Annotated in this window: 44 protein-coding genes and 1 pseudogene; 16 read left to right on the forward strand and 29 right to left on the reverse strand. The window is 73.6% G+C overall.

Translation table 11 applies throughout. From position 1 onward, the window contains the following. Positions 1 to 298 precede the first annotated feature (298 nt). On the reverse strand, positions 299 to 1,417 hold the full coding sequence (locus ACVCAH_RS30415) for an NAD(P)-binding domain-containing protein (protein WP_447139677.1): 1,119 nt from the start codon (positions 1,415 to 1,417) through the stop codon (positions 299 to 301). A gap of 62 nt (positions 1,418 to 1,479) precedes the next feature. Here ACVCAH_RS30415 and ACVCAH_RS30420 point away from each other — a divergent pair, with 62 nt between their 5' ends. From ACVCAH_RS30420 to ACVCAH_RS30435, 4 genes are all read left to right on the forward strand, one after another. Beyond that, positions 1,480 to 1,830 carry an ArsR/SmtB family transcription factor gene (locus ACVCAH_RS30420; RefSeq protein WP_447139678.1) on the forward strand — a complete coding sequence of 117 codons (351 nt, stop codon included), beginning with the start codon at positions 1,480 to 1,482 and terminating at the stop codon, positions 1,828 to 1,830. Positions 1,831 to 1,918: 88 nt separating this feature from the next. Further along, positions 1,919 to 2,593, forward strand: coding sequence for an arsenate reductase/protein-tyrosine-phosphatase family protein (locus ACVCAH_RS30425; RefSeq protein ID WP_447139679.1), 675 nt, complete (start codon positions 1,919 to 1,921; stop codon positions 2,591 to 2,593). Positions 2,594 to 2,647: 54 nt separating this feature from the next. Next, positions 2,648 to 3,391, forward strand: coding sequence for an aquaporin (locus tag ACVCAH_RS30430; RefSeq protein ID WP_447139680.1), 744 nt, complete (start codon positions 2,648 to 2,650; stop codon positions 3,389 to 3,391). Positions 3,392 to 3,428: 37 nt separating this feature from the next. Continuing rightward, positions 3,429 to 3,836: an arsenate reductase ArsC gene (locus tag ACVCAH_RS30435; protein ID WP_447139681.1), complete on the forward strand. Its 408-nt coding sequence runs from the start codon at positions 3,429 to 3,431 to the stop codon at positions 3,834 to 3,836. Positions 3,837 to 3,857: 21 nt separating this feature from the next. Here ACVCAH_RS30435 and ACVCAH_RS30440 read toward each other — a convergent pair whose 3' ends face one another. From ACVCAH_RS30440 to ACVCAH_RS30450, 3 genes are read right to left on the reverse strand one after another with little or no spacing between them, the layout of a single operon-like run. After that, on the reverse strand, positions 3,858 to 5,192 hold the full coding sequence (locus ACVCAH_RS30440) for an MGH1-like glycoside hydrolase domain-containing protein (protein ID WP_447139682.1): 1,335 nt from the start codon (positions 5,190 to 5,192) through the stop codon (positions 3,858 to 3,860). Then, complete coding sequence (locus ACVCAH_RS30445; RefSeq protein WP_447139683.1) at positions 5,189 to 6,007, reverse strand: TIM barrel protein; 819 nt, start codon at positions 6,005 to 6,007, stop codon at positions 5,189 to 5,191. The genes ACVCAH_RS30440 and ACVCAH_RS30445 overlap by 4 nt, the downstream gene beginning before the upstream one ends. Next, positions 6,007 to 7,044 (reverse strand): zinc-dependent alcohol dehydrogenase, encoded by a 1,038-nt coding sequence (locus tag ACVCAH_RS30450; RefSeq protein ID WP_447139684.1) that lies wholly within the window; start codon positions 7,042 to 7,044, stop codon positions 6,007 to 6,009. Before ACVCAH_RS30450 ends, ACVCAH_RS30445 begins: the two co-directional genes overlap by 1 nt. Before the next feature lie 117 nt (positions 7,045 to 7,161). Here ACVCAH_RS30450 and ACVCAH_RS30455 point away from each other — a divergent pair, with 117 nt between their 5' ends. From ACVCAH_RS30455 to ACVCAH_RS30475, 5 genes are all read left to right on the forward strand, one after another. Next, a complete protein-coding gene (locus ACVCAH_RS30455) occupies positions 7,162 to 8,556 on the forward strand; it encodes an ABC transporter substrate-binding protein (protein WP_447139685.1) in 1,395 nt (464 codons plus the stop codon). Then, on the forward strand, positions 8,553 to 9,512 hold the full coding sequence (locus ACVCAH_RS30460; RefSeq protein ID WP_447139686.1) for a carbohydrate ABC transporter permease: 960 nt from the start codon (positions 8,553 to 8,555) through the stop codon (positions 9,510 to 9,512). Before ACVCAH_RS30455 ends, ACVCAH_RS30460 begins: the two co-directional genes overlap by 4 nt. Then, complete coding sequence (locus tag ACVCAH_RS30465) at positions 9,512 to 10,378, forward strand: carbohydrate ABC transporter permease (protein WP_447139687.1); 867 nt, start codon at positions 9,512 to 9,514, stop codon at positions 10,376 to 10,378. The genes ACVCAH_RS30460 and ACVCAH_RS30465 overlap by 1 nt, the downstream gene beginning before the upstream one ends. A 224-nt stretch (positions 10,379 to 10,602) precedes the next feature. Then, on the forward strand, positions 10,603 to 11,217 hold the full coding sequence (locus ACVCAH_RS30470; protein WP_447139688.1) for a class I SAM-dependent methyltransferase: 615 nt from the start codon (positions 10,603 to 10,605) through the stop codon (positions 11,215 to 11,217). 29 nt (positions 11,218 to 11,246) lie between these two features. Beyond that, complete coding sequence (locus ACVCAH_RS30475; RefSeq protein WP_447139689.1) at positions 11,247 to 11,849, forward strand: class I SAM-dependent methyltransferase; 603 nt, start codon at positions 11,247 to 11,249, stop codon at positions 11,847 to 11,849. Between the two features lie 62 nt (positions 11,850 to 11,911). Here ACVCAH_RS30475 and eccB read toward each other — a convergent pair. Both eccB and ACVCAH_RS30485 read right to left on the reverse strand, forming a co-directional pair. Continuing rightward, a pseudogene (eccB, locus tag ACVCAH_RS30480) lies at positions 11,912 to 13,301 on the reverse strand (type VII secretion protein EccB). A gap of 87 nt (positions 13,302 to 13,388) precedes the next feature. Then, positions 13,389 to 14,393, reverse strand: coding sequence for a zinc-binding dehydrogenase (locus tag ACVCAH_RS30485; protein ID WP_447139719.1), 1,005 nt, complete (start codon positions 14,391 to 14,393; stop codon positions 13,389 to 13,391). 152 nt (positions 14,394 to 14,545) lie between these two features. Here ACVCAH_RS30485 and ACVCAH_RS30490 point away from each other — a divergent pair, with 152 nt between their 5' ends. Both ACVCAH_RS30490 and ACVCAH_RS30495 read left to right on the forward strand, forming a co-directional pair. Then, positions 14,546 to 15,265 (forward strand): spermidine synthase, encoded by a 720-nt coding sequence (locus tag ACVCAH_RS30490; RefSeq protein ID WP_447139690.1) that lies wholly within the window; start codon positions 14,546 to 14,548, stop codon positions 15,263 to 15,265. A 148-nt stretch (positions 15,266 to 15,413) separates the two neighbouring features. Then, positions 15,414 to 16,421, forward strand: coding sequence for a hypothetical protein (locus ACVCAH_RS30495; protein WP_447139691.1), 1,008 nt, complete (start codon positions 15,414 to 15,416; stop codon positions 16,419 to 16,421). Positions 16,422 to 16,591: 170 nt separating this feature from the next. Here the strand turns inward: ACVCAH_RS30495 and ACVCAH_RS30500 are convergent, their stop codons facing one another. The 7 genes from ACVCAH_RS30500 to ACVCAH_RS30530 form a co-directional block, all read right to left on the reverse strand. Continuing rightward, a complete protein-coding gene (locus ACVCAH_RS30500) occupies positions 16,592 to 18,412 on the reverse strand; it encodes an acyl-CoA dehydrogenase (protein ID WP_447139692.1) in 1,821 nt (606 codons plus the stop codon). 179 nt (positions 18,413 to 18,591) lie between these two features. Beyond that, complete coding sequence (locus ACVCAH_RS30505) at positions 18,592 to 19,752, reverse strand: hypothetical protein (RefSeq protein ID WP_447139693.1); 1,161 nt, start codon at positions 19,750 to 19,752, stop codon at positions 18,592 to 18,594. Then, on the reverse strand, positions 19,749 to 20,270 hold the full coding sequence (locus ACVCAH_RS30510) for a SigE family RNA polymerase sigma factor (protein WP_447139694.1): 522 nt from the start codon (positions 20,268 to 20,270) through the stop codon (positions 19,749 to 19,751). Before ACVCAH_RS30510 ends, ACVCAH_RS30505 begins: the two co-directional genes overlap by 4 nt. 103 nt (positions 20,271 to 20,373) lie before the next feature. After that, positions 20,374 to 21,888, reverse strand: a complete 1,515-nt coding sequence (locus tag ACVCAH_RS30515) for an ATP-binding protein (RefSeq protein ID WP_447139695.1) — start codon at positions 21,886 to 21,888, stop codon at positions 20,374 to 20,376. An 81-nt stretch (positions 21,889 to 21,969) separates the two neighbouring features. Next, entirely contained in the window at positions 21,970 to 23,139 is a 1,170-nt protein-coding gene (locus tag ACVCAH_RS30520; RefSeq protein ID WP_447139696.1) for an alanine--tRNA ligase-related protein, read from the reverse strand. Between the two features lie 271 nt (positions 23,140 to 23,410). After that, positions 23,411 to 24,562, reverse strand: coding sequence for a fatty acid desaturase family protein (locus tag ACVCAH_RS30525; RefSeq protein WP_447139697.1), 1,152 nt, complete (start codon positions 24,560 to 24,562; stop codon positions 23,411 to 23,413). A gap of 14 nt (positions 24,563 to 24,576) precedes the next feature. Further along, the gene (locus tag ACVCAH_RS30530; RefSeq protein ID WP_447139698.1) at positions 24,577 to 25,665 is read right to left on the reverse strand and encodes a ferredoxin reductase; all 1,089 of its coding nucleotides are present in this window, start codon (positions 25,663 to 25,665) and stop codon (positions 24,577 to 24,579) included. 84 nt (positions 25,666 to 25,749) lie between these two features. On the opposite strand from ACVCAH_RS30530, the gene ACVCAH_RS30535 reads away from it, so the two are divergent. The 3 genes from ACVCAH_RS30535 to ACVCAH_RS30545 all read left to right on the forward strand — a co-directional run bounded on the left by ACVCAH_RS30535 (position 25,750) and on the right by ACVCAH_RS30545 (position 28,926). Further along, positions 25,750 to 26,991, forward strand: a complete 1,242-nt coding sequence (locus ACVCAH_RS30535; RefSeq protein ID WP_447139699.1) for a PucR family transcriptional regulator — start codon at positions 25,750 to 25,752, stop codon at positions 26,989 to 26,991. A 142-nt stretch (positions 26,992 to 27,133) separates the two neighbouring features. Continuing rightward, entirely contained in the window at positions 27,134 to 28,066 is a 933-nt protein-coding gene (locus ACVCAH_RS30540) for an SDR family oxidoreductase (RefSeq protein ID WP_447139700.1), read from the forward strand. Positions 28,067 to 28,092: 26 nt separating this feature from the next. Beyond that, the gene (locus tag ACVCAH_RS30545; protein ID WP_447139701.1) at positions 28,093 to 28,926 is read left to right on the forward strand and encodes a helix-turn-helix transcriptional regulator; all 834 of its coding nucleotides are present in this window, start codon (positions 28,093 to 28,095) and stop codon (positions 28,924 to 28,926) included. Positions 28,927 to 28,965: 39 nt separating this feature from the next. Here the strand turns inward: ACVCAH_RS30545 and ACVCAH_RS30550 are convergent, their stop codons facing one another. The 13 genes from ACVCAH_RS30550 to ACVCAH_RS30610 form a co-directional block, all read right to left on the reverse strand. Continuing rightward, the gene (locus ACVCAH_RS30550) at positions 28,966 to 29,925 is read right to left on the reverse strand and encodes an NADP-dependent oxidoreductase (protein WP_447139702.1); all 960 of its coding nucleotides are present in this window, start codon (positions 29,923 to 29,925) and stop codon (positions 28,966 to 28,968) included. Between the two features lie 48 nt (positions 29,926 to 29,973). Further along, positions 29,974 to 31,074: a Gfo/Idh/MocA family protein gene (locus ACVCAH_RS30555; protein ID WP_447139703.1), complete on the reverse strand. Its 1,101-nt coding sequence runs from the start codon at positions 31,072 to 31,074 to the stop codon at positions 29,974 to 29,976. Between the two features lie 81 nt (positions 31,075 to 31,155). Continuing rightward, on the reverse strand, positions 31,156 to 31,734 hold the full coding sequence (locus ACVCAH_RS30560; protein WP_447139704.1) for a TetR/AcrR family transcriptional regulator: 579 nt from the start codon (positions 31,732 to 31,734) through the stop codon (positions 31,156 to 31,158). A gap of 93 nt (positions 31,735 to 31,827) precedes the next feature. Next, a complete protein-coding gene (locus tag ACVCAH_RS30565; protein WP_447139705.1) occupies positions 31,828 to 32,631 on the reverse strand; it encodes a sugar phosphate isomerase/epimerase family protein in 804 nt (267 codons plus the stop codon). Further along, the gene (locus ACVCAH_RS30570; protein ID WP_447139706.1) at positions 32,628 to 33,779 is read right to left on the reverse strand and encodes a DUF993 family protein; all 1,152 of its coding nucleotides are present in this window, start codon (positions 33,777 to 33,779) and stop codon (positions 32,628 to 32,630) included. The genes ACVCAH_RS30565 and ACVCAH_RS30570 overlap by 4 nt, the downstream gene beginning before the upstream one ends. After that, positions 33,776 to 34,942 carry a Gfo/Idh/MocA family protein gene (locus ACVCAH_RS30575; RefSeq protein ID WP_447139720.1) on the reverse strand — a complete coding sequence of 389 codons (1,167 nt, stop codon included), beginning with the start codon at positions 34,940 to 34,942 and terminating at the stop codon, positions 33,776 to 33,778. Before ACVCAH_RS30575 ends, ACVCAH_RS30570 begins: the two co-directional genes overlap by 4 nt. 120 nt (positions 34,943 to 35,062) lie before the next feature. Then, on the reverse strand, positions 35,063 to 37,153 hold the full coding sequence (locus ACVCAH_RS30580) for a PQQ-dependent sugar dehydrogenase (RefSeq protein WP_447139707.1): 2,091 nt from the start codon (positions 37,151 to 37,153) through the stop codon (positions 35,063 to 35,065). A 37-nt stretch (positions 37,154 to 37,190) separates the two neighbouring features. After that, the gene (locus tag ACVCAH_RS30585) at positions 37,191 to 38,147 is read right to left on the reverse strand and encodes a LamG-like jellyroll fold domain-containing protein (RefSeq protein WP_447139708.1); all 957 of its coding nucleotides are present in this window, start codon (positions 38,145 to 38,147) and stop codon (positions 37,191 to 37,193) included. A 102-nt stretch (positions 38,148 to 38,249) separates the two neighbouring features. Continuing rightward, complete coding sequence (locus tag ACVCAH_RS30590) at positions 38,250 to 38,999, reverse strand: ABC transporter ATP-binding protein (protein ID WP_447139709.1); 750 nt, start codon at positions 38,997 to 38,999, stop codon at positions 38,250 to 38,252. Continuing rightward, positions 38,989 to 39,753 (reverse strand): ABC transporter ATP-binding protein, encoded by a 765-nt coding sequence (locus ACVCAH_RS30595; RefSeq protein WP_447139710.1) that lies wholly within the window; start codon positions 39,751 to 39,753, stop codon positions 38,989 to 38,991. Before ACVCAH_RS30595 ends, ACVCAH_RS30590 begins: the two co-directional genes overlap by 11 nt. Then, positions 39,750 to 40,985 (reverse strand): branched-chain amino acid ABC transporter permease, encoded by a 1,236-nt coding sequence (locus ACVCAH_RS30600; RefSeq protein WP_447139711.1) that lies wholly within the window; start codon positions 40,983 to 40,985, stop codon positions 39,750 to 39,752. The genes ACVCAH_RS30595 and ACVCAH_RS30600 overlap by 4 nt, the downstream gene beginning before the upstream one ends. Next, entirely contained in the window at positions 40,969 to 41,856 is an 888-nt protein-coding gene (locus ACVCAH_RS30605) for a branched-chain amino acid ABC transporter permease (protein ID WP_447139712.1), read from the reverse strand. The genes ACVCAH_RS30600 and ACVCAH_RS30605 overlap by 17 nt, the downstream gene beginning before the upstream one ends. 6 nt (positions 41,857 to 41,862) lie before the next feature. After that, positions 41,863 to 43,059, reverse strand: coding sequence for an amino acid ABC transporter substrate-binding protein (locus ACVCAH_RS30610; protein WP_447139713.1), 1,197 nt, complete (start codon positions 43,057 to 43,059; stop codon positions 41,863 to 41,865). A 147-nt stretch (positions 43,060 to 43,206) separates the two neighbouring features. Here ACVCAH_RS30610 and ACVCAH_RS30615 point away from each other — a divergent pair, with 147 nt between their 5' ends. After that, positions 43,207 to 44,241 (forward strand): LacI family DNA-binding transcriptional regulator, encoded by a 1,035-nt coding sequence (locus tag ACVCAH_RS30615; protein ID WP_447139714.1) that lies wholly within the window; start codon positions 43,207 to 43,209, stop codon positions 44,239 to 44,241. A 93-nt stretch (positions 44,242 to 44,334) separates the two neighbouring features. Here the strand turns inward: ACVCAH_RS30615 and ACVCAH_RS30620 are convergent, their stop codons facing one another. Continuing rightward, positions 44,335 to 45,288 (reverse strand): sulfite exporter TauE/SafE family protein, encoded by a 954-nt coding sequence (locus ACVCAH_RS30620; RefSeq protein ID WP_447139715.1) that lies wholly within the window; start codon positions 45,286 to 45,288, stop codon positions 44,335 to 44,337. Between the two features lie 231 nt (positions 45,289 to 45,519). Between ACVCAH_RS30620 and ACVCAH_RS30625 the strand changes: the two genes are divergently transcribed. Continuing rightward, on the forward strand, positions 45,520 to 46,632 hold the full coding sequence (locus tag ACVCAH_RS30625; protein ID WP_447139716.1) for a DNA glycosylase AlkZ-like family protein: 1,113 nt from the start codon (positions 45,520 to 45,522) through the stop codon (positions 46,630 to 46,632). 66 nt (positions 46,633 to 46,698) lie between these two features. Here ACVCAH_RS30625 and ACVCAH_RS30630 read toward each other — a convergent pair whose 3' ends face one another. Beyond that, positions 46,699 to 47,634: a MerR family transcriptional regulator gene (locus ACVCAH_RS30630; protein WP_447139717.1), complete on the reverse strand. Its 936-nt coding sequence runs from the start codon at positions 47,632 to 47,634 to the stop codon at positions 46,699 to 46,701. Positions 47,635 to 47,784: 150 nt separating this feature from the next. Then, complete coding sequence (locus ACVCAH_RS30635) at positions 47,785 to 48,096, reverse strand: hypothetical protein (RefSeq protein WP_447139718.1); 312 nt, start codon at positions 48,094 to 48,096, stop codon at positions 47,785 to 47,787. Positions 48,097 to 48,402 lie beyond the last annotated feature (306 nt).

The raw sequence follows: 48,402 nt of genomic DNA on the forward strand, positions 1-48,402 counted from the left end.
CAACTCCCGACACAACTCCTGGTAACCGGTCAGCGGTGCGTCGTGGCGGCGGCGTCGCCACGCGTTGACCTCCAGCAGGCACGCCCACACGTCACCCGCCGAGCGCAACAGGCCGAAACACCGCCGCCGCTGCCCCGCCGTCACCCGCAACCCCACCCGCGCCGTGCGATGCACAACCCGCGGCGCGGCAGGATCCCGACGGCGAGGCACAAACCCCAGCCAACACCACCCCTACGACAATTCCCCAACCCCGACCAACCCGGCGAACGTTAATGGCCACCGCACTAGCCCGGACGGCTCAGGGCCGCCCGCCGCCGACGGCCCGCGGGGTGGGCGCCGTAGGGCGTCTGCGCCGCGGCCCGCCGGACACCTGCGCGGCGAGCGCGGCCATGACGTACGCCGCGTCGCGTCCGACCCCGCGCAGGGTGTTCGACGAGAACGAGCGCTGGAACTCCAGGCCGAGGTAGCCGAGCCCGGGATGGGTGGTGGAGATTCCGCCGCGCTGCCGGGGTGTGCCGCGCTCGACGCTCCCGAGCGGTTCCAGGTAGTCGAGGTGCGGGCGGTAGCCGGTGGCGAAGATGACGGCGTCGACCCGCTCGACGCCGCCGTCGCCCCAGACGACACCGTCCTCGGTGAAGGCGGTGAACATCTCCCGGCGGGCGGGCGCGCCGGAGGCGATGGCGTCGCGGTAGCTCCCCGCGTCGATCACGGCGGCGTGCCGCACCAGCCTGGTGAGCACCGGACGAGGCAGGCGGTCCGCGCCGGTGACGCGGAGCCAGTGGTGCAGGTCCCGGCCGCGGACGCGCTGCGGCAGGAACCGGACGGGTGCCCGGGTGGCCAGGGTGACGTCGGCCTGCGCGGCGATCTCGTAGGCGACCTGCACCGCGGAGTTGCCGGCCCCGACGACCACGACCCGTTTCCCCGCGTACGGGTCGGGCCGTCGGTAGTCGGCGACGTGGCGCAGGTCCCCCGTGTACCGGTCGCGGCCCGGCAGGACCGGCAGGTACGGGTTGCCGAACGACCCGCTGGCGGCGACGACACCCGCCGCCGCGAACTCGTCCCCGGCGTCGGTGCGGACGAGGTACCCGCCGCCGGGACGCGATCGCACCGCGGCGACCCGGACGCCGGTGCGGATCTCCGCGTCGAGCCTCGCGGCGTAGCGGCGCAGGTACGCCACCACCTCGTCACGGCTCGGGTAGCGGTCCGGGTCCCCGCCGAAGTCGAGGCCCGGCAGGGCGCTGTAGCGCGCCGGGGAGAACAGGGTGAGGCTGTCGTAGTAGTGGGGCCACGAGCCGACGGGTTCCGCACCGGCGTGCAGGACGACGGGGCGAAGGCCGGCGGTCAGCGCGACGCGGGCGGCAGCGAGGCCGGACTGGCCGCCACCGACGATGATCACGGGTTCGGACTGGGTAACCACGCCATCATCATATCGTCGTTTCGTTGAATGACAATATGATGGCGATACGGAAAGGTGGAGGCATGACGCAGGCGACCTCCGGGCAGGCGGCACCGCCACCCTCGGCCACGAGCCAGGTCGACGCCGGATCCGGGCTGGCGCCGCAGACCCAGGACTTCCTCAAGGCGCTCGGCAGTCCGACCCGACAGCGGATCATGATGCTCTTCGCCCGGGGGGCCGAACTGTCGGTGGGAGAGGTGGCCGAGCGCGTCGGCATCAGTCAGGCCACGGCATCCCAGCAGCTGATGCTGCTGCGCAGAGGGCGGGTCGTGACCTCCCGGCGCGACGGGAAGACGGTCTACTACCGGGCGGACCGCGACGGCGCCCTGGCGGCCCTGACCGAGCTGCAGTCGTACCTGGCGACCTGCTGCTGACCGGACGCCCGACACACCGCCGCTCCCCACGACTCCGAGCGCGGCTTCCGCTTGACACGATCGGGATAGCTCAGCAATAATTGACTCAATGAGCATTGAGCCTTTCACCCTGACCGGTCGCGCCCGCGTCCACGCCGCCCTCGGCGACCCGGCGCGCCTGGCGATCGTGGACGCGCTCACCCTCGGCGACGCCTCGCCCGGCGAGATCGCCCAGGCCCTCGGCCTGCCGACGAACCTGGTCGCCCACCACGTCAAGGTGCTCACCGCGGCCGGGCTCGTCGTCCGCGGCCGGTCCGAGGGCGACCGGCGCCGCAGCTACCTGCGACTACGGCCGGAGACCCTGGCCACCCTCGGCGCACCCCCGCTGGCCGGAGTGGGCCGGGTGGTCTTCGTCTGTACCCACAACTCCGCCCGCTCCCAGCTCGCCGCCGCGCTCTGGCGGCACCGCACCCACCGCCCTGCCGCCTCGGCCGGCACGAAGCCCGCCGCCCGCGTCCATCCCCGGGCGATCGCCGTGGCGCACCGCCACCACCTCGACCTCGACCCGACCGGCACCGCGCACGTCGCGGACGTGGTCCGCGACGGCGACCTGGTGATCGCGGTGTGCGACAACGCCCACGAGGACCTCACCGGCCCGGTCCGGCCCCGGCTGCACTGGTCGGTGCCCGACCCGGTCCGCGTCGACACCGACGCGGCGTTCGAGGCCGCCTACACCGAGCTCGCCTACCGCGTCGACCGGCTCGTCCCCGCCGTCACCCGCTAGCCACCCGCCGGGCCGCCCGGTTCGGGACGTCACCTGAGGAAAGAGCACAGACTGATGACCATCGCACTCCGGCGGCGCCTGCTGGCCGAGTTCCTCGGCACCGCCCTGCTGGTCACCGCCGTGGTCGGCTCCGGCATCATGGCGACCGCCCTCTCCCCCGGCGACGTCGGTCTCCAGTTGCTGGAGAACTCGATCGCGACCGCGCTCGCCCTGGGCGCGCTGATCCTGGTCTTCGGCCCGGTCTCCGGGGCCCACTTCAATCCGGTCGTCTCGGCGGCCGACTGGTTCCTGGGCCGCCGCGCCGGCACCGGCCTCACCGGCCGCGACCTCGCCGGCTACACCGTCGCCCAGGTCGCCGGGGCGGTCGCCGGGTCGGTCCTGGCGAACCTGATGTTCGACCTGGCCGCCGTCGACCTGTCGGGCAAGGATCGCACCGGAGCGAACCTCTGGCTCGGCGAGGTCGTCGCCACCACGGGCCTGATCCTGCTGATCTTCGCCCTCGCCCGCTCCGGGCGCGCGCCCGTCGCACCGGCCGCCGTCGGCGCCTACATCGGCGCGGCCTACTGGTTCACCTCGTCCACCTCGTTCGCCAATCCGGCGGTGACGATCGGGCGGGCGTTCACCGACAGCTTCGCCGGGATCGCGCCCGCCTCGGTGCCGGGATTCGTCGTCGCCCAGGTGGTCGGGCTGGCGGTCGGCGTCGGCCTGCTCGCCGCGCTCTACCCCGACGCCGGTACGGCCGCCGACCAGGTCGTCGTCCCCGCCCGCGACGAGGCCACCCTCGACCGGCCACGCTGACCACACGCCCGGACCCGTTCCCAGGAGAGGCACCCCGATGAGTGACAAGCCCAGCGTCCTGTTCGTCTGCGTACACAACGCCGGCCGGTCGCAGATGGCCGCCGGTTGGCTGCGCCACCTCGGCGGGGACGCCGTCGAGGTGCGCTCCGCCGGGTCGGCGCCCGCCGAGACGGTCAACCCGGCCGCCGTCGAGGCGATGCGCGAGGTGGGCATCGACATCACCGACCAGACGCCGAAGCTGCTGGAGTACGCCACCGCGGAGTCCTCCGACGTCATCGTCACGATGGGCTGCGGCGACGCCTGCCCGGTCTTTCCTGGCAAGCGGTACGAGGACTGGAAGCTCGACGACCCGGCCGGCAAGGGCGTGGCGGCGGTGCGCCCGATCCGCGACGAGATCCGGGTGCGGGTGGAGCAGCTGCTCAGCGAGCTGACCGCCGGCCGCTGACCGCCGCCACGGTGGCCCCGGTCAGCCGGCCGGGCCGTCGGCGAGCACGTCGAGCAGCAGGGCGGCCGTCCAGCCGAACGCCGGTGAGCCCAGGCCGGCCCCGGTGTCCGGGTGGAAGTACTCGTGGCAGCCCGCCCCGGCCACCAGCTCCACCATCGACTCGCGCAGCCCGGCGGCCAGGTCGGGGCGGCCGTGGGTGAGCATCCCGCGCCGCACCAGCCAGGCGATGTTCAGCCAGCTCGGGCCGCGCCAGTAGCGCAGCGGCTCGAAGTCCGGGGCGGTCCGGTCGTAGCTGGGCAACGGCCGGTCCATCCGGCGGGCCACCCCGAACCGCGCCGAGCGTGCCTCGACCACCAGCGCGTCGACCTGCCGGGCGGGCAGGTCGGGCAGGACCAGCGGGGCGAGGCCGAGCACCGTCCGGGCCGGGACGAGCCGGCCGGTGCGCAGGTCGCGCGGCTGGAAGGTACCGGTCGCCGGGTCGTACAGCCGCCGGACCAGGGCCTCGGTGATCCGGGCCGCCCGTTCCCGGTGCGGGCCGGGGTCGGCGCCGACCACGGTGGCGATCCGGGCCAGCGTGTGCTCGGCGAGACCCAGCGCCGCGTTGAACAGCGGGCACTCCACCAGGAACGGGTGGCCGGCGGCCAAATCGTCGTCGCGGTAGCGGTGGTCCCGGTAGGCGGTGACGATCGCGAGGTAGCGCGCGTAGTCCAGGTCGGTGGGGCGGTGCGCGGCGTCGGCGTGCGCGGTGTCGTGCCGGCGGTACTCGCGCATCACCGCCGCGTCGGCGGGCACCGCGGCCATCGGGTCGTCCCACGCGGGGCTGTTGTCCAGCCCGGACTCCCACGGGTGCACGACGCAGGCCAGCCCGCCGCCGCCGACGTCACGCCGCCCGGCGAGGTAACGCTGCTGGGCCACCAGCCGCGGGTAGAGCCGGCCCAGCGCCGCCCGCCCGGCCTCGCTCGGGGCGCGGCGGTGCACCAGCCAGGCGGCGAGCGCGTGCACCGGCGGCTGGACCAGCCCGGAGGTGGCCGCCGGCGCGCCGGCGGCCGCCTCGGTACGCCAGAGATCGGGCCCGGGAAAGTACGCGCCGACCCGCAGCGTCGGGTTGAACACGATGTGCGGCACCCGCCCGTCGGCCCACTGGGCCCGGAACAGGCTGTCCAGCTCCCGCCAGGCGCGCTCGGGACGCACCTGCGCCAGCCCGATCGCGATGAACGCCGAGTCCCAGCTCCACTGGTGCGGGTAGAGCGTCCGCGAGGGCACCGTGTGGTCGTGCTCCCAGTTGGCGTCGAGGGTGGCCAGCGCGAGACCACGCAGTCGGGTGAGCGTGCCCGCGCCGGCCGTACCCGCGCTCACGCGGCGGCCTGCCGGGGCTGGGCGTGCCGCAGCACCGTGGCGGCCTGCTGGAGGGCGCGTACCGGATCGCCGCGCAGCCGGCACTCCAGCGCCAGCCAGCCCCTGTAGTCGATCTCGAGGAGGGTCCGCAGCAGCGCCGGCCAGTCGAGGTGGCCGGCGCCCGGCTGGTACCGGTTGGAGTCGCTGACCTGCACGTGCCCCAGGTACGGCGCGGCGCCGCGCAGCGCCCGGTGCACGTCGTCCTCCTCGATGTTCATGTGGAAGGTGTCGGCGACCACCCGCACCGAGGGCAGCCCGACGGCGGCGCAGAGCGCGACCGCCTCGTCGAGCCGGTTGACCATGTGGTCCTCGTACCGGTTGAGCGGCTCCAGGAAGAGGATGACCCCCTCGGCCCGGGCGTGCTCGCCCAGCTCGCCGAGGGCGTCGACGAGCAACCGCCGGTCGCCGGCCGGCGAGCGCGGCGGCTCGAACGGCGGCAGTCGCCGGGAGAACATCCCCCACGCCGCCGGGGTCATCACGCCGACGCCGCCGAGTTCGGCGATCACCGACAGTTGGGAGCGCAGGTTGCGCACCGCGTCCCGGGACCGCTCGGCGTCGAAGTCGCCGATGAAGTGGTCCATCTCGACGCAGACGGTCGGCATCACCACGCCGGCGGCACGGGCCCGGCGCAGCTCGGGCAGCCGGCGGGCGAGGCCGAGGTCGCCCCGGCCGCGCAGCTCGATGCCGTGGTAGCCGAGCGCGGTGGCCAGGGCGTACTTCTGGATCAGGTCGGTGCCCGGCAGGAGCTGCTCCTGGCAGGCGATCGGGATGGTCATCAGAACCTCAGCACGACTTGGAGGGGCTCACCGTCACCGCGGTCGAGCAGCGCCAGCGCGTCGGCCACCGCGCTGGCGTCGACGACGTGGCTCACCAGCGGCAGCGGGTCGACGCTGCCCTCGGCCACCAGGTCCATGAAGGTCTGTGCGACGCGGGCACCGGTCCACCGGCCGGCCATGCCGGGCGCCGGGGTCGGCCCGGAAACCTGGGCCGCCACCAGCTGGATCCGGTTGTGATGGAACTCCTCGCCCAGGCCGAGCCCGTCGGCCTGGCCCTGGTAGAAGCCGGCGGCCACGACGCGGCCGGCGTGGGTGGTGGCGCGGATCGCCTCGTGCAGCGCCGGGTACGCCCCGGACAGCTCCAGGCAGACGTCCGCGCCGCTGCCGCCGGTGGCCCGCCGGAGCACGTCGGCGGCGGACTCGGTGGCCGCGTCGACGACCAGCCGGGCGCCGAGCCGCCGGGCGTGCGCCAGCCGGCCGGCCACCCGGTCGACGGCCACCACCCGGGCGCCGGAGAGGGCGGCGAGCCGGGTGGCGAGCAGCCCGATCACGCCCTGCCCGAAGACCCCGACCCAGTCGCCGAGGTGCAGGTCGCCGGCGAGCACGGCGGTGAGCGCGATGGCGCCGGGGCGGGCGAAGACGGCGGCGAGCGGGTCCAGCCCGGCGGGCAGCGGGTGTACCGCGCCGGCCGGCACCACCGCCTCGGCGCGGTGCCCCCAGATGCCCCAGACGAGCTGCCCGGGGCGCCGGTCGGCGACGTCGGGCGCGACCTCGACGACCTCGCCGACCTCCTCGTAGCCGAAGCCGACCAGCGGATAGGGCACGGCCGCCTGCCGGGGCACGAACATCCGGGTGACGTCGTCCCAGTCCTTGCTCAGCCGCGGGTTGCTGCCCCGGTAGAGGGTGAGCTCGGTGCCGGCGGAGATGCCGGAGTAACAGGTGCGGACCCGGACCTGGCCGGGCCCGAGCGGATCCGGGGGGCAGGGTTCGAGGCTGATCCTGCGGGGCCCGGCCAAGGAGACAACCCAGTTGACCATGAGTCACATCCCGGTAGCACTGGGCTCCATCGTAGAACAAAAAATCGGCATATGTCTTGTAATTGATCAATCGACGGCGTTGAATCCCTCATGTACCCTTCGAGAGGAGTGCCACCGATGTCAGCACCTCCGATGCGGATGCTCGCCGCCACCCTGATCATGACACTCGCCGGGGCCAGCCTGCTGGCCTGCAGCGACGACGATTCCGGCGACGACAGCAAGAAGATCACGGTCTGGAGCCTGGAGGACGTCGCCGACCGGGTCACCGCCACCAAGGCGATCATCGCCGACTTCACCGCCGAGACCGGGATCACCGTCGACCTGGTCACCGTCAACGAGGACCAGTTCCCCTCCCTGATCGCCTCCAGCGCCGCCGCCGGCGAACTGCCCGACGTGGTCGGTTCGGTGTCGCTGGCCGGCATCCGCACGCTGGCCGGCAACGAACTGCTGCACCCCGAGGCGAACGCGGAGGTGGTGGAGCAGCTCGGCCGGCAGACGTTCTCGCCCCGGGCGCTGGAGCTGACCTCCGACGACGGGAAGCAGCTCGCCGTGCCCAGCGACGGCTGGGGCCAGCTGCTGGTCTACCGCAAGGACCTCTTCGCCGCCGCCGGCCTGCCCGCCCCCGACACGTACGAGAAGATCACCAACGCCGCTCGGACGCTGCACCGCGACGGCGTCGCCGGCATCACCGCGGCCACCGCCCCCGGCGACGTCTTCACCCAGCAGACCTTCGAGCACCTGGCGCTGGCGAACAACTGCCAGCTCACCGACGACTCCGGCGCGGTGAAGCTGGACTCGGCCGAGTGCGTCGAGGCGTTCCGCTTCTACGGCGACCTGATGCGCAACTGGTCGGTCAAGGGCGGCCAGGACGTGGACACCACCCGGGCCACCTACTTCGCCGGCAAGGCGGCCATGCTGGTCTGGTCGCCGTTCATCCTCGACGAGCTGGCCGGGCTGCGCAACGACGCCAAACCCACCTGCCCGCAGTGCCAGGCCGACCCGACCTTCCTCGCGAAGAACAGCGGCTTCGTCACCGGCATCCAGGGCCCGAACGGCACCGGGCCGGCCCAGTACGGCGAGATCAGCTCCTGGGCGGTGCTCGACGGCGCCGCCGCCGACCCGGCGAAGTCCTTCGTGTCACACCTGCTCGACGGGGCGTACCCGCGCTGGTTCGGCATGTCGCCGGAGGGCCGCTTCCCGGTCCGCAAGGGCACCCCGGCCGAGCCGGAGAAGTTCCTCACCGCCTGGAACACCAGCCAGGCCGGGGTGGACGCGAAGAAGCCGCTCGCCGAGGTGTACGGCGACGAGGTGCTCGCCGAGCTGCGCCGCAGCCCGGACACCTTCCAGCGCTGGGGCCTCACCCAGGGCCAGGGCAAGCTGGTCGGCGCGATCCTCGGCGAACTGCCGGTGCCCAAGGCGCTGAACGACGTGGTCTCCGGCAAGTCCGACGCGGCCGCCGCCGCCGGCCGGGCGAAGAAGGACGTGGAGGCGATCAAGGCGGGCGTCAATTGACCACCACCGCCCCCGGCACCGGCCGCTCCCCCACCCGGGAACGGCCGGCGCCGGCCCGCCGCCGCAAGCCGCTCACCCTGCGCCGCCGCGAGTCCCGCGCCGGGCTCGCGCTGGTCGCACCCACCCTGCTCGTCGTCGTCGCGGTGATCGGCATCCCGATCGTCTGGACGGTCGTGCTGGCCTTCCAGCGGGTCCGCCTGGCCACGCTGCGCCGGACCGGGCTCTTCGGCGAGTTCACCATGGACAACGTCGAGCGGGTGCTGAACACGCCCGGCTTCGCCGACACCCTCTGGACCACCCTGGTCTACAGCCTCGGCGCCACCGCCGGCTCGATCGTGCTCGGCCTGGTGGCGGCGCTCGTCGTCCGCCGGCCGTTCCGGGGCCGCACGCTGGTCCGGGCGTCGATGCTGCTGCCGTACGTGGCCCCGGTGGTCGCGGTCACCTTCGTCTGGCAGGTCATGCTGGACCCGCAACTCGGCATCGTCAACGACTGGGGACGGCGGTTCCTCGGCTGGGACACCCCGGTGCCGTTCCTGTCCCAGGAGTCGACCGCGCTGGCCACCGTCATCGTGTTCGAGGCGTGGCGCTACTTCCCGTTCGCGTTCCTGTTCCTGCTCGCCCGGCTCCAGGCGGTGCCCGGCGAACTGGAGGAGGCCGCCCGGGTGGACGGGGCCACCCCCAGCCAGCGCTTCCGGCACATCCTGCTGCCCCAGCTGATGCCGGTGATCGCCCTGCTCGGCGTGCTGCGGTTCATCATGACGTTCAACAAGTTCGACGACGTCTACCTGCTCACCGGGGGTGCGGCCGGCACCGAGGTGGTCAGCGTCCGGGTCTACGAGTTCCTCACCGCGCGTACCGACATCGGCGCGGCCGCGGCCCAGGCCGTCGTGCTGGCCGTGGTGCTCGTCGTGTTCGTGCTGATCTACCTGCGCTTCTTCGGACGGAGGGCCGGCTGATGGACCGGGACCGGGTCGAGACGGTGAGCCTGCGCTGGCTGCGCCGGCTGGTGATCGCCGCGTTCCTGCTGGTCACCGTCTTTCCCTTCTACTACATGCTGGTGCTGTCGGTACGCCCCATCGAGCGGCTGCTGCTCGACCCCGGCTCGCTCGTGGTCGGCCTCGGCGAGCTGACCGTCAGCACCTACGCCGAGGTACTCAGGGCCACCGACGACGGCGGCCAGGGCTTCCTCACCTTCATGCGCAACAGCGGCCTGGTGGCCGTCGCGGCGACCCTGCTCACCCTGCTGGTGTCGATCCCCGGCGCGTACGCCGTGTCCCGGCTGCGGTTCTTCGGCCGCCGCCAGGTCGACTTCCTGTTCCTGGCGGTCTACCTGTTCCCGTCCATCGTCATCGCGATCCCGCTCTTCGTGGTCTTCACCCGGGCAGGGCTGCGCGGCTCGCTGCTCGGCCTGATCCTGGTCTACATCTCGCAGACCCTGCCGGTCTCGGTCTACATGCTGAAGAACTACTTCGAGACCATCCCGGTCAGCCTGGAGGAGTCCGCGGCCATCGACGGCGCCGGCCGGCTCGGCATCATCCGGCGGGTCAGCCTGCCCCTCGCCGCCCCGTCGATCATGGCGGTCGCCCTCTACGACTTCATGATCGCCTGGAACGAGTTCCTCTTCGCGCTGCTCTTCCTGGTGGACAAGCCGAACCGGTGGACCGTGTCGCTCGGGCTGGCGCAACTGGCCGACGGGGTCGAGGTGCCCAAGACCGTGCTGATGGCCGGCTCGGTCATCCTCACCCTGCCCATCGTGATCCTCTTCTTCGCCAGCGAACGCCTGCTCACCGAGGGCCTCACCAGCGGCGCGGAGAAGGGCTGACGGCCCGCTCCGGGGCCACCCGCGGTGACACCCCGCAGACCGTCCGGTCACCCGACGCACACCTGCACAAACTGGCCAGTCAGTTACCCCACAGCGTGCCCCGGAGGCCGTAGCATCGGGGCCGGCCCGGCCCCCGGACACGGGGGAACCCGGTTGAACCACCGTGTGCGGGTCGGCCGCAGGCGCGCACCACCCCCGTACCGACGCAGGCAAAGGATCCGGCGATGAGTCAGACAGGGCAGGAGAACACCACGGGCACGGCGGGCGAGGACTACACCCGCCGGCTGCAGCGGTTGGGCGGCGCGCGGTGGAAGCAGCTGCTCGACGTTCAGGCGCCCTACCGGTGGAACCTGCGCCGGCTCCAGCTGGGCCGCACCCTCGACGTCGGCTCCGGCCTCGGCCGCAACCTGATCAACCTGGGCGGCGACAGCGTCGGCGTGGACCACAACCCCACCTCGGTCGCGCACTGCCGAGAGCTCGGGCTGGAGGCGTACACCACGGAGGAGTTCTTCTCCACCGAGTACGCCCAGCCGGCCGCGTTCGACTCGATGCTCGCCGCGCACCTGCTCGAGCACATGCCGGCCGAGCAGGCCCGCGAGGTGATCTCGATGTACCTGCCGTTCCTCCGTCCCGGCGGCCGGGCGGTGTTCATCACACCGCAGGAGCGCGGTTACCGCAGCGACGCGACGCACGTCCGGTTCGTCGGTTTCGCCGAGGCGGCGGAGACCTGCCGCGAACTCGGCCTGACCGTGGAGCGGCAGTACTCGTTCCCGTTCCCCCGGGCCTTCGGCAAGATCTTCACCTACAACGAGTTCATCACGGTGGCCCGGCTGCCCTGACCCTCCGGGGCCCTCGCTAGCGTGGGGGCATGGCCAACCCGACCCGCTGGGCCACCGACACCGGCCCGGAGCACTCGCAGTGGTACATCGACCGGTTCCGCCGGTTGGCGGCCGAGGGCGCCGACCTGGCCGGTGAGGCCCGGCTGCTGGACGCCATGGTGGCGCCCCGGTCCCGGGTCCTCGACGCGGGCTGCGGCACCGGCCGGGTCGGTGCCGCGCTCGCCGCCCGCGGGCACACCGTGGTCGGGGTGGACGCCGACCCCGCGCTGGTCGAGGCCGCCCGGGTCGACTACCCCGGGCCCCGGTGGCTCGTCGCCGACCTGGCCGAGCTGGACCTGGCCGCGGCCGGCGAGCCCGAACCGTTCGACGCGGCCGTGGTCGCCGGCAACGTGATGGCCTTCGTCGCCCCGGGCACCGAGCGGGCGGTGCTGCGCCGGATCGCCGCACACCTGCGCCCCGACGGCGTGGTGGCGGTCGGGTTCGGCACCGACCGGGGCTACCCGCTGACCGACTTCGACGCCGACGCGGTGGCCGCCGGGCTGCGCCTGGAACACCGCTTCGCGACCTGGGACCTGCGTCCCTGGCGCGACGACAGCGACTTCGCGGTGAGCGTGCTGCGCCGCCCGGCCTGAGACCGCCGGCTCAGGCCGGCGCGGCCACCGTGCGGCTCAGGCCGGCGCAGCCACCATGCGGCTCAGGCCGGCGCGGCCACCACCCGGGCCGCCGCCGGGTCGAGGGTGGCGCCGGCGGGGACCAGGCTTACCAGGCCGGCGGGCAACCGGGCCGGCCGGACGTCGCGGTAGCCGAGCATGCCGAGCACCTCGCCGCCAGCGAGCACGTACCGCCGACCCAGGTCGGTGACGACGGAGACCGCGCCGCCGGACGCGCCGGGCGCCGCGACCGACTCCACGACCGCGCCGCGGCCCGGCTCGACCACGACGTGGTCGGCCCGCACCCCGCCGCCGGCCGGCGCCGGCGTCCGCGGGCTGGCCCCGAGGTCGGGCAGGGCGGCGCCGAGCCGGACGTCGACCACGGCCCCGTCGTCACCGAACCGGGCGCACAGCGCGGCCCCGTCCAGCGCTGCCAGCCTCGGCGGTACGGTCGGCGGCGCGGCCGGGCCGGTCGGCGCGAGGTCGGGCACTTTCGGCAGCGCGGCGAACCGGCCCAAGGTGATCGACTCCGGCTCACCCTGGCCGGTGCGGGCGAGCAGCAGGCCGGCCTGCAGTTCGGTGATGCCGGCCAGCCCGTCCCGCAGCGCGACGGCGTACTGCCTACCGCCGCCGGAGTTGCGCACCAGGTAGACGTCGCCGATCCGGGCGCCGGCCACCCGCTCGGCGGGCTCGCCCTCGTCCGGCAGGGCCAGCGGTGCCAGGTCGGCGCCGGCCGGCAGGACGTTGAGCAACGCCGGGGCGACCCGGCACCGCGCGGGCCCGGGTGGCCGCCAGCGCCGCGAGCACCCGGTTGGGGTCCCGGACGAGGTGCCGCCGGTGGTGCCAGAGCAGGTGCAGCGCGCCGTCCGGGTGCCGCAGCAGCAGCGCGTCCTCGCCCAGCGGCCGGCCGCCGGCGGCGTCGACGCCGACCAGCAGCGCGGAGCGGGGCGCCGCCGGCGCCGCCCCGGTCGGGGCCGCCGAGCAGACCGTCCACGGCGCGGTGACCAGCCGGCCCGGCGCGGGCAGCGAGTCGGGGGCGTCGGCGATGCCGAGTGGCAGGCCGCGCGGCACGCCGTCGATGGAGCGGCGGGAGACCAGCACGGTCTTCGGCCGGTCCGCCCCGATGATCAGCAGCGCGGAGGCGTAGTTGAGCACCGGGTGCAGCTTCTGCTCCCGGTAGACGAACCGGGCACCGGACTCCTTCTCCACGATCACCGCGCTCGCGTCGCGCCACTTCGTGCCGCCCCCGGCGAACAGGCCGTAGAGCGCGGAGCCGCCCACCGCGATGGCCGCGACCAGGACGCTGGCCAGCGCGGCGCCGGCCAGCCGCCGGAACGGCGACTGCGCCGGGTCGGTCTCGCGCATCACCAGCGCGGCGACCGCCCGCTGGACGGTGAACTGGTACGAGTGCAGCTGGTCCTGCCGCGACGGCACGGGATCCCTTCCGGCGATTCGGTCGGGGCACAGGATAAGCGCTGCGTCGATGTTCCGAGGACCCTGCGTGGCCGACGAGCGGTGCGGTCAGGGCTGCAGGATCAGCCGGATCGGGTTGCCCTGTTTGCTCTGCACCCGCCGCACCGCCTGTTCCGCCTCAACCAGCGGCAGCACGTCGCTCACCGACCCGGACAGGTCCAGTCGCCGCTGCCGGGCCAGCGACACCAACTGCACCACGTGCTCGGCCTCCGAGCCGTAGTGCCCGAGCACGGCCTGCTGGAGGTAGTTGAACGGGCTGTCCGAGGCGATGGTCACCGGCTTGTTGGCGATGCCCGCCAGCACCAGCCGCCCCCGCCGGCCGAGCACCGTGAGCGCCTGCTCGCGGACCGCGGTCACCCCGGCGAAGTCGAACGCCACGTCCAGCCCCCGGCCGTCGGTCAACCCCAGCACGGTGTCCCGGAACGCGCTGTCGCCCGGGTCGAGCGCCGCGTCCGCGCCGAGCGTCCGCGCCCGCTCGCGGGCCGCCGCCAGCGGCTCCACCGCGATCACCGGGGCGGCGCCGACCAGCCGCAACAGCTGCACGGCGTGCGCGCCCAGCCCGCCGACGCCCCAGACCGCGACCGCCTCACCGGGCCGGGTCCGCCCGGTGTCGGTCACCGCCGCCCAGGGCGTGGAGACCGCGTCGGGAATGATGCAGGCCTGCTCGAACGGCAGGTCGTCCGGAATCGGCACCACGGTCTCCTGGCTCGCCACCGCGTACTCGGCCCAGCCGCCGTCGTAGTCCACGCCCCGGGTGAAGACGGTGCCGCGCCGGTCCCTCTCCCCCGCCTGGAGCAGCACCCGCTGGCCGGGCTGCCAGCCCTCGACTCCGTCACCGAGCGCGTCGACCACGCCGGCCACCTCGTGGCCGAGGGTGACCACGTCGCCGGGCAGGTAGAGCGGGGTGAGCGTGCCGTCGATCAGGTGCACGTCCGACAGGCACACCCCGGCCGCCGCGACCTTGATCCGCACCTGCCCGGGCCCCGGATCGGGCACCGGCACCGTCTCCAGGCGCAGTGCCCGCTCCGCCAGGTGCAACCGTCCGGCCAGCATCTCCGCCACCGTGTGTACTCCCTGTCCGGCCCCCGTCGGGCGCCTCGGCCAGCCCGCATACCCGGCGACGGCGGATGGATGCGCCCGCCCGGGCGCGGACCGCCCGCGCGCCGGCCGCGTGCCGGCCGCCCCGGCGGGTAGCATCCGGGCCCGTGGGTGTGCGATTCGAGGAACTGGCCTGGCGGGAGACCCCGATCGGCGCGATCAGCCTGCGCCGGCGCCGCGACCCCTTCCTCGACACCGAGGTGTACGAGGTCAAGCTCGACGACGAGTTCCTGATGTCCAGCCTCTTCCCGGTCGCGGAGATCGAACTGGCCCGGCTGGGCCTGGCCGCGCTCGCCGACCCCGCCGTCGACGTGGTCGTCGGCGGCCTCGGCCTCGGCTACACCGCCCGGACGGCGCTGGCCGACGAACGGGTCCGCTCACTGGTCGTGGTGGAGGCGATCGCGGACGTCATCGACTGGCACCGGCGCGGGCTGCTGCCCTTCGCGGCCGGGTTGGCCACCGATCCGCGGACCCGGTTCGTCCAGGCGGACTTCTTCGCCGCGGTCGCCGACGGCACCGGCTTCGACCCGGACGCCCCCGGGCGACGGTTCCACGCCGTGCTGCTGGACGTCGACCACTCGCCCCGCCAGGTGCTGCACCCGAGCCACGCCGCCTTCTACACCCCGGAGGGGCTGCGCCGGCTCGCCGCGCACCTGCACCCGGACGGGGTGTTCGCGCTCTGGTCGGACGACCCGCCGGATGCCGGCTTCGAGGCGGTCCTCGCCGAGGTGTTCACCACGGCGCGGGCGCACGTCGTGCCATTTCCCAACCCGCTGACCGGCAGCGATTCGGCCAACACCGTCTACGTCGCGCACACCCCGGCCTGACGACGCGACGCCGGGCCGTGCCCGGTTCCGCCCGGCCGTAACTCGGCCATGGTCGGCGATCCGACAGCGCTGCAACCTCCCGGCGCCGTCACACGTCCTGCCGTGTATCGAGGCCCGGACAGCCGGGCCGCACACGGGGGAGGAACCCATGACCAACGTTTCCCGGCGCCGGATCCTGGCCGGTGTGGCCGCCGGCCTGATGGCCGCCTCGTTCGGCATCGCCGCCACGCCTGGCACGGCCACCGCGGCCACCGGGCAGAGCATCCGCCTCTGCGCCATGCGGCCGCTGCCGTTCCCGGCCGATGCGTACCGTGCGACGGCCGACGCGGTCGACCCGACCGGCCGCTTCATCGCCGGTTCCGGCCGGCGGAACACCGCCGGCGGCGCCACCGAGCCGCTGCTGCTGGTCTGGGACGAGGGCCAGCTGACCACCGTCGCCTCGCCCCTCGTGGAGGAGATCGCGGGCGTCAACGCCGACGGCGCGGTGATCGGCAACGGCTGGGTGAACGGCGTGAGCCAGCCGTGGCGGTACCGCGCCGGCCAGCTCGAGTCCCTGCCCACCGGCACGTTCAGCTACGTCGGCGTCTCCGCGATCAACGGGAGCGGGAACATTGTCGGCTCCGGCTACACCCCCACCGGCGAGCAGGTGGCGCTCCTCTGGCCCGCCGCCCGACCGGGCACGGTCGAGGTGCTGGACGCGCCGGCCAACGCGGCCGCGCGGGACATCACCGACGACGGCACGATTGTCGGCAGCGCCGGTGACTTCGGAGCCTGGACCGGCTGGGTGCGCACGCCGGCCGGCGAGATCCAGCCGCTGACCCTCGCGGGTGCGACCGGGTCGCAGGTCGACGCCGCCAGCGGCCGGTACGTGATCGGCCGGGTCAACCTCGGCGAGCCGAACCAGGTGAGGGTGCGGTGGGACCTCGTCAAGGGCACCAGCGTGACCCTGGACCCGCGGTTCGCGGTGCTGAGCGACGTCAACCAGCACGGCGTGGTCGTCGGCGGCGACCGGATCAGCCGGGGTGCCAGCTCCGTGGTCCTGCCGGGTGGCGGCACCGGCATCACCATCGGGGCCCGCGCCATCGCCGACAACGGGACGGTCGTCGGCTTCCACAACAGCACCCGCGTCACCGCGGTGCGCTGGACCGGCTGCTGACCACCGGCCGAGACCTGCGCGTAGGTCAGCAGAGGTGAGGCAGGTGGCCCTCGACCGTCATCCGACGGTCGAGGGCCACCTGCCGCTGCGTCGACGGGCGGCGGGCCGAGTCGGACGATGCGGCGCCGGATTCCCTGGCCGACAAGGACAGGCGGGCCGCCCGGCCAGGGTCAGAACCACTCGTCGCGCATCTCCAGCGTGGTGCGGTCCAGGCTCTCCAGGAGGTCGAACTGGGGGCCGGTGCGGGGCAGCTCGTAGCGGAAGAAGTACCGCGCCGCCTGCCGCTTGCCGGCGTAGAAGGCCATCTCGTCCGCGGAGTCGGCCGGGCCGGCCGCGGCCTCGACGGCGAGCAGCTGCTCCAGCCACATCCAGGCGATCACCACGTGGCCGACCGCCTCCAGGTAGATGCTGGCGTTGGCCAGCGCCAGCTCGGGGTCTTCCCGTTCCCACAGTCGCCGGGTGACCAGCGGGACCCGGTCCAGCGCGCCGCCGAGCCGGGCGGCCAGCTCCGCGGCCTCGCCCTCGGCCTTCCAGGCCCGGCTCACCGTGGCGCGGATGGTCTCGATCAGCAGCGCCAGCCCCGCCCCGTCCCGCATGGTCATCTTGCGGCCGAGCAGGTCCAGCGCCTGGATGCCGTGGGTGCCCTCGTGGATCGGGTTGAGCCGGTTGTCCCGCCAGTGCTGCTCCACGTCGTAGTCGCGGGTGTAGCCGGAGCCGCCGTGCACCTGGATGGCCAGGTCGTTGGCGGCCAGGCACCACTGCGACGGCCAGCTCTTGGTGATCGGGGTGAGCACGTCCAGCAGCAGGCGGGCCCGGTCGCGATCGGCCTCGGCCGGTGCGGTCTTCTGCTCGTCGAGGAGCCGGCCGCAGTAGAGCACCAGCGCGAGCGCGCCCTCCACGTAGCTCTTCTGCGCCAGCAGCATCCGCTTGACGTCGGCGTGGGCGACGATCGGCACCTGCGGCGTCGTCGGGTCCTTGTCGGCCACCGGGCGGCCCTGCGGCCGCTGTCGGGCGTACGCCACGGACTTCAGGTAGCCGGTGTAGCCGAGCGCCGTGGCGCCGGCGCCCACCCCGATGCGCGCCTCGTTCATCATGTGGAACATCTGCGCCAGACCCTGGTGCGGCTCGCCGACCAGGTAGCCCACCGCGCCGGGACGCCCACCCGGCCGTTGCACCCCCTCGCCGAAGTTGAGCAGGGTGTTGGTGGTGCCCCGGTAGCCCATCTTGTGGTTGAGGCCGACCAGCACCACGTCGTTGCGGGCGCCCAGCGCCCCGTGGCCGTCGACGAGCACCTTGGGCACGATGAACAGGGAGATCCCCTTGACCCCGGGCGGGCCGCCCGGAATCCGGGCCAGTACCAGGTGCACGATGTTCTCGGCGAGTTCGTGGTCCCCACCGGAGATCCACATCTTGGTGCCCCGCAGCCGGTACGTCCCGTCGTCCTGCGGCTCCGCCCGGGTGGTGATGTCCGCCAGCGAGCTGCCGGCGTGCGGCTCGGAGAGGCACATGGTGCCGAAGAACCGGCCCTGCACCATCGGCCGGACCCAGGTGTCGATCTGCGCGGCGCTGCCGTGCGCCAGCAACAGGTTGGCGTTGCCGAGGGTGAGGAAGGGGTACGCCGACGTGCCCACGTTGGCGGCCTGGAACCAGGCGAAGCAGGCCGCCGAGACGGCGTGCGGCAGCTGCATGCCGCCGATCGCGGAGTCCAGGCTGGCGGCCAGCAGCCCGGTCTCGGCGAACACGTCCAGGGCCGCCTTGACCTGCGGGATCAGCCGCACCCGGTGCCCGTCGAAGGTGGGCTCGGTGAGATCGGCGGCGCGGTTGTGCGGCGCGAACCGCTCGGCGGCCACCTGCTCGGCGAGTTCCAGCACGGCGTCGAAGGTCTCCCGCGAGTGCTCGGCGTAGCGGGGCCGTTCGGTCAACCGCACCACGTCCAGCCATTCGTGCAGCAGGAAGCGCAGGTCGCGGCGGGACAGCAGAGTGGACGTCACGGGTCTCCTTCTTCCTCGGCGGGCCGGACGTGCGGCACCGCGACCCGGCCCGGACGACCTCCCGCAGCTCATCCTGGCTGATCGGGCCGCCCGACGCACCAACCGCGCACCCCCGCCGCGTCGCGCCGGACTGACTGGTCCCCGTCACGCCGGGTCGGCCCGCGGGCGGTCCCCGTCGGCTACACCGGCCGCCAGGACGCCGGGTCGTCCCAGCCGTCCACCAGCCGGATGGACGCGGCCAGGTCGAGCCCGCCCGCGCGCCCGCCCAACGCCGTCTTCCCCGCCACGGTCTCGGAGGCGACCTCGCTGACACAGCCCGTACAGCCACCGGGCAACTGGGCGACCCGGTAGACGGCCATCCCGGCGGGTCCGTCGTCAGCCATGGCGCGCCGGCCGGCCACGGTGAGACCGGGCGGGAACTGGCTGCCGTCCCCGGCGAAGATCCCGTTGCTCAGGCCGAGCACGAAGTCGGCCCGGACCTTGTCCGACCCGACGGTCGCCGGGAGCACGTATCGCAGGGACGCATCCAGCCACTGGCCGCGAAACGTCCGTGTGAGGGTGCCCTTCAACACCGCGCCGGCGGGGACGTCCACCGGCGTGAACGGGACGGTAACCGGCCGGTAATCCCAGACCAGACCCTCGGCGACCTGGCGGGCCAGATCCTCCGGCCGGTCGTACTCCCGCACGCTGATCGCGATCCAGCCGTCCGGGGCGTACTGCCAGGAGAGGACGGAGTCCTTCCCGTGGGTGTAGAGGAACGCAGGATGCCCGTTCACCGGCGCCACGGTCGCGCCGGGCAGCGGGACCACCGGCGGGGGGCCACCAAGTCGGCGGTCCTCGACCCGTTCGCGCTCGTTGAAGAAGACGTCCACCCCGCGCGCGCCCATCCGGACCGTCACCGACGCGCTGAACGCCATGATCGGCCCCGGCTCGACCGGCCCGCCCGGGCTGATCGCGTCCGGCACGCTCGCGTTGACCGTCACCCTGCGGTCGTCGGTCTCGTAGGTCTGGTGACCCACGTTGTCGGGCAGCGAGCCGAGTCGGAACGGCTGCCGGGTCGGGTCGAACCGCTCTGGCGCGACCGTGGGCGGGCCGGACGGCGGTGTCCCGCTGTCTGCCGGTGTCGGTGTCCGCCCCGGCCCGGCGCCGCCGGCCAGCACGGATGCGCCGAGCAGCGCGACCGCGGTCAGCACGGCGGCCCCCGCGACGGCGAACCGCCGCCGGCGCAGCAGCCGCTCCCCACCGGCCAGCAGCTCCGCGGCCGGCACCCCGCCAGGCGGCAGCTCGTCGGCCATCCGGGTCAGCACGGCGCGCACCGCCCGCTCCTCGTTGTCGTTCACCGCGCCGCTCCCTCCGAGTTGTCCAGCGGCAGCCAGCGGCGCAGCGCGGCGAGTCCACGTGCGGTCTGGCTCTTCACGTTGCCGGTCGAGCAGCCGAGCACCCCGGCCGTCTGCTCGACAGAGAGGTCCGCGTAGAACCGCAGCACCAGCACGACCCGCTGCCCCGCCGGCACGGACGCCAGCGCGCGGCGCATGGTGACCGCGTCCACCACGGCGTCGCCGGGGCCGGGTGGATCGTCGCGGGGCACCGGCTCGGGCGTACGGTCCAGCAGTCGCACCCCCCACCAGCGGGAGCGCCGTTCCTCCTGGAAGACGCGCACCAGCATCCGGTGCACGTACGCCTCGACGTCGTCGGCGCCGCGCACCCGCTGCCACTTCAGGAAGAGCCGGGTGAGCGTCTGCTGCACCACGTCGTCGGCCCGGTGCTGGTCGCCGGTGAGCAGGTAGGCGGTGCGCCGCAGCTTCGGGGTCGCGGCCGTGACGAACTCGACGTACTCGTGCCGTTGTGTCGCCTGCATCAACCAACCCCCGTCCGGCTGCCCTCACCCTAGGGATGGGCACGGCGGGCGATCCGGTTGCACGAGCGGACCCGCGTCCCGTCGGCTGGAGTCGGGCGGACCGTCAGCCGCGGCGCAGCCCGGCGAGGCCCTCGCGCAGGTCCTGCTGGTTGATCGGACCGACCGGCGCCGCGCCGGTGGCCTCGCGCATCGCCTTGGCCAGCTGCACCCGGCGCAGCACCTCGCGGAGGTCCGCGCCGGTGAGCCCCGGGCTGAGCGCGGCCAGCTCGGCCGGGTCGACGTCCTCGGCGAACATCCGGAAGTCCGGCCGCTCGTGCCGGGCGATCAGCTCGCGGACCATCTTGGCGATGATCTCGGCCCGGCCGGCCTCGTCGGGCGGCGGGATGGAGAGCTTCACGTCGAACCGGCCGGACCGGATGAGCGAGGCGTCCACCCGCTGCGGGAAGTTGGTGGTGGCCACCACGATGACGTTCGGGTTCTCCTCGATCAGCGTGTTCATCTCCTGCTTGAAGATGCCCGCCACCGCGTTGACCGCCTGGCTCGCCGCGTCCCCGCCGGCGCCCGCGTAGCTGATGATGCTGTCGAACTCGTCGAACAGCAGCATGGTGGGCTCGCGATAGCGGCGCGCCTCCCGGAAGATCTGCTTGATGTTGCGCTCGGAGCCGCCGAGCCACTTGTCCAGGATCTCCGGGGTGCGGATCTCCCGGAAGTCCGCGCCGATCTCGTTCGCCAGCGCCCGGGCCAGCATGGTCTTGCCGGTGCCGGGCGGCCCGTACATCAGGATGCCCTGCGGCCGGCGGGCGCCCCAGCGCGCCATGACCTGCGGATGGCGGAACGAGATCGCGATCTCCCGGAACTGCGCGACCACCTCGGCGAGCCCGCCCACCTGATCGAGCGTGACCGCCTCGCTGCGCGCGGCCGGCCGGGCCGGCACCGGCGCCGCCGGGCGCCGCAGGACGTACGCCCGGCCGCGCAGCACCCGCGGCTCGGGGCCGTCGCCGGCCAGTTCCCGGACCACCTGGAGCAGCAGCCCGACCAGAGCCCGCAGGTGCGCGGGCGTGACCGCGTCGGCGGGCACACCGGCCCGGACGGTGACCGCCTGGCCGCCGGTCGCCGGCACCTCGGCGATCTCCGGGCGCAGGCCGAGCGCTTCGGCCTCGGCCAGCACCTCGGCGCCCGCCGGGTCGGCCGGGTGCGGCCGGTCGGCCAGCGCGGTCGCCCGCGGGGCGTCGAGGCCGAGCCGGCGGGACGCCTCGGCGGCCACCCGGCCCGCCCGGGCGGCCAGCGGCCCGGCCGTCGGCCCGGCAGCCGCCAACCGCCGGACCAGCAGCACCCCGGCCGGGCCGGCGACGCCGAGGGCGAGCCAGCGCAGCGGCCCCTCCACCAGCCGCTCGGCGGCGACCGTGCGGATCTCCGCCGCCATCACACAGGTCCCGTCGTCGGGACGCAGGGTGAGCCGGACGTCGATCACCGGGGCGGGCAACGACCCACGGAGCCGCAGCTCGACGGGACCGGTGCGGGCCGAGGCCAGCAGCCCGGCCGGGTCGACGATGGCGACCCGGGCGCCGAAGCGCTCGACGGTGTCCTCGTCCGGTCGGAGATGGTGCTCTTCCGGCATGCTCCCCCGCCCCTCGACGCGACGGCATCGACCAGGCAAAGTGTGACAGGCACCCCGCGGCCCCGCCACCGGCCGGGCCCGTCAGCCGACCTCGACCAGGTGGTCGACCAGGTCGCGGGGCAGCCCGTGGGTGTCGTGCAGCCAGCGGTAGTCCTCACCGGTGAGCGGCCCACGGGAGCGCCGCCGGGTGACCACCGGCCGCCCCCGGCGCAGCAGCCCGCGGAACCGGCGCTCCTCGTCGCCGAGCACGTCGAGCAGCTCGCCGACGTCCGTACGCTGCCCGAACCGGTCGAGGGTGTGCCGCATCGGCTCGGTCGGCAGGTCCGACAGGCTGCGCGACGGGTCGTCCCGCCACAGGGTGGTGAGGACCCGGCGGACCAGCCGGCGCAGCACGTAGCCGCGGCCGGTGTTCGACGGGCGCACACCGTCGCCGATGACGACCACCCCGGAGCGGAGGTGGTCGCAGACCCGGCGCACGGAAACCTCGTCCAGGTGCCACAGGTCGCCGACGCCGCGCACCCACGGCCGGAAGCCCTCGCCCTCGAAGACCGACCCGAGGCGGCCCAGCACCATCTCCAGCCGCTCCAGCCCCATCCCGGTGTCGACGTTGGGCTGCCGCAGCGGCTCCAGCCGGCCGTCGTCGCGCCGGTGGTAGCGCATCTGGACGTGGTTCCACACCTCCATCCACCGCTCGTCGGTGCCGGGGGTGCCCCGGGGCGGGCCGTCCCCGGTCCACACGAAGATCTCCGAGTCCGGTCCGCACGGCCCGGTCGGGCCGTTGGACCACCAGTTGTCCTCCCGGGTCAGCTCCACCGGTACGCCGAGTTCCGCCCAGGTCTCCAGCGAGATCCGGTCCGGCCCGAGCTGGTCGTCGCCGCCGAACACGGTCACGTGCAGCCGGTCGCGCTCGACGCCGAAGCCGTCGCGCAGCAGCTCGTACCCCCAGCGCAGGCTCTGCGAGACGTCGTAGTCGCCGAGCGACCACGAGCCGAGCATCTCGAACACGGTCAGGTGGGTGCGGTCGCCGACCTCGTCCAGGTCGGTGGTGCGCAGGCAGCGCTGCACGTTCACCAGCCGGCGGCCGAGCGGGTGGGGCCGGCCCTCCAGATAGGGCGTCAGCGGGTGCATCCCGGAGGTGGTGAAGAGGACCGGGTCACCCGGCGGTGGGATGAGCGAGCTGTCGGGCACCAGCAGGTGGCCGCGCTCGCGGTAGAAGTCGACGAAGGTCCGGACGATCTGGTCGCGGTTCATGGCGGTGGCCTTTCGGGTCGTTGGTGACCGGAAAGGGCCGCGGGCGCGGGGAGGGAGCCGTGACACGAAAACGCCGGCGGACCGTTTCCGGTCGCCGGCGAAGGGGTCGGGAGATCAGGCGGCGGCGACCGACGAGCTGGCAGCTCGTGCGGTCGCGGCGATGCTTCGGCGCCTGGACTCCATGCCCCCGACTGTACGCGTCCCCGCCGCCGTCGCCCAGCGGGTTCGCCCGGCGCCGCCGCCCGGGCTGCCCTGACGGCGGCGGGGCCGGTCAGCCGCCCAGGGACGGGGCGAGGGTGCGGGTCGGCCGGTCCTCGGCCGGGCGCGGGTTGGCCGGGGTCCGGTTGGGCAGCGAGAGCCGGAAGACCTTCCGCCAGGCGGAGAAGACCTGCCGGGGCAGCGACCCGGTGGTGTAGTTGAGCCCGTACCGGGCGAAGAGCGCCCGAACCTCGGGGGCGATCTCCTGGTAGCGGTTGCTCGGCAGGTCCGGGAAGAGGTGGTGCTCGATCTGGAAGGAGAGGTTCCCGGTCATCAGGTGCAGCAGCCGGCTGCCGCTGATGTTGGCCGACCCGAGCATCTGCCGCAGGTACCACTCGCCGCGGGTCTCTCCCTCGATGGACCGCTTCTCGAAGGTCTCCACGCCCTCCGGGAAGTGGCCGCACATGATCACCGAGTGGCTCCACAGGTTGCGGATCAGGTTGGCGGTGAAGGTCGCGGCCAGGGTGCTGAGGAACGAGGGGCCGGAGAGCAGCGGGTGCAGCACGTAGTCCTTCAGCACCTGCCGGCGGATCTTGCGAAGCACCGCCTTGGCCCGGGCCCGGAACTGCGGGTCCCGGCGCCGCCCCCGCTGCAGGTTCTTGCCCAGTTCGAGGTCGTACGCGGCGATGCCGTATTCGAAGAAGCAGGCGTTGATGAAGTTCCACAGCGGCTGGCCGAGGTGCATCGGGTGCCACGGCTGGTCCTCGTCGACCCGCATGATGCCGTAGCCGAGGTCGTTGTCCTTGCCGACCACGTTCGTGTACCGGTGGTGCAACTCGTTGTGCGAGTGCTTCCACTGGTCCGCCGGCGAGACGTGGTCCCACTCCCAGGTGGTCGAGTGGATCTTCGGGTCGCGCATCCAGTCCCACTGGCCGTGCAGGACGTTGTGCCCGATCTCCATGTTCTCCAGGATCTTGGCCACCGCGAGACCGGCGGTGCCGACCACCCAGGCCGGCGGGAAGAGCGAGAACAGCAGCACCGCCCGGCTGCCCAGCTCCAGCCGGCGCTGGGTGCTGATGACCTTGCGGATGTACGCGGCGTCCCGCTCGCCCCGGCTGGCCACCACCCGGTCGCGGATCGCGTCCAGTTCCCGGCCGATGGCCTCGATGTCCTCGGCCGTCAGGTGCGCGATCGGGTTGTCGGGCTTCTTCTGGATCACGGTCACGTCGGGGTCTCCGATCAGAGGTCGAGGTCGCAGGGGCCGGCCGCGGCCGACACGCAGGTCTGCACGAGGACGCCGTCGCCGGGCACGGCGGTGGTGAGCTGGCCGTTGCGCAGGTCGCGCACCGCGCCCTGGCGCAGCGGGAGGACGCAGCCGAAGCAGATGCCCATCCGGCAGCCCGAGGGCATCAGCACCCCGGCCCGCTCGCCGGCGTCCAGGAGGGGCGTGGCGCCGTCGGCCTCGACGGTCACCGCCGCCCGGGTGAAGGTGACCGTGCCCCCCTCGCCCGGCGTGACGACGGTAGGCCGGAACCGCTCGGTGTGCAGCCGGTCGGCTCGCCCGCGCGACGCCCAGTGCTCCTCGACCGCGTCGAGCAGGCCGACCGGCCCGCAGGCCCAGGTCTCGCGCTCCAGGTGGTCGGGCACCAGGGCGTCGAGGTCGGCGACGTCCAGCAGGCCGTCGGTGTCGGTGTGCCGTTCCACCAACCGGATCGCCCCGTCGGCGGCGAGCCGGCGCAGGTCGGCGCCGAAGATCACGTCGGCCGCCCCGGGCGCGGAGTGCACCACCACCACGTCCGTGCCGGCGAGCCCGCCCGCGCGCAGCATCCCCATCACCGGGGTGATCCCGCTGCCGGCGGTCAGGAAGAGGACCCGCGCCGGGGCGGGGTCCGGAAGGACGAAGTCGCCCTGGGCCTGGTCGAGCTGCACGATCGTGCCGGGCCGCAGCCGGCGGACCAGGTGGTTGCTGACCAGCCCGTCGGGGATGGCCTTGACGGTCACGGCGATCGGCTCGGCGCGCCGGCCGGGCGCCGAGGTGACCGAGTAGGCCCGCCACTGGCGTACGCCGTCGACGTCGACGCCGAGCCGGACGTACTGGCCGGGGATGTGCCGGCGCCAGCCGCGGCCGGGCCGGATCACCAGCGTCGCCGCGTCCGGGGTCTCCGGGCGGACGGCGAGGACGCGGCCGCGCAGGTCGGCCGAGCGCAGCGGGGCGACGAGGTCGAGGTAGTCCTCGGGCAGCAGCGGGGTGGTGACCGCGGCGGCCAGCCGGAGCAGCCCGCCCCGGACGGACCGTTTGGCCCGGGGGGCGGGGACAGTCGTGGTCATGTCTCGATGGTCGCGGCGGCCTGGCATAAAATCTTGGCCTGGGAAGGTGAAGCGGTCCGGCTATCTTGTGCGGGGAGAACAAACGTGGCGGAGGGCACCGGGGCGACCCACCGCGCGGCCCGGCTGGAACTCGACGAGCGGCTGGCCCGCGCCCTGCGCGACCGGCTGCCGCTGCTCGCCGAGCGCACGGTGAGCGCGATCACCGCCGAGGTGCCCAGCTACTCCGGCACCCTCACCGGCCAGATGCGTGACAAGATCGCCAACGCGGTGCAGATCGCGCTCGGCACGTTCCTCCAGTTGCTCGAGCGGCGGCAGGCCGGCGACCCGAGCACCCCGCTGGTCCCGGCGCTGGAGGCCGCGTACGCGCTGGGCAGCGGCGAGGCGCGCTCCGGCCGGAGCATGGACGCGCTGCTGGCCGCCTACCGGGTGGGCGCCCGGGTCTCCTGGCGGGAGATGTCCGCCACCACCGTCGAGGGCGGGCTCGCCGCCGCCACCGTGGCCGAGTTCGCCGAGCTGATGTTCGCCTACATCGACGAGCTCTCCGCGGCCAGCGTCGCCGGTCACGCCGACGAGCTGGCCAGCGTCGGGCGGGCCCGGCGGCGCAACCTGGAACGGCTGACCCAGCAGCTGCTCACCGGCGAGCCGGAGGAGGTGCTGCTGCGCAGCGCCGAGCGGGCGGACTGGCCGCCGCCGCAGACCCTCACCGTAGTCCTGCTGCCGCGGGCCAACCTGCGCGCGGCGCTGGCGCTGCTCGACGAGCACACGCTGGAGAGCGGGGAGGACCTGCCCGCGGCGGAACCGGGCGCGGAGATCGCCGTGCTGCTCGTCCCGGACGCGCACGGCGCCCGGCGCCGGCAGCTCACCCGGGTGTTGCACGGCCGGCGGGCGGTGCTCGGCCCGGCCCGCCCGTGGACCCGGGTGGCGTACGCCTACCAGCGCGCCGTGCGGGCGCTCGCGCTCGGCGTCGCGCACCCGGCCGACGGCGCCCCGCTGGACACCGAGCGGCACCTGGCCGAGCTGCTGCTCGGCACGGACCCGGAGGCGCTGGCCGACCTGCGGGCCCGGGCGCTGGCGCCGCTGGCCGGGCTGCCGCCGGCCACCGCGGACCGGCTCGCCGAGACGCTGCGCTCCTGGCTGCTGCACCAGGGCCGGCGCGACGACGTGGCGGCCGACCTCTTCGTCCACCCGCAGACCGTGCGCTACCGGATGGGCAAGCTGCGGGAGCTGTACGGGGACCGGCTCACCGACCCGGCCAGCGTCCTCGACCTCACGGTGGCCCTGGCGTTCCGGCCGCCGGCCGGGCCGGGCGCGGTGGACCCGGTCTGATCCCTGAATCGGGTTGCCCGGGCGACATCGCCGCTCATCCTGGTACCGGCGATCCCTGGACAGGCCTTCTCTGGATGCCGCCCGCGGCGGACGCCATCGTTGGCCGCGGCCCAGAGGAACACCACCGACCAGGGAGTTTGTTGTGCGTGACGTGCAGGTACCCGATCTGACCGGAAAGCTCGCCGTGGTGACCGGCGCCAGCGACGGGCTCGGCCTCGGCCTGGCCGTACGCCTCGCCCGCGCGGGCGCCGACCTGGTGCTGCCGGTGCGTAACCCGGCCAAGGGCGCCGCGGCGGTCGACAGCATCCGCGCGGCGGCGCCGCGCGCCGTCGTCTCCACCCGGCAGCTCGACCTCGCCTCGCTCGACTCGGTCTCGGCGCTCGCCGACTCGCTGCACCGCGACGGCCGGCCGATCGAGATCCTGATCAACAACGCCGGTGTGATGGCGCCCGCCACCCGGCACACCACCGCCGACGGCTTCGAGCTCCAGTTCGGCACCAACCACCTCGGCCACCTGGCGCTCACCGGGCGCCTGCTGCCCCTGCTGCGGGCCGGCCGGGCCCGGGTCACCACCATGTCCAGCAGCGCCGCCCGCTCCGGACGGCTCGACTGGGACGATCTGCAGAGTGAACGGCGCTACTCGCCGGTGCGCGCGTACGGCGCCTCGAAGCTGGCCAACCTGCTGTTCGGTCTGGAGCTGCACCGGCGCAGCACGGCGGGCGGCTGGGGCCTCACCAGCAACGTCGCCCACCCCGGCACCACCCTGACCAACCTCTACGCCGCCGGCCCGAACCTGGGCCGCGACCGGCGGTCCCCGTACGAGTCGATCATGAAGCGTCTCGCCCGGTGGGGGCTGCTGGTGCAGTCCGTCGACGCCGGCCTGCTGCCCGCCCTGCACGCCGCCACCAGCCCGCAGGCACAGGGTGGCCGCTTCTACGGGCCGGACGGTCTCGGCCAGTTCACCGGCGGCCCGACCGAGCTGGCCGTCTACCGGGCGGCCCGCGACGCCGAGGCGGCGGCCCGGCTCTGGGCCGTCTCGGAACGGCTCACCGGCGTCACGTTCCCCGCCCCCTGAGCCGCGACCACCAGAAAGGAGTGCCGATGGACCGGGCGCAACTCGCCGGCTTCCTGCGCACCCGACGCGCGGCGCTGCAACCCGAGGACGTCGGGCTGCCCCGGGGGCCGCGGCGCCGCACCGGGGGGCTGCGCCGGGAGGAGGTGGCCGCGCTGAGCGACATGTCCACCGACTACTACACCCGGCTGGAGCAGCAACGCGGCCCGCACCCGTCGGAACAGATGCTGGCCGCGCTCGCCCGCGGCCTGCGCCTGTCCCTGGCCGAACGCGACCACCTGTTCCGCCTCGCCGGCTACGCCACCCCGCACCGTGCCCTGCGCGCCGACCACGTCAACCCCGGCATGATGCGCATCCTCGACCGCCTGCAGGACACCCCCGCCCAGGTGGTGAACCAGGTCGGGGAGACCCTCGCGCAGACCGGGCCGGCGATCGCGCTGCTCGGCGACGCGAGCCGGCACACCGGGCTGGCCCGCAGCGCGCACTACCGCTGGTTCACCGACCCGGCGGCCCGGCTGGTCCACCCCGCCGAGGACCACGCCGCCCACAGCCGGCTGGTCGCGGCGCACCTGCACGGCGCGTACACCCGCGACGGCCGGGGTTCCCGGGCGGCCGCCGTCGTCGACGCGTTGCTGGCCGGCAGCGACGAGTTCGCCGAGCTGTGGCGGGAACATCCGGTGCAGGGCGCGTACTGCCCGCCGAAGCGGTTCCTGCACCCCGAGGTCGGCCCGCTCGAGCTGCACTGCCAGACCCTGGTGGACCCGGACCAGTCGCAGACCCTGCTGGTCTACACCGCCGAGCCGGGCAGCGAGAGCCAGGAGAAGCTGCGACTGCTCTCGGTCCTGGGCGGTCAGCGCTTCTGACCGTGCCGCGTCCGGTGTGCCGGGCGGAGGCGACGCGAATCAGAACTCGATGACGAGCCGGCCGCGGACGCCGCCGGCCTCGAGCAGCCGGTGCGCCTGAGCCGCCCGCTCCGGCGGGAACCGGTCGGCGACCCGCAGGCTCAGCGAGCCGGCCTCGGCCAGCCGGCGGAGCAGGTCGAGCTTGTCCCGGCGTCCGTCGTAGGCGTGCACGAACACCGGCACCAGGCTGACGCCCGCCCGCGCGGCCGCCCGCGCGAACGCCGCGTGGTCCGGCGCGCCCCGCACGTGCGCCAGCGCCCCGCCGCGGCGGACGGCCCCGAGCAGCGGTATACCGACGAGGGCCGCGTCGACGGCGGCGTCGACGCCGTCCGGGGCGAGCGCACTGAAGCGGTCGGCGACGCCCGCGCCGCGCGCCACCACGGCGTCCGCGCCGAGCCCGGCGACGAGTCCGGCGTCGGCGGGCGCGGCGTCGGCCAGCACCCGCAGCCCGGCGACCTTGCCCAGTTGTACGGCGTACCCGCCGACCGCACCGGCCGCGCCGGTCACCGCGAGCGTGTCGACCGGGGACAGGCGCAGCTGGTCGAGGGCGTGCAGGACGGTCAGTCCGTTCAGCGGCAGGGTCGCGGCCTCGGCGTGACTCACCCCCGCCGGCGCCGGCACCACAAAGTGCTCCGGGAGCGCGACGTGTTCGGCGTAGCCGCCGCCGGCCGGGCGGGTGGGGTTCACCAGGGCCATCACGTGGTCGCCGAGGGCCAGGTCGGTGATGGTGCCCGGGCCGATCTCGTCGATGGTGCCGGCGATGTCGGAGCCGGGGATCACCGGTGCGGAACCGTGTTGGCGGACGGGAGTCAGCCCGGCTCGGATCAGCGTGTCCGACGGGTTGACCGCGGCGGCCCGCACCCGGATCCGCACCTCCCCCGGCCCCGCGTGCGGCGTCGGCCACTCGACCACGCCGAGCATTTCCGGTCCGCCGTGTCGGAAGAACCCTACGGCGCGCATCTCGTCTCCTTCATGCTGATGGGTGGCCGGCGGGCCGGCCACCAGGGGTCACTTCACGGACTGGGTCGTGGCGGTCACGGAGGCGCGCTCGACGGCGTCGATGAGTCGGTGTCGGGCCAGCGCGTGGGCGAAGTCCGGCACGGTGTGGGTGCCCTCGGCCAGGTCACGGGCGAGCCGCTGGTAGAGCCGCGCCACGTTGCCGGCGGGCGTCCGGCCCAGGTCGCCGGGGACGTCGCCGGTGTAGGAGGCCGGCATCTCGATCGGCGCGACGGTGCTGTCCGCGCCCCGGCCACCGGCCAGGTTGAGCTGGGCGACCTGGAGGTTGCCCCAGTCGGCGGTCAGCACCAGGTCCCCCTCCGTGCCGTTGATCTCCCAACGGAGGTTGTCGCCCCGGGACGCCCCGCCCCGGTAGAAGACCGAAGCGGCAGCACCGCCGGCCAGCGTGCCGATCAGGGCCACCTGGTCGGGCGCAGTGACGGGAACGGTGCCGCCGTCCTCGGTCACCGTCGCGTGCTTGCGCCCCACCACGAGGTTCGCCGCCAGCGTGTCGAACTCGCCGAGCACGTGGTGCAGCGCGTCGAGGGCGTGCAGCGCCGCGGAGGTGAGCGGGGTGGCACCGTTGGTGTTGTCGTACCAGTAGGCCTGGCTGCGGGTGGCCACCTCGCCGCCCCAGACCATGCCCGAGCCGACCAGGGTGGTGCCGAGCACCGTGCCGACGTAGCCGTCGCGGATCAGGTTGCGGGCGAGCCGGATCTCGGGCGCGTAGCGCCCCTGGAGGCCGACGACGGTGCGCACCCCGGCCCGCCGGGCCAGCTCGGCGAGCTGCTCGGCCTCGGCCAGCCCGTTGCCCAGCGGCCATTCGCTGTAGACCATCTTGCCCGCCTCGATGGCCGCCGCGACCAGTTCGAGGTGCTCGGTGACCTTCACCGACACGACCACCAGGTCGACGCCCGGATGGGCGAGCAGGTCCCGGTGGTTGTCGTAGCCGGGTACGCCGTACCGGGCCGCTGCGGCGTCCGCCGAGCTCCGGCGGGACGTGCTGACGGCGCGCAGCTCGAAGTCCGGCGACGCCGCGATCACCGGAAGGTGCGAGGTCGCCGCCCATCCCGCGGTACCGCCGCCGATGATGCCGACTCCGGTCGGGCTCATGTTGTCTCCTCGATTATCTTGAACGTTCGTTACACAATTTGGGCAGGGGAAGGCACCCGGTCAGCCCAGGCGGCTCGGCTTTCAGTCCAGGCAGCTCAGCGCGACCTCCGCGGACCGCATCAGCGCGGCCCGGTCGGGGTCGATCGACCCCATCACCCGCAGGCCCTGCAGGCTCGTCACCAAGAAGGCGGCCAGATCGCCGGCGCTGCGGTCAGCGGGAACCTCGCCGCACAACTGCCCCTCGGCGAGCACGTCGTACAGCGCCGCCTCCAGCGACCGGGTCGTCGCCCGCAGCCGTTCGGCGACCTGCCGGTCGTCACGCCGCTCGGTCGCCGCGCCGACAATCAGGCAGGCCAACCGCCGCCCGTCGCGGGCGATCTCGTCGACCGCGGCCACGAAGATCTCGCGGATGACCTCGCGCACCCCGTTGCCCGAGCGCAGCAGCTCGATCAGCGGGACCGCGTACCGCTCCCGGTAGAGGTCCAGGGCGGCCAGGTAGAGCCCCTCCTTGCTGCCGAACGCCGCGTAGATGGAACCGCTGCCCAGGCCGGTAGCCTCGGCCAGGTCGCGCATCGAGGTCCCCTCGTACCCCGTACGCCGGAACGCCTCCATGGCGGCGGCCACCGCCGCGTCGACGTCGAACTCCCGGGTGCGTGCCATGCGCCCACCGTACGCTATCTGGAACGATCGACAAAGAATTATGAGCGAGGTCGCAGCCGATGCGGTCGGGCCGGCGCCGATCCACCCGCCCCCTCAGACCACGTGCTCCAGGTAACCGGCGATCGCCTCGTCGAGCACCGCCCGGCCGGGCCGGGACCAGACCTCCTCCGCGAAGACCTCCACCTCGATCGGGCCGGTGTAGCCGGCGGCGTCGACCGCCGCCCGGAAGCGGCGCAGCTGCACGCAGCCGGCGCCGGGCAGGCCCCGGCCGAGCAGCACCCCGGCCGGCAGCGGCGTCACCCAGTCGGCGACCTGGAAACAGGCGATCCGCTCCGCCCGCCCGGCCCGGGCGATCTGCGCCCACACCTGGTCGTCCCACCACAGGTGGTAGGTGTCCACCACCACGCCCACCGCCTCCGGCGGGTACGGCTCGACCAGGTCCAGCGCCTGGCCGAGGCTGGCGACCACGCACCGGTCCGAGCAGAACATCGGGTGCAGCGGCTCGACCGCGAGCCGCACCCCCGCGGCGAGCGCGTGCGGCACCAGCGCGCCGATCGCCTCGCCGACGTGCGCCCGGGCGGCGTCGAGGTCCCGGCTGCCGGCCGGCAGCCCGCCGGAGACGAGCACCAGCACCGGCGCGCCGACCGCGGCCGCCTCGTCGATCGCCCGCCGGTTCTCGTCGAACCAGCCGGGCGCGTCGAAGAAGCCACCGCGGCACAGCGACGTGACGGCGAGACCGGCGTCCCGGACCAGGGCGGCGGCCGCCTCGACGCCGTGCGCGGCCAGGTCCTCGCGCCACAGCCCGACGCTCGCGACGCCGGCGTCCACGCAGCCGGCGACCAGGTCCGGCAGCGGCCAGCGGCGGGTGGTGGCCGAGTTCAGCGCGAACCGCTTCACTGTGCCACCCCCGCCGTGGTCAGGAACGCCCGCGCGCGGTGGGCGGCCAGTTCCGCGTCGGGCAGCAGGCCGGCGGCGTCGGCGAGCCGGAGCAGCCGCGCCAGGTGCGCCGGTGACCGGCCCGACTGCAGGCCGCCGACCATCGTGAAGTGGTCCTGGTGGCCGGCCAGCCAGGCCAGGAAGACGATGCCGGTCTTGTAGTAGAAGGTGGGCGCGCCGAACAGGTGCCGCGCCAGCGGCAGCGCCGGCGCGAGCAGCCGGTCGTACCCGGCCAGGTCGCCGCCGTCGAGGGCGCGCAGCGCGGCGGCGGCCGGCGGCGCGATGGCGGCCAGCACGCCGAGCAGCGCGTCGGAGTGGCCCTCGGCGTCGCCCCGGATCAGCGTCGGGTAGTTGAAGTCGTCGCCGGTGTAGAGCCGCACCCCGGCCGGCAGGCGGCGGCGCAGCGCCACCTCGAAGTCCTCGTCCAGCAGCGACAGCTTGATCCCGTCGACCTTGCCGGGGTGGCCGGCGATCAGCGCCACCACGGTGTCCGCGGCCCGCGCCGGGTCGGCGTCGCCCCAGTAGCCGGCCAGCGCCGGGTCGAACGCCGGGCCCAGCCAGTGCAGCACGACCGGTTCGTCCGCGTCGTCGATCAGCCGGCCGTAGACGTCGAGGTAGTCCCCGGCGGAGCGGGCCGTGGCGGCGAGGTGCCGGCTGCACATCAGCACCGGCCGGGCCCCGGCCTCCTGCACGTCGGCGAGCTGCTCGGCGTACGCCTTGCGGATCTCGTCGAGGGTGGCCGGGCCGGCCGGCAGCTGGTCGGTGGCCACGCCGGCGCAGATCGCGCCGCCCTCCGCCCGGGCCTCCGCCGCGGACCGGCGCACCAGCTCGCGCGCCGTCGGGTAGTCCAGCCCCATGCCCCGCTGGGCGGTGTCCATCGCCTCGGCCACGCCGAACCCGTACGACCAGAGGTGGCGGCGGAACGCCAGCGTCGCCTCCCAGTCGACGGCGGCCGGCGCACCCGGCACGTTCTCGGCCCGCGGGTCGGCGACCACGTGCGCGGCGGCGTACGCCACCCGGCTGGTGAACGGCGCGCCCGGGGTGGCGTGCTCGCCGCCGGCGCCGGAGAGGGTGTACGCCCCGTCGGGCAGCCGCACCGTGGCGCTCATGCCGGCTCCCCGCCGGTCAGCTCCGGGATCTCCACCCGCCGGCCCTCCCGCGCGGACAACAGGCCCAGCTCGGCCAGCTGCACGCCGCGCGCGCCGGACCACAGGTCCCAGGTGTACGGGGCGTCCTCGGCGACGTGCCGCAGGAACATCTCCCACTGCGCCTTGAACCCGTTGTCGTACACCTCGTTGTCCGGCACCTCCTGCCACTGCGACCGGAAGTCGTCGGTGGAGGGCAGGTCCGGGTTCCACACCGGCTTCGGGGTGCTGGCCCGGTGCTGCACGCGGCAGCGGCGCAGCCCGGCCACGGCGCTGCCCTCGGTGCCGTCGACCTGGAACTCGACCAGCTCGTCGCGGTTGACCCGGACCGCCCAGGACGAGTTGATCTGCGCGACGACGCCGCCGTCGAGTTCGAAGATGGCGTACGCGGCGTCGTCGGCGGTGGCGTCGTAGGGCTGGCCGTCCTCGTCCCAACGGCGCGGGATGTGGCTGGTGACGTGCGCGGTGACCGCCCGCACCGACCCGAAGACCTGCTCCAGCACGTAGTGCCAGTGCGGGAACATGTCGACCACGATGCCGCCGCCGTCGGCGGCCCGGTAGTTCCAGCTCGGGCGCTGCGCGGCCTGCCAGTCGCCCTCGAAGACCCAGTAGCCGAACTCGCCGCGCACCGACAGGATCCGGCCGAAGAAGCCGCCGCGCACCAGCCGGTCCAGCTTGCGCAGGCCGGGCAGGAAGAGCTTGTCCTGCACCACGCCGTGCCGCACGCCGGCCGCGTCGGCGGACCGGGCCAGTTCGACGGCGCCGTGCAGGGTGGTGGCCAGCGGCTTCTCGGTGTAGATGTGCTTGCCGGCCTCGATGGCCAGGCCGATCGCCTTCTCCCGCTCGCTGGTCACCTGGGCGTCGAAGTAGATCGAGGTGTCCGGGCGGGCGAGCGCCGCGGCGAGGTCGGTGGTCCAGTCGGTCAGCCCGTGCCGGTCCGCGACGTCGCGCAGCTTGGCCTCGTTGCGGCCGACCAGCACGAGTTCCGGCCACAGCCGCCCGCCGCCGCGCAGCGGGACGCCACCCTGCTCGCGGATCGCCAGCAGGGACCGCACCAGATGCTGCCGGTAGCCCATCCGCCCGGTCACGCCGTTCATGACGATCCCTATCGGGATACGTGCCGTCATCGCCTCGCCCTCCAGGTAAGCGGGGATCTCGCGCACCCGGCCGCCCGGCCGGGTGCCGCATCTCGGGGTGCCCCGGCGGGGTACGGCGGCCACGTCGCCGCCGCACCCCGCCGGCGCGGGTCAGGCCGGCGTGCCGGTCACCGTGAGGTGACGCAGCCGGCCGACGTTGTCGAAGGAGCCGAAGCCGACCCGTCCGGAGCCGAACGTGGTGTCCTTCGCGGTCATCAGCGGGTCCCTGCGCCCGTCGAGGTAGACCGCGATCTCCCCGGTGGCCGGCAGGTGCTTCACCCGCACCTTGTGCCAGTCGGCGTCGGTGATCGCCGGGTTGGCGCCGCGGGACCGCCCGTTCCACTGGTGGTCGATCCGTTCCCGGTCGGCGTTGTTGACCTTGAAGATGCCGTTGTGCGGGTAGATCGTGTTGTCGGTGGAGAGGTGGGCGTAGTAGAACTCGGTGTCCGAACGCCAGCCGAAGACGATGATGACGTCCCGGTTGGTCACCTCCACCGGCGTGTCGAGCCGTACCCGGGCCTCGACCTCGACCGACGACCAGGCCGGCCCGGCGGTCAGCACCGCGTACTCGAACGGCCGGCGCGGTCCGGGCCGGCTGACGCCCGCCTCGGCGAGGATCACCTCGTCCTTGGTGAACTGCCACTTCGACGAGGTCACCGGCGCCCAGTTGGCCGCGCCGGCGGTCCTGCGCAGCCGGGTGTCACCGACGTCGCCGCCGGCGAAGACCCGGGTGCCGGTGACCTTCCAGACCTTGCCGTTGGCCTTGGCCAGGATGTACAGCTCGCCCGCGGCGTCGGTGCCGAAGCGCAGGTCGACCCGGTTGCGGTCGCCGGGCGCACCGGGGCCGGAGAGGTCCTGCATCCGCACCGGGTTGCCGGCGGTGTCGAACAGCGCGAGCCGGTGGATCGGAGCGAGACCCTCACCGCGGCGCATCTGGTGCGCCTCGGTGTAGAGCACCCGGCCGTCGACCAGGTCGCCGAAGACGTACTTGCCGCGCAGCGCGGGCAGCTCGCGGCCCCGGTAGACGAACCCGCCGGCCACCGCGACCCCGACGTCCGAGGTGCAGTTCCAGCCCGGCGCGGGGTCGTGGTCGTACGCCGCGACCGGGTAGGTGTAGCCGTAGCTCGCGTCGTCGGCGGGCAGCGGCAGGAGCTTGTTGCACGGGTTGGTGGCCGTCTTGTCGAAGACGTAGGCGCCCTCGCGCTCGCTCCAGCCGAAGTTGTCCCCGGCGCGCACCTCGTAGATCGCCTCGACGGCGTGCTCGCCGATGTGCCCCAGGTACATCCGGCCGGTGGCCCGGTCCCAGCTGAACCGGTGCGGGTCACGGAAACCGACCGCGTAGATCTCGCCGAGCGCGCCGGCCTGGCCGACGAACGGGTTCGCGGCCGGGATGCCGTACTGCCCGTTGGCGGAGTTGCTGCCCCGCGGGTCGATCCGCAGCAGCTTGCCGTGCGGCATGGCCAGGTTCTGCGGGTCGGTGTTGCGCACCCCGAGGCCGCCGTCGCCGACGGCCAGGTACAGCAGCCCGTAGTCGCTGTCGTGGCGCTTCGCCGTGGGGTTGAAGTTGATCTCCTGGATGCCGTGGATCTGACCGCCGAACCCGATCCGCAGGATCTCCCGCCGGCTGCCGGCGAAGGTGTCGGCGGCCGGGTCGGTCGCCGTCCACTCGGTGATGACGCCGTGGAACAGGGTGTTGGCCTGGGCGTAGTCCGGAACCTCGGTGGTGGCCGACGCCTGTTCGGTGTGGATGGTGTAGAACCGGCCGTTGCTGCCGAACTCCGGGTGGAAGGCGACGTACCCGAAGCCCTGGCCGAGGCCGCGGCCGGAGAAGAACTGCGGGGCGAAGGTCTTGGCGACGTCGAGGTAGACGTGCGGCACGCCGTCCTCGACCAGGTAGAGCAGACCGTTGAGATCGGGCACCGCGCGGCGGCCGGAGCCGTCGGGCAGTTCCATGATGGTGTTGATCCGCGCGGTCCGCATCAGCCGCTGGTCGGTCGGCGCGGGGGTGGGGAACGACTGCGGGAAGCTGGCGTACTCGGACAGGACCAGCCCGAGCCGGGACTGGGTGGGCATCTCGGGTACCGGATCGTAGACCGGGTCGGCCGCCCGGGCGGGCGCGGCGACCAGGGTGGACAGGACCAGGGCGGCGGCCGTGAGCCCGGCCGTCAGTGTGGATCTGCGGATGCTGCCGATACTGCGCACGCGTATCTCCTTCTCGGTGGGGTCGTGCCGAGGGTGGTCAGCGGGCCAGGTAGCGGTACTGCTTCTCGACGTCGCGGGCGGAGACCGCGGTGTCGAGGAACATCAGGGCGTCCATGCGGCAGTCGCACGGGTTGCGCTCGAGGGTGTCCTGCGGGAAGCTCCCGCCGATCTTGATGCCCCGGGGGTCGGAGGCGGTGGTGACGTGCGGGCCGGGTCCCGACACGAGCCACGGGTCGTCGCTACGGGTGTAGAAGCCGTCCAGCGGCTGGCCGTTGCGGTAGAGCGCCATCGTTCCGGTGCCGAAGTCGAAGGTGGCCGCGAGGTGCACCCACTCCCCCTTCGGCAGCAGGGTGCGCCAGTCCCCGCTGGCGGCGAACGTCTGTGAGTTGCCGCCGTCGAGGCGCCGGCCGAGGGCGACCAGCCGCAGTTCGCCGTTGACGTCGATGAGTTCCAGCAGCGCCCGGACGCCGTGGCCGTCGGAGTCGCCGGTCAGCACGCCGGCCAGGCCGATGGCGTTGAACCGGTCGTCCGGGTTCGGGGTGGTGGAGTTGGGCAGTGGGCTGTCCATCTCCAGCTTGAACCAGCCCATCACGGTGGTGCCGGCGACGGCGCTGAACGGGCGCAGGGTGCGTACGCCGCTGGCCGAGAAGATGCCGGCCTTCCAGTCGTCGTTGCCGGCCTGGGCGGGGTTGACCTGCCGGGTCTGCAGGGCGCTGCCGCTGCCGGGGTAGGCGCGGTCGGGCACCCGCATGGCGGCGCCGCCGTTGACGAGTTCGATCTCCGTGCCGGAGCGGCCCTGGTCGCGCTCCAGCGCGACGTCGCCGGTCACCGGATGGTCGAAGTCGTAGTAGGCGACCAGGTGCTCGCGCAGGGTGGGGTGGACGTCGCGGGGGCGGTTCCGGTCCGCCTGGGCCGGCGCGGTGGCGGCACCGCCCATGACGCCGACCGCCAGCAGGGCGGCGGTGACAACGGCGGCGCGTCTGGCTCTGGTCATCGCGTACACCTCTTCTCGTGTCCGCGTGGCACGCAACCGCTTTCGTAAGCGCTTACGTGTCGCGCCCGGATCATCTGGTCGTGCCGTCTGTCGTGGGATCGGTCAGCGTTTGGGCGAGGCCGCCGGCTCGGCGGGGCGCCCGCCGAGATACAGCTCGCCCAGTTGGGGATCGGCCAGCAGCTGCGCCGCCGGCCCGGAGATGTGCACGCGCCCGAGGTCGAGCACGCAGCCGAGGTCGGCGGTCTCCAGCGCCCGCCGGGCGTTCTGCTCCACCAGCAGCACCGCGGTGCCGGCGTCGCGCATCCGGACCACCTGCTCGAACACGGTGCTGGTCGCCTTCGGGTCCAGCCCCATGGACGGCTCGTCGAGCAGCACCACCTTGGGGTTCACCATCAGCGAGCGGGCGAACTCCACCTGCTTCTGCTGGCCGCCGGAGAGCAGCCCGGCGAGCGCGTTCCAGCGCTGCGCGACCACCGGGAACAGCTCCTTGACGAACGCGGTCCGCTCGGCGATCAGCGCCTTGTCCCGCATCGTGTAGCCGCCGAGCAGCACGTTCTCCGCCACGGTCATCTCCCGGAAGACGCTGTGCCCCTGCAGGACGTGCGCCACCCCGCTGGCCAGCATCCGCTGCGGACCCTGGCCGGTCACGTCCACCCCGCCGACCAGGATCCGCCCGGAGCGCGGCTTGAGCAGGCCGCTGGCGACCTTCAGCACGGTGGACTTGCCGGCGCCGTTGGGGCCGACCAGGCAGACGATCGTGCCGGCGGGCACCGAGACGGTGAGGCCGCGCAGCACCGGCGCCGCGCGCCCGTACCCGGCGTGGACGTCGACGAGTTCGATTTCAGACGCCAAGGTAAGCCCCCAGGACACGTTCGTCGGAGCGGATCAGCGACGGCGGACCCTCCGCGATCGGGCGTCCGCGGTCGAACACCACGATGTGGTCGCTGACGCTCATCACCAGGTCCATGTTGTGCTCGACGATCACGAAGGTCCGCCCCTCGGCGTTGAGCTCGCGCACGAGGGAGCCGATCCGGTCCAGCAGCGCCGGGTTGACCCCGCCGGCCGGCTCGTCGAGCAGCACGGTCTCCGGGTCGCTCATCAGCACCCCGGCGAGCTCCAGCAGCTTCTGCTGGCCCCAGGACATGTTGCGCGCCTCCACGTCGGCGAGGTGCTCGATGCCCAGCCGGGTGAGCCAGCCCCGGGCCCGGTCCACCTCCGCGCGGGTGCGCGCACCGCGCAGCTGGCCGGCCAGGCCGGCCGGACGGACCGCCGCGAGCACGTTGTCCAGCGCCGACATCCGGGGGAACACCCGGCACAGCTGGAAGGTGCGGCCGATGCCGGCGCGGGCGATGGCGTGCGGCGCCCGGCGGGTGATGTCCCGCCCACGGTAGGTCGTCCGCCCGCCGTCCGGCCGGATCATCCCGGTGACGCAGTTGAAGAACGTCGTCTTGCCCGACCCGTTGGGCCCGATCAGCGCGTTGACCTGGCCGTGCCGGAACGTGACCGTGGCGCCGTCGAGTGCCACCACGCCGCCGAACGCCTTGATCAGGCCCTCGGTGGCCAGGCTCGCCGCCTCGCTCATGCCGGCACTCCGCGCCTCGCTCATGCCCGTTCCTCCGTCGTCTGCGCACCGCCGCCGGCGGGGACCGCGGCGGCGTCGACCGGTTCCCGCGCGCCCGCCGCCGCGCTGCCCGCCGTACGCTCGTCGCGCAGTTGGGCGGCGCTGACCTCGCGGATGGAACTCTGCGCCGTCCCGGACAGCCGGGTGGCCAGCGCGCCGATCGCCGGCAGCACGCCGTCGGGCATGAACAGCACGACCAGCGCGAGCAGCAGACCGGTCGCGACCAGGTGCAGCGGCGTGTTGCCGAACTGCACCTTGAAGTACTCCAGCGCGACGCCGACCACGAGGGCGCCGACCAGCGGGCCGAACAGGTGCCGGACCCCGCCGAGCAGCGCCATCAGCACCAGGTAGGAACCGGTCAGGATGGAGAACTGGAAGACCGGGTCGAGGTCGCCGAACCAGAGCGCGTAGAGCCCGCCGGCCAGCGCGGTGAACCCGGCCGAGACGACGAACACCACGAGCTTGTAGGCGAACGTCGGGGTGCCCAGCGCCTCCGCCTTGTCCTCGTCCTCCCGGATCGCCTTGAGCCCCAGGCCGAACCGCGAGCGGTCGATCAGCCACCAGGCCAGCAGCGCGAGCCCGAGCAGGCCGGCGAAGAGGAAGTAGAACACCCGGTGGTGCTCCGGGCGCAGCAACCCGGGGAACGGCCGCGGCACCACCAGGCCCCGCGAGCCGCCGGTGAGCGAGGCCCAGCTCTGGAAGACCAGCAGCAGGATCAGCACCAGGGCGATCGAGACGATGACGAACGAGGCGCCGCGCACCCGCAGCGCCGCGTAGCCGATCGGCACGGCCAGCGCGGCGACCAGCAGCGCCGCGACGACCAGCGCCACGAAGCTGGGCAGTCCGGCCTTGGTGACCAGCAGCGCGGTGCCGTAGCCGCCGAGGCCGGCCAGCGCCCCGTGGCCGAGGGAGATGTAGCCGGTGAAACCGCCGACGAAGTTCCACGACGTGGAGAGCACGGCGTAGTTCAGCACCACCACGCCCGCCGACAGGATGTACGGGTTCGGTGCCAGCGACGGGAACGACAGCACCGCGGCGGCGAGCGCCAGGATCGCGACGAGCTGGGCGATCCGGCCGACCCGCCGGCGTGCCACCGCCGGGGGTGCCGTGGTGGCGCCCGGGTCCCGCCCGGCGGTGGCCGGCCCGGTGCTGGGCGGCCCATCGGTGGCCGGCCCGGTGGTGGGCGGCATGGCGGTCGGGTCAGAAGCGCTGGGCAAGGCGACCTCCGAAGAATCCCTGTGGCCGGAACGCCAGCGTGGCGAACAGGGCGAGGTAGAAGATCGTCTGCGCCCAGGTGGTGCCGAGCGGGATCTGCAGCAGGCTCTGCGCCATCCCGAGCACCATGGCAGCCATCGCGGCGCCCGGCACGCTGCCGAGGCCGCCGACCACGATGATGGCCATCAGCGGGCCGATCCAGTGCCAGTGCAGCGACGGGTAGATGGTGGTGTCGAGGGCGAGGGCGGTGCCGCCGACGGCGGCGGTCGCCAGGCCGAGGCCGAAGCCGTACCCGGCCACCCGCTCGGTCTCGATGCCGACCAGCCGCGCCGCGTCGCGGTGCTGGATGGTGGCGCGCAGCGCCCAGCCGAACGTCGTCTTCTTCATCAGCAGGTAGAGGGTCAGCAGCGCGACGGCGGCGAGACCGAACGCGATCAGCTTCACCACCGCGATGCGGGCGCCGAAGATGCCGAAGCTGGCCGAGCCGTAGCCGAGCTGGATGCGCCGCTGGGTGCCGGTGAAGGCGTAGCCGAGCAGCCCCTCGATGGTGACCGCGATGGCGAACGTCAGCAGCACCGACATCATGGTCAGCGTCGCCGCGCGCAGCCGGGCCAGCAGCAGCCGTTGCAGCAGCACGCCTGCGCCGAAGAAGAGCGGCACGGTGACGACCATCGACAACAGCGGATCGGCCCCCAGCCGGTTGTGCGACCACCAGGCCAGGTACGCGGCCAGGATGAGGAACGCCGAGTGGGCGATCATCACCACCCGCATGATGCCGAAGTAGAGGGTCAGGCCGGCCGCCAGGAGGGCGTAGAGCCCTCCCAGCAGCAGACCCAGGATGACGCTCTGGAAGAGCAGCGCACCGGAGGGCATCGCCGCCTACCAGGCCGGCTTCGGGTAGACGAGGTCGGTCTCCTTGGCGTCGGCCGGGAGCACGATCTGGATCTCGCCGCCCACCCACTGCTGGATCATGTGGGCGCCCTTCGGCTTGCCGGTCTCGTCCCAGGACAGCGGTCCGACGACCGTCTCCACCGTGTTCCCGCGTACCCAGTCGACCAGCTTCTGCTGGCACTCGCCCTGCTCGGCGCAGCCCACCGCGGTCACCGCCGCGGCGACGACCTGGCCGGTCGTGTACGCGTTGGCCTCGTCCTCCTCGGGCGGCGTGCCGAACTGCGCGGTGTACTTCTCGACGAACTCCTTGTTGCTCGGGTAGGGCGCCTTCTGGGTGTAGCCGGTGGGCGAGAGGATCCCCTCGGTCTTGTTGCCGATGGCCGCGGCGAACTCCGGGTTCGTCGGGGCGGTGGAGAACGCGGCCAGCTTCGGCTGGAACTTCAGCTGCTGGAGGGCGACGATCAGGTTCACGCCGTCCTGGTACTGCGAACCCCCCACCACGATGTCGGCCCGGGAGGCCGCGATCTTCGCGGCGATGCTGCCGAAGTCGGTGGTGTTCGGCGGGTAGACCTCGTCGACCACCGTGCGGACGCCGGCTGCCTCCAGCTTCGCCTTGAGCCCGTACGCCGTGCCCTGCGCGAACGGGTCGTCCATGGCCGCGTACGCCGCGGTCTTCGGCCGCTGGTCGGCCGGCAGTGCCAGCAGGTAGTCGGCCAGGTGGTTGTAGTGGTCGTTGGCCACCGCCGGGGCGGCGTAGAACAGGTTCTTGAAGCCCTGCTCGAAGACCTCCTTCGCCGCGCCGGCCGGCTCGACGAAGAGCATGCCGTACTCCTCGGCCACCCGGGCCGCGGGCACCACGAGGCGGGTCGAGAACGGCCCCACCACGAGGTCGACCTGGTCGGAGCCGATGAGCTGCTCGTAGTCGGCGACCACCCGGTCGGCGTTGGACTGGTCGTCGAGGATCTTCAACTCGACCTTGCGGCCGAGCAGACCCCCCTTGTCGTTCGTGATCTTCGCCCAGGCCTCGTACCCGCGCTGCACGCCCTTGCCCGGCTCGGAGAAGTCTCCGGTCAGCGGGAGGGAGATGCCGACCACGATCGGATCGTCGCCTCCGGCGGATTCCCCGCCGCCGTCACCACTGCAAGCCGCCAGCGCGAGCGTCATCGTCGCGCCGATGGCCGTCATCCATCGGATTCGCCTGTATCGGTTCGTCATCCCGCAACGCTCCTTTGTCCGGGACGGAAGCGCTTACGAAAGCGCTTTCGTAGCCTAGGCTGTGTCCTACGCCACTGGCAATACCGTCGTTGCATCGATGTTTCCGGGGAGTTGCGGATGCCCAAGCCTGGCCCGAGGCTGCGCCTCGTCGACGTCGCCGAACGCGCCGGCGTCTCGCTGGCCACCGCCTCCCGCGCCCTCTCCGGCCGGGAGGGCGTCAGCGAGGAGGTCGCCCGGCACGTCCGGCAGGTCTCCCGCGAGCTCGGCTACGTCGCCAACCCGTACGCCCGCACGCTCGCCGGCGGCGCCAGCTCCACAGTGGGCCTGGTGGTGCACCAGGTGGACGACCCGTACTTCTCAGAGATCGCCGGTGGAGTCATCCAGGTCGCCGCCGAGGAGGGGCTGCTCGTGCAGATCTGCCACTCCGGCCGCGACCCCGACAACGAGCTGCAGCAGTTGCGCCACCTCATCGCCCAGCGGGTGGGCATCATCCTGATCGCCGGCTCCGGCTACAACGACCCCCGGATCGAGGCGGAGGCGCGCGCCGAGCTGTCGGAGTTCCAGCACGGCGGCGGCCGGGTCGCGGTCATCGGCCGGCACGCCCTGGGCGTCGACGCCGTGCTGCCGGACAACTCCGCCGGCGGCCGGGCGCTCGCCGAGCACCTGCTGGAGCTCGGCCACCGGCGGATCGCGGTCGCCGCCGGCACCGCGGCGCTGACAACCGTAGCCGACCGGCTCGCCGGCGTCGCCGCCGCGCTGAGCCGGCACGGGCTCACCCTGGACGACCTCCCCGTCGTCCACTGCGACTTCACCCGCGACGGTGGCCGCTCGGCCGCCGAGCAGATCCTGCGCGACCACCCGGAGACCACCGCGATCATCGCGCTCAACGACGCGATGGCGATCGGCGTGCTGTCCACGCTGCGCGCGCACCGCATCCCGGTGCCCGAGCGGATGTCGGTCGTCGGCTTCGACGACGTCTCGGTGGCCGCCGACCTCGCGCCCAGCCTCACCACCATCCGGCTGCCGATGACCGACATGGGCCGGATGGCGCTGGGCCTCGCGCTCAAGCCCCGCGCGGCCCGCCCGCGCCGCCGGTCCACCGGCCACTCCCTGGTGGTACGCGACTCCACCGGCCCCGCCCCCCGCACCTGACCCCGCCGCGGGGGTGGTCCGTCGGGGTGTACCGATCGGCCCCGCCGGGGGCGGGGCCGATCGGGTTGTGCGGCGTGGGGTCGCGGGGTGGGGTCAGGCGGTCGGGGCGACGGCCTTCTCGTCCGGCTCGCTGCCGGCCACCGCGGCCGCCTCGGCCTCGGCGATGATGCGCCGCTCCTCGTCCCGGTTGGCCAGGTACTGCCGGACGGAGTAGGCCAGGGCGGCCGCCCAGACCAGGTAGATGACGGCGTAGACGGTGTAGCGGACGCCGTCGGACGCGTCGATCCAGTCGCTGCGCAGCAGGGTGCGGGCGTTGGTCAGGATGATGATGCCGCCGACGGCCGAGCCGAGCACCCGCGGCGGGATGTGCCGGACCAGCCAGGCGGCGATCGGCGCGGCGACGATGCCGCCGGCGAGCAGGGCCGCGACCCAGGCGTAGTTCACGCCCTCGGAGCCGATGCCGATGATGAAGCCGATGCTCGCGGCGACGGCGACGAGGAACTCGCTGGTGTCGATCGAGCCGATCGTCTTGCGCGGCTCCAGGCGGCCACTGGCCAGGATGGCGGGGGTGCCGACCGGGCCCCAGCCCCCGCCGCCGGTGGAGTCGACGAACCCGGCGACCACACCGAGCGGGGAGAGGAACCGCTTGCGCAGCGGCTTGCCCAGGTTGCCCTTGGGCAGGCCCAGGGCGGTGAACCGGATCAGGATGTAGATGCCGAGCGCGAGCAGGATGAGCGACATCAGCGGCGCGGCGGTCTCGGTCGACAGGCTGGACAGGAATGTGGCGCCCGCGAACGCCCCGATGGCCCCGGGTATGCCGATCTTCCAGACGACCTTCCAGTCGACGTTGCCGAACCGCCAGTGCGAGGCGCCGGAGACCAGCGTGGTGCCGATCTCGGCCAGGTGCACGGTGGCCGACGCGGCGGCCGGGTTGGTGCCGATGGCCAGCAGCAGCGTCGTGGAGGTGACGCCGTAGGCCATGCCGAGACTGCCGTCGACGAACTGGGCGCCGAGGCCGACGAGCGCGAGCAGGATGAGTTTTCGCATGTCAACCGCCAGTGGGGTGAGTTCGGAGAGGGTCGGTCGATCGGGCGGCGCGGCCGTCCCCCGGCCGGCTTCTCGATATTTCCTAGTGGTTAGGTGGAGAATAGGAGCCGGGATGGTCCGCGACAAGCCCCCTTCCCACGTGCTGGTCACCGGCCCCAACCGAGCCGGGCCCGACGTCGCCGGCCGGCGCCGCTCTGGTCTCCCGTCGGACCCATCGCCTAGCCTCGACCCGTGACCGTCCACGAGCTGTCCCGCAGCGACGCGCGCCGCATCGCCGTACGGGCGCAACTGCTGGACAGTTCGCGGCCGAGAGACCTGCTCGACGTGGTGCGTCACCTGACGCTCCTCCAGGTCGACCCGACCGCCGCCGTCGCACCGAGCGCCGACCTCGTGGCGTGGAGCCGACTCGGGCCGTCGTACTCGCCGGCCCGGTTGCAGGCGGCCCTGGCCGACCGGACCCTGCTCGAACTCCGGGCAATGATCCGGCCCAGCGAAGATGTGGCCCTCTACCGCGCCGAGATGGCCGAGTGGCCCGGGCGCGGCGAGCTGCGCGACTGGCAGCGGGACAACCGCGACTGGGTACGCGGCAACGACGCGTGCCGTCGGGACATCCTCGAGCGGCTGGCCACCGAGGGCCCCCTGCCGTCGCGCCAGATCCCGGACACCTGTGCGGTGCCCTGGACGTCGACCGGGTGGACCCACTTCCGCAACGTCACCCAGTTGCTGGAGTTCATGGTGCGGCGCGGCGAGGTCGCGGTCGCCGGGCGCAAGGGCCGGGACCGGCTGTGGGACCTGGCCACCCGGGTCTACCCGGCCGGCCCGGCGGTCCCGGTGGACGAGGCACGTCGTGTCCGCGACCAACGAAGGCTGCGCGCGCTCGGCATCGCGCGCGCCCAGGGGCCGGAGTGCCCGGTCGAGCCGATGGACGTGGGCGTGGCCGGCGAGCCGGCCGTGGTCGAGGGCGTCAACGGCCTGTGGCGGGTCGACCCCAGCTACCTGGGTCAACCGTTCTCGGGGCGGGCGGCGCTGTTGTCACCGTTCGACCGACTGATCCACGACCGCAAGCGCACCATCGAGCTCTTCGGGTTCGACTACCAACTGGAGATGTACAAGCCGGTGGCCAGGCGCCGCTGGGGCTACTACGCGCTGCCGATCCTGTACGGCGACCAACTGGTCGGCAAACTCGACGCCACCGCCGACCGCAAGGCCGGCGTGCTCCGGGTCGACGCGATCCACGAGGACGTGCCCTTCGACCAGGCCATGGCCGCCGCGGTGCATGCCGAGATCGAAGACCTGGCCAACTGGCTCAAGCTGGACCTCACCCTGCCCGGCCGGCCGCGGTAGCCGCCGAGGCCGGTGTGCTGCGGCGGAACGGGTCAGCAGGGCCCGGACGCACCAGTGCGGAACGGGTCAGCCGGGCATCCGGGCGCGCAGGGCCCGGACGCACCAGTCGAGCACCGGCACCAGGCTTTCTCCGGTCACGGGCCAGCCGTTGATCACCGACAGCAGGTGCAGGTACCGCTCCCGGCGCGGGTCGCTCGCGGACTCCAGCCGAGCCACCAACCGGCGCCGAAGCTCGACGTCGTCGGGACGACCACAGAGCCGCGCGTACTCACCCATGACCGCCGCGACGACGGGGTCGGCCCGGCGGGAGACCGGGTCGACGCCCGCTGTCACAGCTGCCCCGGCCTGGTCACGCACCACCGCGACCGCGTCCCGGCGTACGCCTGTCGCGCCGTCGCGGTCGGCGGCGTGCTGCTCCACCACGCGCCGCATGCTGGCGCGAAAGCCGGGGTCCTGGGACAGCTCGGCCAGCTCCACCCACGCCTCGACCTGCTCCGCCTCCGGGTTGTCGGGCAGCTCGGGGGTCATCGAGCGGATGATGCCCGCGAACGCCGGGTTGGCGTCCTGCTCGCCGAAGGCGGCGTCGAGGAACTCACCGATCAGGCGCCGCCGCTCGTCCGCCGAGAGCTTGGCCAGCTTGTGCATGAGGTCCATCTCCTCAGGGGTGGAACCGCGCTGGGCGAACGCCGTCAGGACCGCCCGCCGCAACCGCAGCGTCCGGATCTGCACCGCCAGCGCCTCGGCGTGCGCCACGGCGACCTCCGGCAGCGAGACCTCCCGGTCCACGACCCTTCGGATCGTGGCAAGGTCCAGACCCAACTCGCGCAGCGTCCGAACCAGGTCCAACCGGGCGACGGCGTCGGGGCCGTAGCGGCGGTAGCCCGTCGGGCCACGGTCGGTCGGCGGCACGATCCCCCGGTCGGAGTAGAACCGGATGGCCTTGACCGTCAGGCCCGTCCGACGGGCCAGGTCGCCGATCGAGTAGCGCGTGTCGCCGTTCATGCCCTCACCCTCACGCCTCCCCTTGCGGGAGACTCAACCACTCCCCGGCCGGACGACCAAGATCATGTTGCGGGACGCCTTCGTACGCACGGCCGACGGAGCTGCGACTGAAACCCCGGCACCCGGCTGGTCGCCCCGCCATCCGTCGGGTCAGGGAATCTGGCTCAGGGCCTGCGCGCAGGCGACGAAGAGCAGCACCGTAGCCACCGGCCAGGGCCACCAACGGCGGGCCTGGTAGATGCGGACCAGTGACATCACCAGGCAGCCCGCTCCCGGCAAACCCGCCGCAGCGGCCACGATCCAGAACGTCCGCTGCTCCGGACGCCAGCAGACTCCCCACCCGTCGACGGCGGGATCGCACGGGTCGGGTCCGGGGCCGTCCAGGGCAGGAGACCACCAGGCGAGGTTGAACACGACGAGGGCGAGGAACGGGACGCTGATGATCACGAGCGGGATCGCCACCGCGAGCCGCACAGTCTGGACACGGGTACTGATCGCTGCGGGTTGAGCGCCTCCCGAGCGACGGCTGACGGTGGTCACATCGACATCATCCTCGGCTGTGAACTGTTCGTCGTCGCCCCAGCGTCTCGGCCGACTCGCCGATTCGCCGATTCCACCTTGGAGACCCAACTGCTTCGCTGGGCGAAGCGCCCCCGGGCACGAGGCCGGGCCGGGGGCGCTTCGATGGGGGCTAGACGAGTAAGTCCTAACTCTGATCAGTGGTCGTAGGCGATCAAGGACCTGGTCACGGGTTGTCTGGTGGTCCGG

Source organism: Micromonospora sp. LZ34, assembly GCF_052981855.1.

What these genes read in the sequence shown, in the direction of transcription:
- ACVCAH_RS30585 (WP_447139708.1), bottom strand. Translation starts at nt 38,147, where the DNA reads ATGACCAGAGCCAGACGCGCCGCCGTTGTCACCGCCGCCCTGCTGGCG.
- ACVCAH_RS30435 (WP_447139681.1), top strand. Translation starts at nt 3,429, where the DNA reads ATGAGTGACAAGCCCAGCGTCCTGTTCGTCTGCGTACACAACGCCGGC.
- ACVCAH_RS30520 (WP_447139696.1), bottom strand. Translation starts at nt 23,139, where the DNA reads ATGAACCGCGACCAGATCGTCCGGACCTTCGTCGACTTCTACCGCGAG.
- ACVCAH_RS30495 (WP_447139691.1), top strand. Translation starts at nt 15,414, where the DNA reads ATGACCAACGTTTCCCGGCGCCGGATCCTGGCCGGTGTGGCCGCCGGC.
- ACVCAH_RS30550 (WP_447139702.1), bottom strand. Translation starts at nt 29,925, where the DNA reads ATGCGCGCCGTAGGGTTCTTCCGACACGGCGGACCGGAAATGCTCGGC.
- ACVCAH_RS30615 (WP_447139714.1), top strand. Translation starts at nt 43,207, where the DNA reads ATGCCCAAGCCTGGCCCGAGGCTGCGCCTCGTCGACGTCGCCGAACGC.
- ACVCAH_RS30595 (WP_447139710.1), bottom strand. Translation starts at nt 39,753, where the DNA reads ATGAGCGAGGCGCGGAGTGCCGGCATGAGCGAGGCGGCGAGCCTGGCC.
- ACVCAH_RS30475 (WP_447139689.1), top strand. Translation starts at nt 11,247, where the DNA reads ATGGCCAACCCGACCCGCTGGGCCACCGACACCGGCCCGGAGCACTCG.
- ACVCAH_RS30620 (WP_447139715.1), bottom strand. Translation starts at nt 45,288, where the DNA reads ATGCGAAAACTCATCCTGCTCGCGCTCGTCGGCCTCGGCGCCCAGTTC.
- ACVCAH_RS30465 (WP_447139687.1), top strand. Translation starts at nt 9,512, where the DNA reads ATGGACCGGGACCGGGTCGAGACGGTGAGCCTGCGCTGGCTGCGCCGG.
- ACVCAH_RS30450 (WP_447139684.1), bottom strand. Translation starts at nt 7,044, where the DNA reads ATGGTCAACTGGGTTGTCTCCTTGGCCGGGCCCCGCAGGATCAGCCTC.
- ACVCAH_RS30420 (WP_447139678.1), top strand. Translation starts at nt 1,480, where the DNA reads ATGACGCAGGCGACCTCCGGGCAGGCGGCACCGCCACCCTCGGCCACG.
- ACVCAH_RS30530 (WP_447139698.1), bottom strand. Translation starts at nt 25,665, where the DNA reads ATGACCACGACTGTCCCCGCCCCCCGGGCCAAACGGTCCGTCCGGGGC.
- ACVCAH_RS30630 (WP_447139717.1), bottom strand. Translation starts at nt 47,634, where the DNA reads ATGAACGGCGACACGCGCTACTCGATCGGCGACCTGGCCCGTCGGACG.
- ACVCAH_RS30610 (WP_447139713.1), bottom strand. Translation starts at nt 43,059, where the DNA reads ATGACGGCCATCGGCGCGACGATGACGCTCGCGCTGGCGGCTTGCAGT.
- ACVCAH_RS30545 (WP_447139701.1), top strand. Translation starts at nt 28,093, where the DNA reads ATGGACCGGGCGCAACTCGCCGGCTTCCTGCGCACCCGACGCGCGGCG.
- ACVCAH_RS30485 (WP_447139719.1), bottom strand. Translation starts at nt 14,393, where the DNA reads ATGCTGGCCGGACGGTTGCACCTGGCGGAGCGGGCACTGCGCCTGGAG.
- ACVCAH_RS30570 (WP_447139706.1), bottom strand. Translation starts at nt 33,779, where the DNA reads ATGAGCGCCACGGTGCGGCTGCCCGACGGGGCGTACACCCTCTCCGGC.
- ACVCAH_RS30510 (WP_447139694.1), bottom strand. Translation starts at nt 20,270, where the DNA reads ATGCAGGCGACACAACGGCACGAGTACGTCGAGTTCGTCACGGCCGCG.
- ACVCAH_RS30515 (WP_447139695.1), bottom strand. Translation starts at nt 21,888, where the DNA reads ATGCCGGAAGAGCACCATCTCCGACCGGACGAGGACACCGTCGAGCGC.
- ACVCAH_RS30470 (WP_447139688.1), top strand. Translation starts at nt 10,603, where the DNA reads ATGAGTCAGACAGGGCAGGAGAACACCACGGGCACGGCGGGCGAGGAC.
- ACVCAH_RS30425 (WP_447139679.1), top strand. Translation starts at nt 1,919, where the DNA reads ATGAGCATTGAGCCTTTCACCCTGACCGGTCGCGCCCGCGTCCACGCC.
- ACVCAH_RS30430 (WP_447139680.1), top strand. Translation starts at nt 2,648, where the DNA reads ATGACCATCGCACTCCGGCGGCGCCTGCTGGCCGAGTTCCTCGGCACC.
- ACVCAH_RS30575 (WP_447139720.1), bottom strand. Translation starts at nt 34,942, where the DNA reads ATGACGGCACGTATCCCGATAGGGATCGTCATGAACGGCGTGACCGGG.
- ACVCAH_RS30605 (WP_447139712.1), bottom strand. Translation starts at nt 41,856, where the DNA reads ATGCCCTCCGGTGCGCTGCTCTTCCAGAGCGTCATCCTGGGTCTGCTG.
- ACVCAH_RS30560 (WP_447139704.1), bottom strand. Translation starts at nt 31,734, where the DNA reads ATGGCACGCACCCGGGAGTTCGACGTCGACGCGGCGGTGGCCGCCGCC.
- ACVCAH_RS30445 (WP_447139683.1), bottom strand. Translation starts at nt 6,007, where the DNA reads ATGACCATCCCGATCGCCTGCCAGGAGCAGCTCCTGCCGGGCACCGAC.
- ACVCAH_RS30555 (WP_447139703.1), bottom strand. Translation starts at nt 31,074, where the DNA reads ATGAGCCCGACCGGAGTCGGCATCATCGGCGGCGGTACCGCGGGATGG.
- ACVCAH_RS30455 (WP_447139685.1), top strand. Translation starts at nt 7,162, where the DNA reads ATGTCAGCACCTCCGATGCGGATGCTCGCCGCCACCCTGATCATGACA.